Annotated in this window: 38 protein-coding genes; 20 read left to right on the top strand and 18 right to left on the bottom strand. The window is 46.3% G+C overall.

What is annotated here, in order from left to right:
* Window position 1 precedes the first annotated feature (1 nt).
* The 8 genes from CUS_RS11470 to CUS_RS18680 form a co-directional block, all read right to left on the bottom strand.
* Window positions 2-253, bottom strand: a complete 252-nt coding sequence (locus CUS_RS11470; protein ID WP_002850822.1) for an ATP-binding cassette domain-containing protein — start codon at window positions 251-253, stop codon at window positions 2-4.
* On the bottom strand, window positions 250-501 hold the full coding sequence (locus CUS_RS11465; RefSeq protein ID WP_002850852.1) for an ATP-binding cassette domain-containing protein: 252 nt from the start codon (window positions 499-501) through the stop codon (window positions 250-252). Before CUS_RS11465 ends, CUS_RS11470 begins: the two co-directional genes overlap by 4 nt.
* On the bottom strand, window positions 498-1,202 hold the full coding sequence (locus CUS_RS11460; RefSeq protein WP_002850885.1) for an energy-coupling factor transporter transmembrane component T: 705 nt from the start codon (window positions 1,200-1,202) through the stop codon (window positions 498-500). The genes CUS_RS11465 and CUS_RS11460 overlap by 4 nt, the downstream gene beginning before the upstream one ends.
* Before the next feature lies 1 nt (window position 1,203).
* Window positions 1,204-1,788, bottom strand: coding sequence for an MptD family putative ECF transporter S component (locus CUS_RS11455; protein WP_002850846.1), 585 nt, complete (start codon window positions 1,786-1,788; stop codon window positions 1,204-1,206).
* Window positions 1,789-1,801: 13 nt separating this feature from the next.
* Window positions 1,802-3,544 carry an ABC transporter ATP-binding protein gene (locus tag CUS_RS11450; RefSeq protein ID WP_002850815.1) on the bottom strand — a complete coding sequence of 581 codons (1,743 nt, stop codon included), beginning with the start codon at window positions 3,542-3,544 and terminating at the stop codon, window positions 1,802-1,804.
* Window positions 3,541-5,256 (bottom strand): ABC transporter ATP-binding protein, encoded by a 1,716-nt coding sequence (locus tag CUS_RS11445; protein WP_002850887.1) that lies wholly within the window; start codon window positions 5,254-5,256, stop codon window positions 3,541-3,543. Before CUS_RS11445 ends, CUS_RS11450 begins: the two co-directional genes overlap by 4 nt.
* Before the next feature lie 54 nt (window positions 5,257-5,310).
* A complete protein-coding gene (locus CUS_RS18685) occupies window positions 5,311-6,003 on the bottom strand; it encodes a 4'-phosphopantetheinyl transferase family protein (protein WP_002850881.1) in 693 nt (230 codons plus the stop codon).
* Between the two features lie 811 nt (window positions 6,004-6,814).
* Window positions 6,815-10,957, bottom strand: coding sequence for an RICIN domain-containing protein (locus CUS_RS18680; RefSeq protein ID WP_002850820.1), 4,143 nt, complete (start codon window positions 10,955-10,957; stop codon window positions 6,815-6,817).
* Window positions 10,958-11,378: 421 nt separating this feature from the next.
* Here CUS_RS18680 and CUS_RS11430 point away from each other — a divergent pair, with 421 nt between their 5' ends.
* Complete coding sequence (locus tag CUS_RS11430; protein WP_002850810.1) at window positions 11,379-12,155, top strand: AraC family transcriptional regulator; 777 nt, start codon at window positions 11,379-11,381, stop codon at window positions 12,153-12,155.
* Window positions 12,156-12,438: 283 nt separating this feature from the next.
* Here CUS_RS11430 and CUS_RS11425 read toward each other — a convergent pair whose 3' ends face one another.
* From CUS_RS11425 to CUS_RS11410, 4 genes are all read right to left on the bottom strand, one after another.
* Window positions 12,439-15,243 (bottom strand): glycoside hydrolase family 9 protein, encoded by a 2,805-nt coding sequence (locus CUS_RS11425; protein ID WP_002850806.1) that lies wholly within the window; start codon window positions 15,241-15,243, stop codon window positions 12,439-12,441.
* A gap of 319 nt (window positions 15,244-15,562) precedes the next feature.
* A complete protein-coding gene (locus CUS_RS11420; RefSeq protein WP_002850842.1) occupies window positions 15,563-16,366 on the bottom strand; it encodes a hypothetical protein in 804 nt (267 codons plus the stop codon).
* A 295-nt stretch (window positions 16,367-16,661) separates the two neighbouring features.
* Window positions 16,662-19,016, bottom strand: a complete 2,355-nt coding sequence (locus CUS_RS11415; RefSeq protein ID WP_002850836.1) for a sortase domain-bontaining protein — start codon at window positions 19,014-19,016, stop codon at window positions 16,662-16,664.
* Window positions 18,973-19,527: an RNA polymerase sigma factor gene (locus CUS_RS11410; RefSeq protein ID WP_002850866.1), complete on the bottom strand. Its 555-nt coding sequence runs from the start codon at window positions 19,525-19,527 to the stop codon at window positions 18,973-18,975. The genes CUS_RS11415 and CUS_RS11410 overlap by 44 nt, the downstream gene beginning before the upstream one ends.
* A gap of 504 nt (window positions 19,528-20,031) precedes the next feature.
* Between CUS_RS11410 and CUS_RS11405 the strand changes: the two genes are divergently transcribed.
* Together CUS_RS11405 and CUS_RS11400 are read left to right on the top strand one after the other, a co-directional pair.
* Complete coding sequence (locus CUS_RS11405) at window positions 20,032-20,586, top strand: chromate transporter (protein WP_431767928.1); 555 nt, start codon at window positions 20,032-20,034, stop codon at window positions 20,584-20,586.
* Window positions 20,586-21,152 (top strand): chromate transporter, encoded by a 567-nt coding sequence (locus CUS_RS11400; RefSeq protein ID WP_002850849.1) that lies wholly within the window; start codon window positions 20,586-20,588, stop codon window positions 21,150-21,152. The genes CUS_RS11405 and CUS_RS11400 overlap by 1 nt, the downstream gene beginning before the upstream one ends.
* Window positions 21,153-21,262: 110 nt before the next feature.
* Here CUS_RS11400 and CUS_RS11395 read toward each other — a convergent pair whose 3' ends face one another.
* The 3 genes from CUS_RS11395 to CUS_RS11385 form a co-directional block, all read right to left on the bottom strand.
* Complete coding sequence (locus tag CUS_RS11395) at window positions 21,263-21,745, bottom strand: hypothetical protein (RefSeq protein WP_002850841.1); 483 nt, start codon at window positions 21,743-21,745, stop codon at window positions 21,263-21,265.
* Window positions 21,746-22,013: 268 nt separating this feature from the next.
* The gene (locus CUS_RS11390) at window positions 22,014-22,811 is read right to left on the bottom strand and encodes a class I SAM-dependent methyltransferase (RefSeq protein WP_002850839.1); all 798 of its coding nucleotides are present in this window, start codon (window positions 22,809-22,811) and stop codon (window positions 22,014-22,016) included.
* Between the two features lie 181 nt (window positions 22,812-22,992).
* Entirely contained in the window at window positions 22,993-23,619 is a 627-nt protein-coding gene (locus tag CUS_RS11385; protein WP_002850863.1) for a TetR/AcrR family transcriptional regulator, read from the bottom strand.
* Window positions 23,620-24,015: 396 nt separating this feature from the next.
* Between CUS_RS11385 and CUS_RS11380 the strand changes: the two genes are divergently transcribed.
* Complete coding sequence (locus CUS_RS11380) at window positions 24,016-25,863, top strand: glycoside hydrolase family 9 protein (RefSeq protein WP_002850840.1); 1,848 nt, start codon at window positions 24,016-24,018, stop codon at window positions 25,861-25,863.
* Between the two features lie 285 nt (window positions 25,864-26,148).
* Here the strand turns inward: CUS_RS11380 and CUS_RS11375 are convergent, their stop codons facing one another.
* The 3 genes from CUS_RS11375 to CUS_RS18675 form a co-directional block, all read right to left on the bottom strand.
* Complete coding sequence (locus CUS_RS11375; protein ID WP_002850808.1) at window positions 26,149-30,807, bottom strand: FMN-binding protein; 4,659 nt, start codon at window positions 30,805-30,807, stop codon at window positions 26,149-26,151.
* Between the two features lie 218 nt (window positions 30,808-31,025).
* Complete coding sequence (locus CUS_RS11370; RefSeq protein WP_002850851.1) at window positions 31,026-32,120, bottom strand: GGDEF domain-containing protein; 1,095 nt, start codon at window positions 32,118-32,120, stop codon at window positions 31,026-31,028.
* Between the two features lie 16 nt (window positions 32,121-32,136).
* Window positions 32,137-33,669, bottom strand: a complete 1,533-nt coding sequence (locus tag CUS_RS18675; RefSeq protein WP_002850889.1) for an EAL domain-containing protein — start codon at window positions 33,667-33,669, stop codon at window positions 32,137-32,139.
* A gap of 629 nt (window positions 33,670-34,298) precedes the next feature.
* Here CUS_RS18675 and CUS_RS18670 point away from each other — a divergent pair.
* The 16 genes from CUS_RS18670 to CUS_RS11285 all read left to right on the top strand — a co-directional run bounded on the left by CUS_RS18670 (window position 34,299) and on the right by CUS_RS11285 (window position 54,164).
* Window positions 34,299-37,004 (top strand): hypothetical protein, encoded by a 2,706-nt coding sequence (locus CUS_RS18670; protein WP_002850854.1) that lies wholly within the window; start codon window positions 34,299-34,301, stop codon window positions 37,002-37,004.
* Between the two features lie 255 nt (window positions 37,005-37,259).
* Window positions 37,260-37,931, top strand: coding sequence for a response regulator transcription factor (locus CUS_RS11355; protein WP_002850861.1), 672 nt, complete (start codon window positions 37,260-37,262; stop codon window positions 37,929-37,931).
* Window positions 37,919-39,067, top strand: a complete 1,149-nt coding sequence (locus CUS_RS11350) for a HAMP domain-containing sensor histidine kinase (RefSeq protein ID WP_050792228.1) — start codon at window positions 37,919-37,921, stop codon at window positions 39,065-39,067. The genes CUS_RS11355 and CUS_RS11350 overlap by 13 nt, the downstream gene beginning before the upstream one ends.
* A 75-nt stretch (window positions 39,068-39,142) precedes the next feature.
* Window positions 39,143-40,039, top strand: coding sequence for an ABC transporter ATP-binding protein (locus CUS_RS11345; RefSeq protein ID WP_002850847.1), 897 nt, complete (start codon window positions 39,143-39,145; stop codon window positions 40,037-40,039).
* Window positions 40,039-41,280 carry a hypothetical protein gene (locus CUS_RS11340; protein ID WP_002850850.1) on the top strand — a complete coding sequence of 414 codons (1,242 nt, stop codon included), beginning with the start codon at window positions 40,039-40,041 and terminating at the stop codon, window positions 41,278-41,280. Before CUS_RS11345 ends, CUS_RS11340 begins: the two co-directional genes overlap by 1 nt.
* Window positions 41,231-41,857: a hypothetical protein gene (locus tag CUS_RS11335; protein WP_002850824.1), complete on the top strand. Its 627-nt coding sequence runs from the start codon at window positions 41,231-41,233 to the stop codon at window positions 41,855-41,857. The genes CUS_RS11340 and CUS_RS11335 overlap by 50 nt, the downstream gene beginning before the upstream one ends.
* A gap of 1,681 nt (window positions 41,858-43,538) precedes the next feature.
* Window positions 43,539-43,697, top strand: coding sequence for a hypothetical protein (locus CUS_RS19850; protein ID WP_157769522.1), 159 nt, complete (start codon window positions 43,539-43,541; stop codon window positions 43,695-43,697).
* 37 nt (window positions 43,698-43,734) lie between these two features.
* Window positions 43,735-43,917 carry a response regulator gene (locus CUS_RS20730; protein ID WP_002850843.1) on the top strand — a complete coding sequence of 61 codons (183 nt, stop codon included), beginning with the start codon at window positions 43,735-43,737 and terminating at the stop codon, window positions 43,915-43,917.
* Window positions 43,877-44,497 carry a response regulator transcription factor gene (locus CUS_RS11320; protein WP_347494034.1) on the top strand — a complete coding sequence of 207 codons (621 nt, stop codon included), beginning with the start codon at window positions 43,877-43,879 and terminating at the stop codon, window positions 44,495-44,497. The genes CUS_RS20730 and CUS_RS11320 overlap by 41 nt, the downstream gene beginning before the upstream one ends.
* Window positions 44,494-45,819 carry a HAMP domain-containing sensor histidine kinase gene (locus tag CUS_RS11315; RefSeq protein ID WP_002850832.1) on the top strand — a complete coding sequence of 442 codons (1,326 nt, stop codon included), beginning with the start codon at window positions 44,494-44,496 and terminating at the stop codon, window positions 45,817-45,819. Before CUS_RS11320 ends, CUS_RS11315 begins: the two co-directional genes overlap by 4 nt.
* Window positions 45,820-46,068: 249 nt before the next feature.
* Window positions 46,069-46,830, top strand: a complete 762-nt coding sequence (locus tag CUS_RS11310; protein WP_002850845.1) for an ABC transporter ATP-binding protein — start codon at window positions 46,069-46,071, stop codon at window positions 46,828-46,830.
* Between the two features lie 11 nt (window positions 46,831-46,841).
* Complete coding sequence (locus tag CUS_RS11305) at window positions 46,842-49,358, top strand: ABC transporter permease (RefSeq protein ID WP_002850856.1); 2,517 nt, start codon at window positions 46,842-46,844, stop codon at window positions 49,356-49,358.
* 12 nt (window positions 49,359-49,370) lie between these two features.
* On the top strand, window positions 49,371-51,371 hold the full coding sequence (locus tag CUS_RS18665; protein WP_002850848.1) for a serine hydrolase domain-containing protein: 2,001 nt from the start codon (window positions 49,371-49,373) through the stop codon (window positions 51,369-51,371).
* Window positions 51,372-51,699: 328 nt separating this feature from the next.
* Window positions 51,700-52,266 (top strand): hypothetical protein, encoded by a 567-nt coding sequence (locus tag CUS_RS11295; RefSeq protein WP_002850813.1) that lies wholly within the window; start codon window positions 51,700-51,702, stop codon window positions 52,264-52,266.
* A 125-nt stretch (window positions 52,267-52,391) separates the two neighbouring features.
* A complete protein-coding gene (locus CUS_RS11290) occupies window positions 52,392-52,631 on the top strand; it encodes a hypothetical protein (protein WP_002850827.1) in 240 nt (79 codons plus the stop codon).
* An 87-nt stretch (window positions 52,632-52,718) separates the two neighbouring features.
* Window positions 52,719-54,164, top strand: a complete 1,446-nt coding sequence (locus tag CUS_RS11285) for an MATE family efflux transporter (protein ID WP_002850859.1) — start codon at window positions 52,719-52,721, stop codon at window positions 54,162-54,164.
* Window positions 54,165-54,201: the final 37 nt, after the last annotated feature.

The following is a 54,201-nucleotide window of genomic DNA, read 5'->3' as shown; positions in this document are numbered from 1 at the left end:
ATCATGCCACCGCCGCCTTTCGGGGATATATTATGAAAGCATTTTGCGAAAGAAATTTCGGACTGCCCGAAAATTCATCATCGGCAGCATGTGGTATCATGCCGTTTATCGTCCTTAGGAGCGTTGATTTTCCACACCCGCTGACACCGCACAGCAGTACTGTTTCGCCCCGCCCGATATCGAGCGTGATATCTTTCAGCACCGCTTCTACCTGTTCGGGGTAGCTGAATGTCAGCCCTTGAATTCTTATCATGCCACCGCCGCCTTTCGGGGATATATTATGAAAGCATTCTGCGGAAATAATTTCGGACTGCCCGAAATTTCATTATCGGCAACATGTGGTATCATGCCGTTTATCGTCCTTAGGAGCGTTGATTTCCCACAACCGCTTACACCGCACAGCAACACCGTTTCGCCCCGCCCGATTTCAAGCGTGATATCTTTCAGCACCGCTTCTCCCCGTTCGGGGTAGCTGAATGTCAGCCCTTGAATTCTTATCATGCCACCGCCGCCTTTCGGGTAAAGATAATTAATGCAGTCAGCGCCGCAAGTAGTGTCAGCAGAAGATAGTCAGCTGTGCCGAACCTGCGTTCAAGGGCTGAAGTGTGCCTGCATGGGTCTTCTATACCTCTTGTGACTGCGGCGGCGGTTATCTCATCAGACATCTGCACCGCCGATACAAGCAGAGGTACGTAATATAGTTCCATACTGCGCACCGCCCTGTGCAGAAAACCGCCACGTTTGCTAAACTGCCGAAGCCGTCTTGCATCACGGATATGCTGAAGCTGTTCCTTTACTGCGGGGATATACCTCACCGTGACTGCAAGGGGTATCGTTACCTCTATGGGGATATGCAGTTTTTGCAGACCGTTTAACATCTCAGATGCGGTGGTGGTCTGCAAAAGCAGTCTGCCTGCCATTATACAGGGCATAAGTCTGCGGAAAGACACTGCGAAGATCGAAACAGTCATCAGTGCCGCCCCGCTGAGTTTCGGCAGGAGAAAAAACTGTACTGCCACTGCCGCCGCGTATATCACAAGATATTTCAGGCTTCTGCGCACACTGCCATATATGATGTGCAGTAATGAACACAGCGCGAACATGGTCACCTCCAGCCACAATTTCGGCACTGCGAAAACAACTATGGCGGTGTACAGAAGCAGTATCAGTTTGGTACGGACATCAAGTCCGCCTGCTTTCATGTCAGATGACACCTGCTTTTACAAGATGTTTCTTCATTATCAGTCTGCCGGCCATGATTCCGCACAGCGCCGCTGCTGCTGTAACAAGAATTATCACTGCAAGGAAAGTGCCTGTGGCATATTTTGAAAGACCGTTCACGAAATCGTCTGTCAGCCCGCGTGCAGATGCTTCTTTAAGATACGAGTCTGTTGTGAAGAACAGCTGTGCATATCCGCCGACAGAGCAAACCGATGTTATGATGTATGCAAGTGTTATCATGCCAAGACTCTTGTGACCCGACTTTGCTATTATTAACTGCCCGACTACTGCGCCCACTACGAAGAACGGCAGTGCCATACCCATGCCGAGAACTAAAAACAGCAGTCCCACTATGATGCCCCACACTATTATGGAAAAACTGTTTTTTACCTTTATCGCCAGCATAAGGAAAAATGTTCCGCCAAGCAAAGATGCTACCGCAGGATAGAACATGAATGTCAGCGGTGTGACATTCGCGACTGATGCCGCAAACAGCGCCACGATGTACAGCGCAGTATAAATTCCTGTTGTGATAAGGTCTTTGCCGTTTGTGTTTTTTGTTTTCATGATTATCCTCCCTTTATATCTTCCAGCTTGCCGCATTTTTTCTGTTATCCCAGAAACTGCGGTAGATGCTGTCTTTTTCGAGCAGTGTGTCATGGGTGCCTGTGCCGTGTATGCGTCCGTTTTCCATGACGACTATCTGGTCGGCATTCATAATGGTGCGCATCTTGTGTGCTATCATTATAACGGTCTTGCCCTCCACCAGTTCATCGATAGCCTTGACCATCATCCATTCGTTTTCGGGGTCAACGCTTGATGTTGCTTCGTCAAGAATGATTATTGGCGCATCTTTGAGTATAGCACGCGCCATAGCGATACGCTGTTTTTCGCCGCCCGAAAGCGAACTGCCGTTCTCGCCTGCAAGGGTGTCATAGCCGTTTTCAAGCTGTGAGATGAACTCGTGACAGCAGGCACGCTTTGCGGCATTTACGACTTCTTCGTGGGTAGCATCGGGTTTGCCGAAACGGATATTGTTCTCGATGGTATCGTTGAACAGGAATACGTTCTGGAAAACTATGCTGAAATACTGATACAGCGTTTCGGGCTGAATATCGCGCACATCTACGCCGCCGATGCGCACTGTGCCGCTGCTTACATCCCAGAAGCGAGCCATAAGGCGTGTCAGGGTGGTCTTGCCGCAGCCTGACGGTCCGACTATGGCGGTCATCTTATGTGCGGGGATATCCAGTGTGACATCTGAGATGACAGCATCATCACCATCATAGCTGAATGATACATGGTCAAGTGCTATATCGAACCTATCGGCATTTTTATTGCCGCCCTCCATTACAGGGATATTCTTTGTTTCACGTATGCGCTTCATGGATATATCCATCATTCTCACCATGCCCATGACAGTGCCGAGATTTTCGAGGGGCTTATACAGTGCGAAAGCGCCTACCAGCAGTACTGCCGCTTTTACGATATCCAGCGAACCTTTCATTGCCAGCCATGCCGATGCGAAAATGATGATGCTGGCGGTGATGCGCTCAACAGCGAGGAACCAGAAACTTCCGAAGATGAAGTTCTTTTCAAGGCTTAGTTCGTGCTTTGAATGCTCGGAGAAAACTTTGCCCATATCGTTTTTTGCCGAACCTGCATTGGGGAACAGTTTATAGACTGTGATGCCCTCAAGATATTCAAGGACTTTGTTGTTGGTCTTCATCTGGTTATCTTTCAGCTTTTCGACCACAACTCTCGAAGTTTTCTGCTGTGAACTGATTATCGCAACAGATATCAGCGCACCAACGATAAATGCCGCACCGATGCGCAGGTCAAAGAACAGCATGCAGATAGTCAGTGTGAGCACGCTTATCACATTATTTATGCTCTTTTCGAGAATGTTTGAGGCGTTCTGTTCCATGAAATGGATATCATCTGTAAGTGTGGTTATGGTATCACCGATACTTCTTGAAGAGAAGAAGCCCATCGAAACCTTTTTGAGGTGGTCGCCTATATCACAGCGTGTTTCAGCGGCGGCTTCATAGCCTGCAACGCTCTGTAAATTGTAGACGAAGTATTTGCATATCCATCTGCCGATGACACCAACGAGGAAGATCACGCTTATTATGAGAACATCTTTCTTTGTGAGTGCATCTGCCTGAAAATGCAGTTCCTTAAGGCGGGTGAACAGGTAGAACACCGCTGTGAAAGGCAGTGATTCAAACATACCGTCAAGAGCGCCTACAAAGATGCTCTTTTTTATTTTGCCGCTTTTATTGCCGCAAAGTTCCATAAATTGTCTGAGCAGTTCTATCATCTTGCTTCCCCCTCTCCGCTGTGGTGTGCCCACATCGAACGATATTCTTCACTGTTTTTCAGAAGTTCTTCATGAGTGCCGAATGCTTTGATATTGCCGTTATCGACCAGATATATCCTGTCGCAGTCGGTGACTGTCTGCAAGCGGTGGGCTATCATGATAAGTGTTTTATCCTTTGCAAGTTCGTTTATCGAACTCTGCACCAGTGCTTCATTTTCGGGGTCCATGTAGGCTGTAGCTTCATCAAGTATGATGATAGGCGCATTTTTCAGCATGGCGCGTGCGATAGCGATACGCTGTTTCTGTCCGCCTGAGAGTTTTGCGCCTGCACCGCCTACGGTGGTGTTATACTTATCGGGCAGTGTCATTATGAAATCGTGACAGCCAGTGCGCTTTGCTATCTCTTCGACCTGTGCATCTGTTGCGTCGGGGTTGCCAAGACGGATATTGTCTGCAATGGTCATATCCAGCAGGTAGTTATCCTGTGTGACATAGTTCAGCTGCTGCATAAGGCTGTCCATATCGATATTGCGTATATCTGTGCCGTCTAAGAGGATACTTCCATCTTTGACATCGTAGAACCTTGCAAGAAGTTTCGCGATGGTAGATTTACCTGAACCGGAAGCGCCGACAAAAGCTATCTTCTCGCCCTTTTTCACACTGAAGCTGATACCGTGAAGTATCTCCTTCTCCTTGTAGGCAAACTTTACATCTTTGGCGGTAATGACCTCAGCGCCCTGTGCTTTGACGGTGCCTTTCTCCATCTCTTCAAGTTCCAGCACCTCGTTTACCTTTTTCATTGTGGTGGTGATGGCTGTGATGTTGTCGGAGAATTCAACTATTTTTATGAGAGGTTCTGCCACGCCGAAAGCCAGAAGCATACACATGATAAGTTCTGAAAGTTCAAGTTTGCCGCTTGCGAGCATCGCTGTGCCTATAGGCAGTATGAACAGAAGACTGTTGGGTGTGACCACGTAAAATCCTGCCATGAACGGATAGCAGTGTTTGAACCATGTCATCATCGAATCCTTGAACTTCATGACAGATGATGTGAATTTTTCCATAGACGAAGCAGTTCTGCCGTATGCCTTTATGACTTCCATGCCGCCGACATATTCGACCATTATGCCTGTCATCTTCTCACTATCTGAGGTGAACTGTTTGAATATCTCCATAAGGTCGTGACCTGCGGTCATCATGCCGTATATGATGAAGCCGACGATAAGTGTGCCGACAGCGCAAAGTCCCAGCTTCCAGTTGATCACAAAAATGTAGATAAGCACAGCCAGAAAACCGATGAGGTTAGAGGTCAGTTCGGGCACCATATGTGCCAGCGGGTATTCGAGGTGTTCTATCTCGTCCATAAGCATCTGTTTATACTCGCCTATCCTCTTTTCGCGGACTGTGCCAAGCGGTACGCGAAGAAGTTTCTGTGCAAGGGCTGTTCTTATCTCACTCATGGTCGAATACGCCATGCGGTGAGATATGCTCGATGCAACGGACAAGAGCAAGGTCTTTAAAAAGTAGCCCACAAGTGCCGCCGCACCCCATTTCCATATCATGCTTTCGGTTATCTGCCCGCTTACAAGTGCTGTAAGCAGTTTTGCCGCCGCAAGATACGGGACAAGACCTGCAAAAACTGAGATCACAGCAAGGATAGCCGAGATCACAGCCGCACTCTTATCACGCACAAATTTGAATACATCTCCCATGTCTATCATTTCCTTTCCGATCGATATTGCGATCAATACAGAGATATCATATAGTTAGTTTAGCCTAACCCAGTCACAGAACAATACATCACTTTCCACCTTAGTAAACCTCTCAACAGGGGTACGTGAGAAGGCTGTGTAAACAAAGCCGCCGTCTTTATCGGCAATGCTGTAAAGATGCGCCGCAGGCATCATGGGGTCGGTCACGGAAACTCCGTCATCGCCTGCCGTTATGCAAAAAGTATCAAGTCCCCGCCGCAGACCTGTGGCACAGTATTTAAGATATGCTTCCTTAGCCGTCCAGATGCGTGCGAAACGTTCGGCGCGTAAGGTTTCGGTTTCAGCCGCGCATATCCATGCCGCTTCGGAAGTGAAGAAATACCTTTTGGCAAGCCCGACAGCTTCACGGCAGGCGTGTTCGGATTCGATATCAACGCCGCAGTCTTCGCTGTCAGTCATGCACATAACGCGGTCGGCGGTGTGAGAAATGCTCATGCGGCAGACCTTATCTCCGCTGACCGCATAAGGGGGCATACCTGCGGGCATGAAGACCTGCACATTTGTATCCGAGAAAAATTCCTGTGCGCCGAGCCTTGCAAGCAGTGCCGCCGCCACGCACCGAAGTTTATCGCTGTGCTGTCTGTAGCGGCACATTCGCGCTTTGCGCTGTGGGGTCAGCTTAGACAGCATGTTTTCGGTTATAGGTTGGGTCAGATCAGAGATATGTGCAATATAAATAATTGACATCGCTTTTTACCCCCTATCTGAAAGACCTTATAAATAATTAGTCTAAACTAACCGTTTTGCCAAATAAAAGACCCGATAACCGAGTCTGAAAACCGACTGACACTGCACTGACATATCAGCGCCGCCGCAATATTTATTTGTAATATGTGACAGTTCTGACGACTTCACTTTGTATCATTCAAACAATTAATATTTATATCACTTATGGTCGGATTTGTCAACCATCAAAAAGTTAACAAATATTCAGTGAATTACCGAATTAACATTTTTTATATAAGTTGATTAATATATTAAAGCTGTCTACTATGCAAAAAAAGTCTGCTTATCCTGCGGGATACGTGGATATTAAACAGCTGTGTAACGGTGTTATATTCGGCTTTTGGCGGGTATCTGCCTTATGGGACAGAAGTCATTTCAATGCTTTATTTACTTCATCTCAGCCAAAGTAAGATAAGTCTTATTTTAATTAAGCAAAATATCTAATTAACGATAACAGTATATCATAAACACAACTTTTATGTCAATATTAAACTGAGAAATTCGTCTATTTAAACATAATTATATTGAAATATTAACTTAACGGCTGCGGTTCGACATATGACTGCATATAAAAATTATTTCAGAGTGAATGGTCATAAAAAAGAGAAAACTCTGCCCCCACCGATGCGGAATGCTCGGAGAGGGCGGTTTTCATGGAAGAATTATAGCTTAATGTCATCAAACTCAGGTTCTCCCTATCGGACTGCTGACCCTGCGCAGATCAGCAGTCTTTCATTTGGGAGGTGGTTGGTTAACATTATAGGAGATGTCGTTATCTTACGGTCACAATGAAAGTTCTCTTGTTCATGTCGGTGAGATCCCAGTTACCGCCTGATCTTGCGGCGATGAGCATTCTGTAGCTTTCGCCTGCTTTCAGCTTGGGCGAAATGAATGTGGTCGCATCGGTGTACGCCTGAACTCTCCACTTGCCTGCGATGTAAACAGCTATGCCGTACTTATCCGCATTCTTTACAGGTGTCCAGCTTATGCGGAACTGATGGTATGTTTCGCTGTACTCGATCTTTGTGACTTCGGGATATGAACCTGTACCGATCACAGCGGGAGAAGCTGTTTCGGCATACCATTTCTGGTTATTGCCGCCGTTGTAGGTATACTGCTGGACATTCGCGCCGTTGTCGCGGGACTTGCCGTTGACATCGAGTGCGGACTTGCCGTCGGTAATTTTGGTGAGTATGCTGTATGTTCCGTCGGCATTCTTGTCTATCCTGAACTTCTGGTTATCGCCCTTGTTGAAGGTGTAGATCTCGATGTTGGCAGAATTGTCGGTATTTCTGCCTGAAACATCAAGTGCGTAGGATCTGCCGTCGCCCAGCTGTGATACCAGATAGAAGTAACCGTCACCTGCCGCAACTGCCCTGAACTGTGTCTGTGCGCCGTTTGCGGAAGACTGCTCGACATTTGAGCCGTTGGCGGCGTTCGCACCCTCTACTGAGAGATACAGACCGCTGTTGACATTCTTGAATGTGTACACCTTGCCGTCAACGATATCTGTTGCGGGAACAGATGGTGTTATCGGGTCGGGGGTGACAGCGGGCTTGACAGTTTCAAAGTACCATTTCTGGTTATCACTGCCCTTATAGGTATACTGCTGGACATTTGCGCCGTTGTCGCGGGACTTGCCGTTGACATCGAGTGCGGACTTGCCGTCGGTTATCTTTGTGAGTATGCTGTATGTTCCGTCGGCATTCTTGTTTATCATGAACTTCTGGTTATCGCCCTTGTTGAATTCATATATCTCGATATTGGTTTCATCATCGGTATGTCTGCCTGTAACATCGAGTGCGTAGGACTTGCCGTCGCCCAGCTGAGATACCAGATAGAAGTAACCGTCACCTGCCGCAACTGCCCTGAACTGTATCTGTGTGCCGTTTGCGGAAGACTGCTCAACATTTGAGCCGTTGGCGGCGTTCGCACCCTCTACCGAGAGATACAGACCGCTGTTGACATTCTTGATGGTATATATCTGACCATCGATGATATCAGAAGAGTAAGAAGGTGTGCCGCCCAGCTGTGATGCCACGAGTTCAGCCAGCTTATCTGCGCCTGTGCGGTTGGGGTGAACATTGTCGATGTACATGGAATCTGCCTTTGATGCGCCGACAGATACGCAGTAGTCCTGCCAAAGTGTGAACAGGTCTATCACCTTGCAGCCCTGTTCGGAAGCTATCTTGTCAAGTTCGGCAGAGAAATACCTGCTCTTGAGAAGAGGTGACAGAGAGTAGTCGCCCTTTCTGCCCTGCTGCTTGACGAGTATGACCTCCATGCCTTTGGCTTTGGCTCTCTTGACCATATCGGTGACTACCTTACGGTACTCAGTGCCGTTATAGTACTTGCTGTCGTTTATACCAATGGAGATGATGAATGTATCACCGCTCTTGCCGTATTTTTCGATACAGCTGAAGTTGCCGTGATCTACAAAGCCCTTGGCATATTCGCCGCTTGCTGCCATATTTCTTATATACACATCGCTGCCGAGATATTTGCCGAGCATCTGACCCCAGCCTGCCTGAGTGCTTGAATCGAGCGGATAGTAGTTGCACACGGTAGAATCACCGCAGAGCCATACAGTTTTCGGCATGGTGGTGCTGTCGGATATTTTGTTTATCTCGATGGCACTGATGGAGTAGGCGTTGCCCTCCTTGCCTGCGGCTGCGCGGATATTCAGCTGACCGTCGGTAACGGGGAGAATGATCTCGTCTGTGGCGTTATTGCCTGTCATGTTGACTATCTGGAGCATGTTCTCCATATAAACGCTGGTTCGTGTGGTATTGCCGAGAGTTACCTTTACTTTGTAGAGTCCGTTGGGGACATCTGCATTGAAAGTGGTGCTGCCTGTGAACTGTACAGCATCGCTGAGTTCGTTTCTGCCTGCGGCTGACACATCTTTGACATCATTTCCCGAGAAGCCGTAGCCCTTGCCTGCGGAATACTTATCTGCCGCTTCGACGGTGGTGAAGCCGTTGGTAGAATTTGCGCCGAGATCGAACTTCTTGCTGACATTTGTGATCGGCTGTACGGGGTCATCTATGATCGGATCGGAAGGTACAGCGGAATTATTCATCAGCACCTTCGGTCTTGCGGGCAGCGGTGCATCACTGCCGAGATAATAGCTGACATGGGGAGGCTGATTATATGCGCTCTGCTGGCAGCAGTTCTGGGCGCGATACTGCATATCGTGCATGAGAGTGGTAAGACGCACTTTAGTGGTGCTTGTGGTACACCATATGCGGAGTTTTGTGTTATCATCGGTCCTGAGTATCAGTTCTTCGCGCCAGTCACCGAAGAGGTCTGCTGTCATACAGGGTACGGACTTTGAACTGTTGTTGGTACCGCAGCCGTTAGCGGTGAATATGCGGTCTATCTTGTCGGCACCTGTCATTTTGGATATCTTGTTGCCATCAAGTATCTCACGTTCCAGGTCGCCGTCCCAGTAGATGAAGAAGTTCTGTGCGGGCTTTGTGCCGCCTATCTTCTTACCTGATGAGTTATACACGTTGCCGTCGGCAGCGCCCCAGAATTCTGCGCCCTTATTGCCTGCCCAGATATTGTCGGCGGCACAGCGTCCTGTATCTTTGGAATTGTTTATATGGAATATCTTTTTGCCTGTTTTGGCATCGTAGCAGCTTTCACCGTAGGGCTTGTCCTCATGGCACTCCCAGACTTCAAGACCCTCTCTGTCTGGGATAAGGTCACCAACGTGCATGGCATCGCCGTGAAGGTCGCCTGTTGACCAGAGCAGTTTACCGTTGTCATCGATGCAGTTTGCGCCTGTGAATATCTCCTGCTTGCCGTCATTATCGCAGTCAGCGACCATTACGTTATGGTTTCCGCAGCCCCAGCCCGCAGCTGACTTATTGAATGTGGAGTCATAGACCCATCTCTTGACCAGCTTTTTGTTTCTGACATCGACAGCCGACCATGTAAGTCTTGTGTAGTAACCTCTGCCGTAGATGGCGCTGGGGTGTACACCGTCAAGGTAGGCGATGCCGCTGTTCATTCGGTCAACACGGTTGCCGTAGTTGTCGCCCCAGTCGGAAACTTTGCCGCGCGGTACAGGGAAATCGATGGTATCAAGTGCCGCGCCTGTCTGACCGTCAAAGAGGGTCATATACTCAGGACCGTCAAGGATATAGCCGTTACCGTTGCGGTAGTCCTTGCTGCCGCTGCCGATGACTTTACCCTTGCCGTCTTTGGTGCCGTCGGCGGTCTTGGTGATGAGTTCGGCTTTGCCGTCACAGTCGAAATCAGCAACACACATCTGCGTATAGTGCTGACCTGCGCGGATATTCTTGCCCAGATCGATACGCCATAACTGTTTGCCTGTGAGGGTATAGCAGTCGATGAAAACATTATCGGTCTTGCCCTGCTGGGAATTATCCTTTGAATTGCTTGGATCCCATTTCAGGAATATCTCGTACTGACCATCGCCGTCAGCATCGCCTACGCAGCAGTCGTTGGGCGAATACTGACTGCCAGGACTGTTCAGCTTGATGTCGAAATAATTGTTTGCCGATGTGAATTTACAGGTCCGGGAGTTGACGGTCTTGCCGCCCGATACACAGTCAACGCGGTACTTTGAGTTTGTACTGCCGCCGTTGTCCTGATAGGAAGTGGCATCACCCGACCTGCTTGTGTAGATCAGCTTATCATCACGGTAGAGCCTGAACTCTGCATCATCGGCATCGTTGGCATTATAACGCCAGCTGACGAACATACCGCTGCCGCTTTTTACGGCATAGATGCCTCTGTCAAGGTATTCCATGATGGCTTTGCCATTGCCGCCGACACCATAAGCAGCACTTGCCTTTATACTGCTCATCAGTCCGACATTCGATGTTGCCGCCAACGCCATTGATGCAGCGAATGCGGCGACCTTTTTTGTGATACTGCTCATTTTTTTGATCCTCCGTTTTTATAATTTTACCTTTGAACAGCCGACTTATAGCGATCCGCCTTAAAATTCAGACAAGATATGGGGCGCTCAATTATCCTTTTGTTTACAGCATTTTCAGCCGGTGTGCTAAAGGGATAGTCATAATTTAAAATCCGGATCGCTGTAGTTTGTAATATCATTTTACCATTTACGCACTTTATTTTCAATGTAAATTTCTATCACAAAGTTGTGATTTTATTGCAAAAGTTATTGACAGACGGTGCAAATCATTATATAATATGATTATAAATCTGACTTCCCGATAAGACCGTACTGCATTGTTATTGTCAGCTGACAGAACGATGCGGGCATTGCACTAAATGTTAAACGTTATACGATGTGTTAAATCAGGAAAGACCGATCACGTTAGGAGGCGTTGACCATGAAAGCATATATGCTGGGCTGGCACAGCAAGCATTCCGCTGACCTTTATAAAGACAGACCGAACGGCATACACGGCATGCAGATACTTCTTATACGCTCAAAGGCACGTATAGGCATGGGCAGCAAGTTCTACAATGTGGACGATAACACGCTCTTTGTAATTGAAAGCTGCTATCCGCATACGCTGTGCGGTGACGGCGAGGAGTACGTTGATGACTGGATAAGATTTGATCTGGAAGATGAGGATAATGAATTTTTAAATTCGCTGGGGATCGAACACAATGTACCGATAAAGCTGGACACAGATACGGTATCTGAAATGATAAAAATGTGTGTGGAGATATTTTATTCGGAAAACAGTGAGAAAGATGCCACTGTACGTTATCTGATGAAAGCCATCTTCATGCAGATAAAAAGCTGCGCAAATCCTGAGGACAGGGGCGGGCGTTCGCAGTATGAAAATGAACTTGAAAGCATACGCAAACAGATATACGATGACCCGTCTGCTAACTGGAACATACCACAGATAGCGCAGGATATGAATTTGTCGGTATCACATTTTCAGCGGTTGTACAAACAGCGCTACGGTATACCATGCACGAAGGATATACTCACCAGCCGAATGGAATATGCCAAACAACTGCTGACCACCACTGAACTTTCTGCGGTGGAGGTGTCGGAAAAATGCGGATATCCCGACTATTCACACTTTTCAAAGGTATTCCAGAAATACGCCTGCGAATCGCCTTCAAAATACCGCAAAAACAACAGATGATGACATTTTATGACTATCCCTTTAGCACACCACCCAAAAATACCTTTATAACAAGGAAATACTGAGTTGATGTTATCTTTCCCCCGCCTGCGGCGGGGGAAAGATATACGCCAAGAACCTTAAGTTCTGTATAGCCGCTGTTTTTGTGGTGTGTCAGCGGGATAACCACATAACATTTTGATATAAGAAACTCTCCCCGATGCGGTAAACGTTCGGGGAGAGTTGTATTTTATGCAGACAAAAAACACGCCGTCACCCGATGAGTACCGACGTGTCAAATATGTTATTTCTTAGCCGTAATCTTTTTTAGTGAAGATGCTGTCAGGGGAAGATCGGAACCATTTACGGAACCGGATGCAATGACCTGTATCGCAGTGACATCATCAGCTGTGATGCCCTTGCCTGCATCAACGCAGTCTGCATTGAGTTTGCCCGCTTCGGTAAGTGGGTACTTCTTTGCGTTTGCAAGATAGCGGCTTACAGCTACAGCATCAGCGATAGTTACGACACCATCACAGTCAGCGTCACCGTAATTGACATTCTTGTTTGAAACGTTGATCGGTTCGTCAGCCGATGGTGTGGTACCGTCAGGCTCAACGCCCCAGATCAGCTTATCATCAGCGTAAAGTGTGATCTTATCTGTGATAGCGGCTGCGGAGTTGTCGTCCTCGAAGCTGACAAGGTCGGAATAGCTGTAGTCGTTGGAAGAATCCCACTTGGGATATACGTACTTCTGCTGATCCATCTTGGTCGTCAGCGCGAACTGATATACGCGGCTGCCGTAGAACTTGCAGTCTTTCCATGTGATCTCAACGTAGTATGTGCCCTTATCGTCATACTTTACAGGGTCGGAGAGTACTGCGTGTGACTTGTTGTCTGAATAGCCTGCGACCTGATCGTAGTCGATGCGTGCGGTGATGTAGTCGATATCGTAGCCTTCATCAAGGAGTTCCTTGATGTTGAAGTAGTATCTTGCCTTGACATCACACTCAAATCTCGGAGGATCGACTGTTCTGTTGTGGAGAACGATCTTGAGCTGTATGCCGTCGTCCTTTTCCTGAGCCTTGCCGCCCGATACGAAGTAGCCGACAGGCAGTGAGTTGCCGTTCTCGTCTACCTGCTCATAGCCCTTAGCGTTGCCCGACATATCGAAGTTCTCGATAATGTGGTTCTCCTTAGCATCGATGCCGCCCTTGCGTCCGTAGTAATGGTAAAGACCTGCGAGGTCGCCGCAGAAGCCTGCGTTGTAGTCGTCAGTTACCTCGTTGTAGATGTAGTCCTTAGTCTGGTCAACATGGTTGTCTTTCAGGTCAGGACCGCCTACAAGTGCGCCCCAGAGAGTATGTACCTGTGTGATGGGGTCGTCCATGCTCTGAGTAGCGGAGCAGTGTGATGCGCGGTGGTGAGGGTGGCTTGCGAAGTTATTGCCGTAGCCTACCTCATATGCGTAACCCATAGGGTTGTTGCCGAGAATGTATTCCATCTGTGCCCTTGCCCAGGGGAGGAATGTTTCGTCCTTAGTGGTCTTTGCGTATACGCATGCGCACAGACCTGCGGCTGTGTTATATCTTGCTGAACCGTAGCCCGATACAACTGCCCAGCCCTTAGGCGACTTTGCAATGAAGTCACTGCTGGTCTTGCTGTCGGGGAGAGAGGGTATCTCGTCAGCGGTCATGGGAGTATTCCAGAGATAGTCGTCCATACCGAAGTACTTATGGGTATGAACAGGCTCATAGCCCCATTCGGAACTGTCTACGCTCTCCTTGCAGCCCGACCAGAATTCGAGGTTATAGCGGAAGATATACCAGTCACGGGCTGTGTTGGTAACAGGTGCGAGCTTAGCGAACACGCCGCCCCATACTGTATCCCAGCAGTGTACCCAGATATTCTGCCAGCAGTTGCCTGTATCGGTGATGATGCGCTTCATATAGCCTGTGTAGGGGTGAGCGCCCTTTGCGTTGGTGGTAGTTTCGTCAACTGCGATGATATCGTTGATATAATCGTAGTCTTCGGTGCAGTAGTAGAGCCATACAGCCGCCCATGCAAGTTCATCGTAGTCATAGCTGGAGGTATAGAAACCGCCGTCATAGCCAAGACTGGAACAGCTGGGAACTTCGCCCGGATTCCATTCCTCAACGTGGGTCTTTACTGCGAAATCATACAGCGCCTTTGCGTACTTAAGGCACTTCTCTGCATATTCGGGTTCGGTATCCTTGAAGTTGAGGTAGTTGATAGCCAGCGATGCGGCTGCGCCTGCGCACTGGTCGGAAGCGGGCATTTCCTCTGTTGCGAAGTAAGCGGGGCGCTTAACTGCGCATGACGAAGAGGCTACCATAGTATCCTCTACCTGCAATTCGGGCGGGCACCAGTAGTTATGGTCGTTATTGCCCTCGCCTACCTGATAGCAGTAAGCGACTACGTTATCCTTGTCGTCCATGAAAGTGACTTTCATAAAGTAGTCGTTTATCCAATGAAGTTCGTCCTCAACGTGCTTGTCAAGACCCAGTTCCTTATAGGAATCGCGGAACTCATAGTAGCCCCAGCCTATGGTAGAAGCGGAATAGCTTCCCGGAAGTCCGAACTTTACGTGGTCGCCCGCATCGTGCCAGCCGCCTGTGAGGTCGAGAGTACCGTCACCGTCGGGGTCGAGGTACTTCTTGTTTTTGTCGATGAATTCCTGCGACATATTAACGCCAACGTAGAGGTCGGGGTCATCGTCACCGAGATTCGGCTTAGTCTTGCCGTCATCGCCTGCACCAAGGCCCTGATCTTCCTTAAGCTGGTCATCGGTCTTGCCCTTGCCCACCTCAGGCATCGGGGTCATCGGTGTGAGGGGTATGACACCGTCCTTTACATGGCAGTTGGCGCGCCATGAGTAATAGCCGTCATCTGCCACCTCGTCACCGCACTTATTTGCATCGTAGAAACAAAGTGCGAGCTGGAGAGCCTCTGCATAGTTGTGATAGTTGTTGGGATTATCTTTGTCGATCACTGCGGCGGTAACGGTAGGAACAGCGTTGCCCGTCAGCATCATTACCGCAGCTGAAACGCCTGCCAGTGAACGTTTAAGAAAACTTCCCTTTTGCATTTTCGATCTTCCTTTCTGTGATATTGTTTTAAGCAGTTATCTGCTGTCAGATCAGACCGAACAGATCATAGGAGCAAACAGTTTTTAACAAAAAATGATAAATAAATGAACGCCCGCAGATCAGTTCAACTACAGTATATAATAGCATAGCAGCGACCGCTTGTAAAGTCAAAACTTGCTATTGGCGGCATTTTTGTTAACTTCAAATAGTTATATTTAATAATTAATGGACATTTTAACAACAGCATATCTGCCCGCGCGGGGGGAAATGCAAAAAACAAGTGTGCTGACAGAACGGCTGTCGGCACACTTGTTGTTTTTAGTCATATTTGAATTCAAAACTGCTTGTTGCAGTCTTTGTTTCATCGGCATTACTGATAACTGTTATCGTATCTGATCCTGATCCACTATCTCTCTTCAAATACACGATCCCTGCTTCCATAGGTTCTGTGTACTTGTAATAATCTATCATTGTAGTGGCGATCTCATTCTGATACTCCGCATCGGAATAGATATGCGCAACATCGGGAATTTTCCAGATCACAGTACTATCTGTCGCTGTTGAAGGCTCTACCGTTACCATCAGGGAACCGCCCGAATATGGTATGCTTGTCTTGTCAAGAGTAAGACTTGTTACCGCAACAGCAGCATCTTCCACACTAGCCGTAAAGGTAACTGTATCGGTGTAACTGCCTGCGGGCTTGCCGCGATATTCTTCAACATTTATGCCGATGGACTGCGATGCGGGGAGGTTGGTGAAATCCCATGTATCGGCGGCGGCGGTGTCTGTTTCGGCATTCTTCATGGTGTAGCCTACGGAATTTTCGCCCGACTTTAGCGCCCAGCCGTTTTCAGATTCGGCAGAAACTACCAGCTTTTTGCCGTTTTCAAGAGTGCCGCTTGCCGAAATATCGCCTATCTCGTTCCAACCGCTGTTTTTGATGTCAAATGTGGCGGGTATGGTGAGGGTGTAGTCTGATGACTCTGATATGCTTGCATAATCATTATAGCGAATGCCCTTATCATTTGGCAATGGTTCTACTGCATTCGCACTCAGCGCCATCGGCACTGCCATGACAGCCGCGCAGAGCATCGTTGTTGTTCTTCTCAAAATCGCATTCATAATTTGAACCTCCTGTTCCTTATTTTTAACTAAAAAAGGGTGCATTACCATATTGCTCCCTTTTTTTGTAACTTTCATGTAAAGATTTATTGAACAATCTTAAATTCGACATAAGTATAGCATACTTTTGCGCAGATTGCAAGTAGTTTAGTTAATTTTTGTGCAACCTTTTAGCAGATAACAACGAAAATATATTTGTTCTGATATACAAAATCGTAACAAAAAGCCCGCAGATGCGTGATGGGGGCATCTGCGGGGGGGCTGTATCGCTGACTGAGCCGATACAACAGAGATATCACTTCATGGTTTCAAGAAGTTCATCGGTGTTGAGAGTGCCGATAAGATGGTAAGTGTTGTCTGCGTGGTCTGCCTCAAAGTCGGCGTAGCGGATATATTTTCCGTCTTTGGCATCATTGTTCTTTGCGTAGACCACCAGCCGCATCTTATCAGCTTCGTTCGTGTCAAAGCTGATGCTTTCCACGCCGCTCATATCATCTATGGTCTTGGTATATCCTGCACCTGTACCCTCAAAGATACTAAAGGTGTACGAACCTTTCATGCTGTCGGGGACGGGGACTTCCAGCTTTATATTTTTCGTTACGGGATATGCAAAGGGGTAGTTATCAGTCGGTTCGGTCCTTTCGCCGTCATATTCGCCAAGAGATACATGCACCTCAACAGTCGCACCCTTGCATACATAGTCTAAGGGGTGGAGCGGGTCGTAATAGGGTGCATAAGAATAGCATACATGACCCTTTTCTGTGTAGTCAAAGTCATAACTGATGACACAGTTCAGCCCTGCATCATTGAGGGCGGCAACAGCCTGTTCCTCTGTAAGTTCTGATATGTCGGGCATCTTCACCTCTTCCACAGGCTCGATAACGAACGGGCTGTCTTTTACAGGCTTGAAGTTGAGTTCGGGTGCTTCATCGTCACTGCGGAGTTTACGTGCGAATACCGCGAAGCGGTAGTCTTCGGCATTATCGGCGGGTACGGTCGTAATGAGGGTGAGGTATTCGTCATCTGCATCACAGTCGATGTCGCGCATTATCGAACAGGTTTCCTTAACGTTTTTTATCCAGCTGTCGAAGGTATGGCTGTCATTGTCAAAACTGCGGTATTCGTTCAGGAAACTGCTTACGTTCTCCAGCCTGACACAGCCTGCACCGATGATGGCATACTGCGCAAGACCATCGTCACGCACTGTACCGAACAATATATCGGGGCATTTATTGAGCATATCGCCTGTGCCGTCGTCAAGATCGGTGAGGTGCGTGAACATAGTGCCAAGCGTTCTGATATTATGACCGTAGAGTATGATGTTGTCGGAGCGTTCTTCGCCTGTCACATTATTATTACAGTCTGCAAAGATACAGCCCGACTCAGAAAATCTGTCAACGCAGTCGTGGGTCAGATAGTATTCGTTATCATCGTGCTGAGTCACTTCATTGCTGATATACTCCTGTCCTGCGGCATTAACAAGGTCAGGTATACGGATATAGCCAACGATCTCGGGGTTATTGTAGACATCTATCTCGGATAATTCCCTTGATGTATACAGATATGCCTCAGATATTTCTACAGAGTCAATAAGTGCATTGATATCGTCTATCCACTTGCGGGCATTTTCGTAATACGCTGTTGGAAGTTCATCACCGATACAGCCATACAGCTTTATGCTGATGAGATCGTGATCTTCGTACAGACCCACAGTGTAGTTTACGCCTGATAACGTGAAAGAAAGATCTGTATCGGGGATCTCTTGCAGTTTTTCAATATCGCTGAGCGGTGAACCGCCGATATCAGCAAGCTGAGTGCCGTTCTTTCGGATATCGCTGATGATATCAAGCGCTTTTGGTACAGCAGTTTCATCATATGTTATAAGTTCTTTATCGTTAAAGAACATGGGACTGTCCTTTTCTGTGGCGTACAGCAGGTCATAGTAGGGCGATCCATCGGAATACCGTTCAACAAGATGTTTAGTGCCGTTTACGGTAATGGTCAGATATTCTGTGCCGGAATCATCATCGCCATCTGAGGCTATGCCGAGATAAACGCCCGGTGCGGCATAGCCTTCGTCACCCAGTCCGACGGTTCGCTTTTCGCCGCCGACATAATATTCAAGTGTGCGGCGGGTGGGGATATCACAGTTATCTGCGACGGGGTATGTCATGGCTTTTTCCACCAGTGAATCTATAGCCGCTATCCTGTTTTTATCTGTGATGGTGTAGGGTCTGCCGACTGCATCGGTAACGGTAAGCAGACCTTCGCGGGTGCTTTCGTCATCAACGGCGATGACAGGATTTTCTTTCTGTTCGGCTGAGGAATTGTGAGAACTGCTCTCATTGATGAATTTTGTATCGTCCTTATTCAGGGTGACTGCCGCCAGCCCTATAACTACTGCCGCACAAGCCGCCGCAGATATAACGGCGAGCGGAAAACGTTTTTTTACGTATGCTGTTTCTTTTGTACTGATCGCGTTCATTGTTATATTCTCCTTTTGTATCTGTCTGTTGTCTGCTGCCATTCTGTTCCCGAAGGTCTTTCTGCCTGCTTCAAGCTGTGATGCACGCTCCATGACACTGCGTTTCAGTTCAGATGACGGTTCAAGCCTTTGGAGAATGTGTGATATATTCGTTTCCTCTTTCATGTGCTCCCACCGTCCTTTCTGTTTTATTTCTGCCGCTCTCAAGTTCAGCTTTCAGCTTTTCTCTTGCACGCCTGAGCCGCATCTTCACAGCGCCTTCGCTGAGTTTCATGACCTTTGCGATATCAATTACGGGTATCTCTTCAAAGTAATGCAGATACAGCAAAATGCGGTATTTCTCTTTCAGCCTGCACAAAGCCTGCCAGAGTCCGATGTCTTCTGCTCCGCTTTCGGTGTACTGCACCGTATCGGGGTCGAACTCCTCACCGTCACGCAATCTGTTCCAGGGTGAACGGTTAGCCGACTTGCAGAGGTTTATCGCGGTACGTATCAGCCATGACCGCCTTGCACCCTCTTCCTCGAAATACAGGTCTTTGGTATAGTAAAGCAGGAAGACCTCCTGAAAAATATCATCACGTTCTGATGGAGAAGTCAGCATCGATGCAATGATGCCGTTGACAGTCCTTCCGTATTTATCCATCACCGCTCCAAGATCTTTTTGTTCATCGGTCATCTGCCTCACCGCCTTTCACTGTTATTGAACGCGTTCATATACTAATGCTGATTTTAGCACATAAGTAACGTTTTTTGAAAGGAAAAGACTGATCTTTGTAGCAATGCACAAACCGCATTGTATTTTCGCGTTCGTGTCAGACGCATTTGCACAAAGATATCTTAAGATAATTTATACTGTACTGCTGACAGATCTTTCCTGACACAGTATGCGGAACAGGCGGGCGGGTGATGTCAAAACAAAATCCGGTCGCAAAAGCCGGGATCTATGGGTTTTGTGACCGGATTTTGTCTGAATTTTAAGGCGGATTGCTATAATTGTGCTGAATGTGGATTGACACAGGACGGATCATAGGATATAATTGTTTATTATGGTTATCCCTTTAAAACGCCACTAATAATAAAGGTATATCAAGGAAAGAAAACCACCGATAATTGCCAACGCCCGCTGAAAGGCTGTTCGGTATGGGGTGTCAGCGGGATGACCACATTGTTTATTGAGGTGATGCCTGTGAATAAAGTTATTGACCTGTTTGTGACATTTTTGAAGATAGGCGCATTTACATTCGGCGGCGGCTATGCCATGATACCGCTGATACAGCGGGAGGTCTGTGAAAATAAAAAGTGGCTGAACGATGATGATATACTTGAAATAGTTGCGATAGCAGAATCTACGCCCGGACCTGTGGCGATAAATGCCGCTACATTTGTGGGAAGCCGTACTGCGGGGACGGTCGGGGCTGTGTGTGCGACACTGGGGGTCGTTCTGCCATCGTTCCTGATAATTTCAGTGATATCATATGTACTGAGAGCATTTCAGGAGTCAAGAGCCGTACAGTATGCTTTTATGGGCATACGCGCAGGAGTTCTTGCGCTGATACTAAAAGCGGTATATACGATGTTCAGGTCAGCGAAGAAGCATGGGGTATCTTATTTCATAATGGCGGCGGCGCTGGTGCTGACGGCTTTACTGAAAACAGATGCGGTGTTTGTGATAATCGGGTGCGGGACATTCGGGCTGGTGTGGTCACTGATATTCGGTAAAAAGGGGGAAGGCTGATGATATGGCTTGAACTTTTCCTCACATTTCTGAAAATAGGCGCGTTTACATTCGGCGGCGGCTACGCGATGCTTCCGCTGATACAGAGCGAGGTCGAGCGTCACGGGTGGCTGACACAGGCGGAGGTGGTAGACTTCATAGCAGTCAGCGAAAGCACGCCCGGACCGCTTGCGATAAATATGGCAACATTCATCGGCATACGCACAGGGGGGATATTTGGGGCTGTATGCGCTACTTTCGGAGTTGTACTGCCGTCATTCGTTGTAATACTTATCGTGGCAAAGTTCTATGAGAAGTTCCGAAAAAGCCGTGTTGTTGACGGTGTGATGTTCGGACTGCGTCCTGCGGTGATAGGACTTATAGGGGCGGCTTTTTTGTCTGTGGGTATGACGGTTTTCTTCCCGAACGGTTTGAAGAGTGCTGTATTCTCAAATGCAGGCTTATGGACATCGCTGGGGATATTCACAGCGGGGGCAGTGCTTGCTTTCAGGAAGGTACACCCAATAGTTATCATCGCCGTATCTGCTGTAATGGGGATAGCCGCAGGATATGCGATGGAACTTTAGGTCGGTACACTGACACAACACTAGCAAATTGGCAGGGGCTTGATCTTATTCTTCACTTTTTTTAATCCAGTGTTATTTTCCCATCGATATTGTGATCTTTTTTCGCAGGATCACAGCGTTTCAGTCAGCGGATCGGGGGTATGGCTTTTTTTGCCATACATTATCTCTTCCAATATTTCTATCGTGTCGCAGTAAAAGCAGTAATCATCATGATAACCAAATGAATCTTTCACCACAAAAAAAATAATCAATAATATAAAAATAACTAATGCGATAACATTGGCTGCAATTCCATATTTGTTTTCAGTACTTGTGTTAACTATATTATTAACATACAAAGCGATAACAGACAAGATCAAAGGCATATAAATAGACTTGGCAACTCCGCTTCCACGTTTACGATTGATAAGATAATGTAGGAAATTTTCTTTCTTATCATTATCATCTAATTTTAAAAGATTTTCCGTGATATGTTCTTTCCAGTCAAGATAATATTTAAACTTTGATTTTTTTCCTCTGCATAATTTTTTATATTCTTTGAGTTCTTTTTGCAGATCAATTATTTCTGAATAAGGTTGATTTTTCTTTGCCATATATTTCTCTCCTTTTCTGTGATAATATAGATCATGACCGCGCTTGCATGCGGCTTTGATAACAAGCTATACATCGGGTGAAAGAATGATCTTACTGAATAAAGATCACCGGTGGGACAATAAGTTGATTTATTCGTTTATTATACATCGATACCATAAAAAAGACAATGGACAAAAACGCGATCAACGCCAAAAGCCCCGCACTCCGAAATGGAGTGCAGGGCTTTTGATATGCGGCGTGTTTTACTGCCTGACGGCATTTATCATGTCACCAGCTGAATGTTGCCCAGCGGTCGTTTACTTTGGGCAGGAGAAGTGCAAAGAGTTTGCCCCTTATGCTGTACTTTTTCATTTCTTCGTTGAAACTGTGCTCTTCGATCAGTCTGAAACCCTCTGTAAGATCGGCTATCTCCTGACCTGATTCGGTGCCCGATCTGAAATGCGCGTTGGTATTTTTGACGGTATCGTGGTGCTTTTCGTTCTTCTGGAGTGCCTTGCTGTTCTGCTCGGCTATAAGGGTGCCGCCGTCGGGGAAATTATTTTTCAGCACTTCAAGGAACGTGCGTATCTGGTCGAAGGCAAAGTACATGAACAAGCCCTCAGCGATAAACACGGGCTTTGACCTTCTGCCTGCGAGTGACTGACGGACTGCACTGCACCAGTCATCGTCCAGCGCACTGCCTGCCAGCATAGTTACACGTTCACGTTCGGGAAAAGCCTTTCTTCTGGCGGCTATGGCATCAGGCAGGTCAAGGTCGAACCATGCTATTTTGCCGTTGTCTACACGCGAGAACCTGTCATCAAACCCTGCGCCAACATTGACTATGACGGTATCGGGCGAACTTTTTATTATGCCTTTCAGCTGTCGGTCGAGCATGATAGTCCTTGCGATAACACCTTCGTGGGACATGAATTTATCGTACTTGGTGGTATCGATATCAAGCGTTTTGATTATCTCGACCGCTTTGCGGTCTTTTATCCTTGCATTTTTGCGCATAGTTTCATTTGCTTTGACAGCAAGCGGGATAAGTGCTGTTGTCTGTACATCTCCGAGTTTAAGTTCCATAGTGAGTCCTCCCATTTAAATTTTATTATGACTATCCCTTTAGCACACCAGCCGCCTTAAGTTCTGTAAAACCACCGTTTTTTGTGGTGTGTCAGCGGGATAACCACGAATTTTATAGCTGTTATATGTCAGCAAAGAGTTAGATTTAACTAACCGCTTTTCATAAAAAAAGCCGTCAATATCAGAACGGCATTTTTTCGGGTAAACCGAGAAGCGCTCTCCAGTCTATCCACCTTGCAATGCCTGCGCAGAGGTCATCTATCTCACTTCTTGTCATGCCGTGAATGAACGGTTCGTAGAAAAGTTCCCAATAGGCGGTGAGATAAATGTGCATCTGTTCTTTCGTGACTTTCTCGGCGGCAAAGCCGCGCCTGTAGGCTTCGGAATAATAGCGGTAGTCTACTTCGGTCATTCTGTTGGCAAAGTCATGGTGAAAGTTCTGATACTTCGTACCCTCAGAACAGGTCAGAAGAAGTGTGAACTGTTCACGCACATTTTCAAACATATCAAAGAAACTGCCCAACCGATGTTTGTCGGCATACCACGATGACAGCAATTCTTTGTCGGACAGATGTTCGATATCGACATCTGCATGCTCCATAAATTTTTCCATCATAGCCACCGCATCTTCCACAAGAGCGTCATACAGTTCGGCTTTGCCTTTATACCGAATGTAGAGAGCCCCTGTAGTTACGCCCGCATTTTTGCATATCTCCAAGACCGATGCCTTAGCAAAGCCTTTTTCGATGAACTGATGCCTTGCGCTTTCAAGCAGTAAAGGGTCGATAGAAGTATCACGGAGAGCCATATTTCACCTCATCAATAATGTCATTATCAATAATTACGATATTATCACATCGCTTCAAAACTGTCAAGAGGGGTATCATTATATTTGTAAGAACGAACAATTTTCACATAATGTGAAGTATCGGGCATGGTCTTTCTGACGGTGTGTGAGCATAACGCAGAAAATAAAGGCAACAGCGGCGTTATCATTGAGTTTTTTGGGGTATACAGACAAAGGATCCGCGCTTTTAGTTAAAGTTAGATAAATATACATAATAAGTTTGCAAAAATATGTAGACAAAAACGAAAAAGTGTGCTATAATATAATTACATTATTTAATATGTTGCATAAGGGGAAGGTCTGACCTTATGTACGAAAACGTTTAAGTTCAAATTGAGAGAATAGGAGTGTTATGAGATGAAAAACCACAAGAGAAGAGCATCGAAGGCCGCTGCATTTGCGGCTGCAATGGTGTTATCAGCAAGCACACTGCTTTCATCGGCAGTTCCTGCTGTGACTGCTAAGGCTGACAGCGGTGACGCTAATTATGCTGATGCGCTGGCATTATCGCTGTATTTCTTTGATTCAAACCAGTGCGGTACAGGTGTTGACGACAACCCGCTGACATGGAGAGGCAACTGCCATGTTTCAGATGCTACAGCGAACCTTTCAAGCGCTGTAAATCTGGGCGGCGCACGCAGTATCGTAGACCCTGACGGCGACGGCAAAGTTGATGTTTCGGGCGGTTATCACGACGCGGGTGACCATATCAAGTTCAACCTGACCATAGGCTTTGGCATGAACAGTCTGGCACTTTCCGATTATTTAAATCCGGGTGCTTACGATAAGGCAGGCTGCCGCGACCATCTTTTGTACATACTCAGGAATGGTGCAGATTATCTGATGAAGACAACATTCCTTGACAACAGCGGTGAAGTCGGTGCGGTATGCTACATGGTATCAGATGTAGGCGACCACAGCTATTGGGGTTCTCCCGAAAATCAGACAGGTGAGCGTCCCACATACTGGCTGACAACTTCTTCAAACAACTCTGCTGTCGTACTGGAGATGGCAAGTGCGCTGGCAGGCACAGCATATGCTTTCAAGGATTCTGACTCGGCTTATGCGGCAAAGTGTACAAAGTACGCTAAGGCGCTGTACAGATTCGGCACACAGCATACAGGCAACTATATGGAAGGCATGGGCTCAATGTACGGTACAAATTCAATGTATCAGGACGAACAGGCTATGACCGAAGGCTGGCTGTACATACTGGGCGAAGGCTCAGAGCCTTCATTCAAACCAACAGGCAACGGCTGCTACAATTATCAGCACTATGACTACTATCTGTACAGCTGGGACAAGGTATGGTCAGGCTATGCAGCAATGATGTACAAGAAGACAGGCGATTCCAAGTTTGCCGATGAACTCAAGTTTGAAGTGAACAACATGGGCGGCATGAGAGAAGGCACCTACAACACTTGCAGACAGGAATGGGGCTGCACACGCTACAACTGTGCTGTACAGATGGAAGCACTGGCTGCCGTTAACGGCGATAAGAATTCCGACCTTGCTAAGGGTGCAAAGTATCAGATGAACTACATTCTGGGCAATAACCCTGCTAACAAGAGTTTCCTGACAGGTTTCGGCTCTTCATGGTCATCTAAGGTACACCACAGGGCTGCAAATCCCGGCAACGGCGATGCTTCTTCAAACCCCGATGCTAAATATGTAAACTACGGCTATCTTATCGGCGGCACTGATTCTTCCGGAACATTCAACGAAGTCACCGAAAGCTACCGCTGGACAGAGGGTGCGCTGGACTACAACGGCTGTTTCGCTCTGGCTTGTGCAGCGCTGGTAAATCTGTACGGCAACACCAGCAGCGGTGCATCGAATATAATAAACAACGCATCTGAGATAAAGAAGAACTATTCGTTCGGCAACAATCAGGGCAACCAGAATCAGGGCAACAACGACCCCGCAGCCCCCACCGTTACCAACATCGAATACAACAGCACTTATCACCAGATAAGATTTACATGGTCGCCTGTAAACAATGCCCAGAACTACGGCATAGCAGTTTATCTGGCGGGCAAGTGGAGGATACAGACACAGTCTATCTCCGCTAACACAACTTCTTACACCACCCCAAAAAATCTGACACCCTACAAGACCTACAAGGTAGCTATAGCTGCTAAGGTAAACGGTGTATGGGGCGTAGCTGATGCTATAAAGAACGCTGTAACAGTTACAGTAAAGTGATACATTTTTCCTGAATATGGCAAAAGCAGTCTGTGCATGAGCGCAGGCTGCTTTTTATGTGCAAAAGATCCCGCGCAGCATTTCATAGTTTATAGCAATCCGCCTTAAAATTCAGACAAAATCCAGTCACAAAACCCATAAATCCCAGCTTTTGCGACCGGATTTTGTGAATTTAAAAAGTTGGATCGCTATAGGTAAAGGCTTTGAGCCGCAAAAACAAAGACCTCTTACGGATTTAAGCGCCATAAGAGGTCTTTTATCATTTGCTGTGAGTTGATCGGGATATCATTTTACGGTTACAGTGAAAGATCTCCCTGCGATATCGGAGATATCCCATTTGCCGCCGACTTTTGCACATATCACGACTTCATACTTGTTGCCTGCTCTGAGTTTAGGCGAAGTAAATTCGGTAGTATCACCATCGGTATATGCCTGTACCTTCCATTTGCCTGCCGACTTGACAGCGATGCCATACATCTCTGCATTATCGACTGCCGACCAGTTCAGTCTGAACTGATGAGTGTTTTCATCATACACAACGGAAGATACTTCGGGATATCCATGTGCTTCGACCGCTTTTGGAGTCACGTAAACAGCATTTGAGATATCTTTGCTCCAAACGCCGTTAGTCTTTGCGATAACTGCCACCTTGTAGTAGTTTCCGGAACTGAGATCATCAAGCACATAAGAAGTGCCGTAGCCCTCTGCAAGTATTCTCCATTTTCCGCTGACAAATCCGCAAACCGCATATTTTTCAGCATTTTCCGAAGCTGACCAGTCGAGTTTTACACAACCGTCGCCTCTGGTGTAAGTCACCCTGATGCCTGCCGCATTCTTAAATTCGGGCGCTTTGGCACCCATCGTCCAGCTGTTCAGGTCGGAACCGTCACCTGTATAGAACAGGAAATGCGAAAGACCTTCCTTGTTGTTTTCGGTCATATCTTCAAGATATGTGCTTACATCCTTAAGTATCAGGGTCATATTTTCCTTGTTGTTATTGAGGTGCTTTACAAACTTATCCGAAGCCATCTTTTCGGCTGTAACAGGATAAGTATTGATCTCTTCGCCAACGAACGTTCCCGAAGATCTCTTTTCTGCCGCCTCTCTGCCTGCTATCGTCTGAGCGGCATCACTGTTATAGAAGCAATCATGATCTACAGCGATACCTGCGATCCTTCCGTTGATACCGCCTACATCAACAGTTGTGACCAGCGAACCGACATTACCGTATGTGTAGCAGTTGATGTTAGTGCCGCCCGACATACCTGTCAGACCGCCGACTGTTGTTTTATTGTTGCTTTCGGCATCAGCACAGATATCACCGAGAGTATAGCAGTTTATCTGTATCGAGCGGTTCGTCATGCCTGCAAGTCCGCCTGCATATACCGAAGATGTTTCGGTCGAAGCATTTATCTCGGTATCGGTGAAGCAGTCGGTAACAGTGCCGCGAAGTGCGCTGCCGACAAGTCCGCCTACCCTTGCAAAGGACTCTTCGGTCTTGGCGTTTATAGTGCCCTGTACCGAGCAGTTATCTATAACAAAACCATTCTGAGCCCATGCTGCGATACCGCCTACATTAGCCTCATAGCGCGGCTTTACATTGATAGATATATTTTTCAGCCTGACATTTCTTATGATAACGAGTCTTTCATCATCTGTGGGAGTAAGATTTGTATTATGCTCTCCTGCCGCAAGACCGAACAGACCCGAAAGATATACATCAGCCGGCTGTTCTTTGCTGCCTATCGTCAGACCTGTTATCGTGTGACCTCTGCCGTCAAAGTTTCCTCTGAACGGATAGACTGCAAAATTCGACTTCTGACCGTTTATCTCTGCCTGCACAGCATGACCGATGGGAAGCCAGTCGCCGCCCGAAAGGGTCACATCGCTGTCAAGTGCGAACCAAACATTTTCCCAGTCAACATCCTCATTGACCGCCTCTGCGATATACCTCAGCTGTGCTTCGGTCTTTACGATATAAGGTTCTTCCTCAGTACCCTTTCCGCCTGCAAATACGGATACATCGGCGGCATCGTATGAAGTTTTATCGTTATATGTGGATTTTTCCTTTGCGATCTTGACAGCATTTTCATATGCTTCACCGGAAGATGAACCATCGGAGGACTTGATGTCGGTCACCTCACCATTCCTGACAGTGACAGCGACCACGACATTCTTCTCACTGTCACGACCGTACCATATACCGTCATTCAGCGTGAGTTCGGGTCTTACGACTATTTCGGCTTCGGGCTGTACATATACCGCAGATGCAGCAGTATCGGCAAAAGTTACCTCGCCGTCAGCATACTGCCATTTTTTCAGCTGATCTTCCGAGATGCCGAACTGAGTTATCTCAACGGGGAATGCTGTGAAATTGGCGTTCAGCTTATCAGCGATATCCTTATAGTTATCGGCGCTGTATGCCGAGTTACCCGAAACTACGCCGCCTGTATAGACCATGCCGTCATCGCTGACACCTGATGATACCCTTGTTCCGACATCGGCAACAGGGTCAACTATCGTGCCGCCTATCTTCATCTGCGCTTCGCTGTTATAATAGCAGTCATATGTATGACCTATACCTGTGATCCAGCCTGAAAGCGCACCTGTATATATGGAGTAATCATTTGCGGTATGACTTCCGCCGCCGTAACAGTTGGCGATATACCCTGCATTGACTGCTACGAGCGAACTTATCACCGCCATGCCCTCGTCTTCACGGTTTCCGCTTCCGTATACATCACCGAGAGTATAGCAGTTCGCAACAAGCGCTCTGTTCACAAGTGCTGAGATACCGCCCGCTTCACCGTATGCGGCACCCGACTTGACTGTACAGGAAACATCGACATCGGTCTTGCAGTTGATGACAGCGCCCTTGTATATATAAGAACAGATACCGCCGACAAAACTGTTGCCGTTTTCAGCAGTCAAAGTGACTGCGCCCTTGACTGTACAGCCGTCAACGACAGCACCCTTGTATCCATCGGCATCGGAGTCCATAACTGCGGCGATACCGCCTGCATATGCACTTGCACTGTAGGAAACGTTCACCAGTACATCAGTCAGTTCGACATCTTTAACAACGGCATCGGCACCAAGAACGCTGAAAAATCCGACATATATCTTGCCGTCTTCAAGTTCTTTTGCCTTATCTGCACTGCCGATGGTCATACCTGTTACTTTATGACCCTTGCCGTCAAAACAGCCGTTAAATACATACTCGCTGTCACCTATCGGAGTCCATTCAGCATCGGAAATGTCGATATCCGATGAAAGTTCGATGTACTTTCCGCTGTAATCAACGTTTTCGGACAAAGATACAGCAAATTTTCTCAGCTGTTCCGATGTTTTTATCTCATAAGGCGAGTCCTTTGTTCCCTCTCCCGATTCAAAGACAGAAGAGTCAACAGAAACATCGATGTATATCTCTCCCGAAAGTTCGGGAGTTTCAGAACCGTTATATTCCCACATTTTCAGGTCTACATCGATATTGTTTTCTTCGAGCAGCCTTGCGATATCTTTAAGGTCATTATTGAGCATTTCGGCAAATTCGCTGCTGCCCATCTGCTCTGCCGTAAGAATTTCGGGCGCAAAAGTACCCTCAGCATTCATAGAGCCTGAGCCGTGAGAGAATGTACCGATCTCGGTCATACCGCCATCGCTGCTGACATAGTTTACCTTCGCATCGGAAGAATAGAAATTATACTTACCCGATGCCGCAGGCATGAGTGCGCCGTCTATAAGACCCGCTCCGCTTTCGGCATCAGCCTGTGTGATAGTCCCGACATTTACACTGCCGCTGGCAAAGCAGTTATACTGCGCCGATGTCATCATGCCGACAACGCCGCCTGCATAAAGAGAAAAACCGCTTTTTGTCAGTACAGTAACATCACCCTTGCCTGCGCAGTTGACAACGTATGTATTGTTGCCTGTCATTGCGGCTATACCTGCACCATAAGCTATCTTGCTGTTTGACGAAGAGTTTATCTCGGCATCGGAAACACAGTTCGTTATATTGGCATTTCCCGATGCTCTGCCCACTACGCCGCCTGTCATTACCATTGCAGCGTCAGTTTTGGCTGACACCGAGCCGCTGACAGTACAGCTGTCCACCGACGCTGAGCCTTCCTGTCCCGAAACAGCTTTGCTTGTGATATCGCCTGTTATGCCGCCTGCTCTAACGACTTTCTGACCTGTAACATCGATATCCACATTTTCAAGCCTTATATTTGAAACTTTTGCCGAAGTCGAGATAGAAGAGAAAAGTCCAACATTCTGTTCTTCGGTATATGGAGAGTCAGCATCATTACGTATCGTAAGACCGCTTATGATGTGACCGCAGCCGTCAAAGCTACCTGCAAATATCTTATCAAGATTTTTGCCTGCCGAACCTTCCGCACCGATAGGATCCCAGTTACCTGCTGTTGAAAGGTCGATATCCGAATCAAGGACGATATACTTGCCGAGATAGTTTTCACCATTATCAACGCTTTCAGCAAAGCCTATCAGCTGTTCGGCAGTACTGATAACGAACGGGTCGGATATGCTGCCGCTGCCGCTTTTGAAGCAGCCGTAAATGCTTTTGAGCAGTGCATCATTGACCGCATTCTTTATACCGTTGCTGCTGCGTGTAGCACCGCTTACGGCATCAACGCCCTCTGTAGTATTTGCTTCGATTATCTTTGGGATGATAGCTGATGCACGTTCCCAAAATTCGGGCGTTTCGTTCTGACCTGTAACATCGATAGCCGATATCACGCCGTCAGATACGGTCACCGACACCGCGATATCGCTTTTATATCCCCTTGCCTGACCTTCATAGACCCCGTCTTTGTAGCCTTTTGTACTTTCTGCAAAAGCAACAGTGCCGACCGAATTCATCAGCACCGCAGTTGAAAGCACAGCACACAAGGCTTTCTTCTGATCGATCTTTGATCTCTTCATTACTTTTTCTCCCTGCTATAATATATTTGGTCATGCCGCACATGCGGTTAGGCACTACTAACCGAGTGATATTATAGCACATCTTTTTCTCGCTGTCAAGAGTGGTGACCGACTGCCGCCGAAAAAGCGATATACGAATTCATGCACTGAGTACCGATGCAGAAAAAATAGCAGCACATATCAGAAGATATCTTCCGACATGTGCTGTTAATCGTTTATCATCTCACGACCTGATTTTTGCCGTTCTTTTTGCCGATGTAGAGTTTTTCATCTGCCTTTGATATCCAGACATCGTTGGTAAGTTCCTTATCATAGCCGCAGACACCGATGGTGACTGTGATATTCAGTTCACAACCCTCAAATCGGAATTTTTCATCTGCTATCCTCTTGCGCAGTGTTTCGAGTATATCGGTGCTGTGTTCGGTATTCATGGAGAGGATAATGAATTCTTCGCCGCCCCAGCGACGATTCGATAAAGATAACTTCTGAAAGTTCGTGGAGAGGATAATGAATTCTTCGCCGCCCCAGCGACACACGATGCAGTCATTGCAGACCTGCTGTGAAAGTTCTGCGACATGATGCAGGATATAGTCGCCGCAGTTGTGTCCGTAGGTATCATTGACTTTCTTGAAATCGTCTATATCAAGGAGCGCTATCCAGCGTTTTTCGGGACTGACCGCTTCTGTCCTGTCAAGGACAGAAAGCAGGTAATGGCGGTTATACAGCCCTGTCAGGTTATCGACCATCGCCATGCGTTCCAGCTTTTCTTCGGAGTTTATCGCTACATTGTGGAAAAGGAACAGAAACAGTATCAATATGCAGAAAGTCGCCCCTGAGTTGAAGATGATGTGTATATCGACAGCTTTCTGCGGGACATCGTAGAGCGGTTCGTGAAAGCGCGCATACAGGTATACGCCGATATAGCAGGCTACATGTATGGCGGTCAGCAGGACGAAAGGCAGTTCCTTTTTAAGCACCCGTTTATGGAGATAGCCGAAATAGCTGATGCAGGCAAGCATTCCGAGAGCGTACAGCTGAAAAGCTGAATCAAGCCCCATACAGACTACCCCCACGACCATATACAAAAGTATGACCCCATAGATTATAAGCGTTGAAATAAAATAGTGCTTTTTCAGTATAAGGTATACATTGGTCGTGTTGATGACCAGCTTTGCATATATCACATACCTTACCACAGGCATATCAAAGACGATTCCCATAGTCAGGAAAAATATATCAGTAAACAACAGAAATATGCCGAAAAACAAAGTCAGATTTTTTAGTATCGTAGAGTTTTTGTCAGTTGTGTTCATATGTTCCACCTGCTTTTCAGACAGACTGTATCGTGTAGAGATACTTGCCGTTCTCAAGTTTCGATATACGGATATTTTTCAGTTTATAGCCGCTGCCGCTGCGGACTTTGAATGACTGCTGGATATAGTCGGAAGTTCCGTTGCTGAGTGTAGCGAGGTCAAAAAACTCCAGATACCTTTCATGGTCAGCAGGGTGGACTTCTGTGGCGGCAAATTCGAGTATTCCCTTTCTCAGCGAAGATGTGCCGTAGACTTTTGCAAAGCCTGCATTGGAGTATATCTGCACTGCGGTGTCTTTATCGGGCGTTATCTCGGTCACAAGGTCGTAGGTCGCATAAAGTGACTGACTGTATTTGAGAACGAGGTAGTCACTGTGTTCGGCACTGATAGTATGAACAGTTGAGGCGATGAGATGTTTTTCGCCGCTTGACGCTATAAGTTCGGTAGTGAAATTATACACCACATCTCCGATGATGCTGTCAGTCTTAAACACGCCCCCCTTACAGATGGTCTTTTCGATATATCCCATAAAGCGGTCATAGTAGGCGAAGTTCTCGTCATTGACATCTTTGTCCAGCTGTTCGATACTTTCATATCCCAGCTTTTTCAGTTCACTTAAATATGCGGCATTCACATACCTGAAAGTGGTCTTTCGGTTTTCGTACTCGATAAGCGCAATGGGTGCTGTGCCGAAAACTCCATCTTCTTCCGAATGATCGTGCGAAGTCATCAGCGGGTAGCCGCTGAGAAAATTCACTTTCACAGCCTTGTTCCAGAATACCCGATCACTGCACGTTTCAGCGGCGTGTTCTTTCAGGTAAGCAAGGAAATCTTCTTCACAGAGGGGTCTTGAAAAATAATAGCCCTGTATCATCTCACAGCCGATATTACGGAGGAATACAAGCTGTTCCTCAGTTTCAACACCTTCCGACAGCGTATGTATGCCCAGCGCTTTCGACATATTTACGACTGAAGAGACTATCTTCCTTGAACGGACATCGAACTGTTTGAGCAGTGACATATCCATCTTGAGAACATTGAACCTGAAGTCACGAAGCAAGCTAAGTGACGAATAGCCGCTCCCGAAATCGTCGAGCCATATCTCGAAGCCCGCATCAAAAAACTGCTTTGACAGTCTGCGGGTATTTTCTATATCTGCCAGCATAGTGCTTTCGGTTATCTCAAAGTGTATCGCAGAAACGGGAACATCGTAGCGTTTCATGATATCAGTTATCGCACTGAACATATCGGTCTGTTTAAAATCTATCCTTGAAAGGTTGACTGAGAAAGTCATATCGCGGCAGTCATATTTTTTATAAAATCTGCACACGTTCTCTATCATAGCAAGGTCGAGCCTGTGTATCAGCCCATGCTGTTCAAGCAGACCGATAAACTCACCCGGAGGGATAAGACCGAATTCGGGGTCGAGCCAGCGTGCCAATGCCTCAGCACCGCAGACCTTACCTGTGACAGTACGTGTCAAAGGCTGGTAAAATGCTTTGATATATCCATTTTTCAACGCTTCATCAAATTTACTGATGAGTTCCAAAATTTTCACCCCTAATCAAGCAGAGTGTATTTCATTGCAGGAGACGGAGATAAGCGCCCCCGTTTGGCTTTGATGAACATAGTTAAAGCCACACTCGCATTTAATAGTTCATTCTTAATTATACCATAAAGTGTTATATTTTTCAAGCATGATTAGAAAAAAAATTACTGATATCCCGATATTGTCCGAATTGGTTTATATGGGGAATTTTTCCACAAATACAGCCATTTTCGCCTTGTCATCGCAAGTGCAGGAAATCACTGCCAGCAGTTAAAGAAATATTCAGTCGGACATAATATTAAAATAAAGAATTTCTATTGACAAAGATCAAACATTCTGATATAATACGGTAGTTATAGCAATCCGCCTTAAAATTCAGACAAAATCCGGTCACAAAACCCATAAATCCGAGCTTTAGCGACCGGATTTTGTGAATTTAAATAGTTGGATTGCTATAGGTTTGAGTAACTTATATCAGCGGTGTGAAATATGCTTTGCATATCTCAGCAGAATTTGCGGTGGTAAGCATTCTTTTTGCAACATCACTCTCTGCGAGTATGCTGTTATTTTTTGACACGTAGTTAGCCTAAGCTAACATTATAATTATTTATCAGGAGGTTCGACCAAACATGAAAAACACTACGAAAAGCGCAAAGAAGGTACTGGGCTTTATGCTGAGTCTGCTGGTCGTGTACGGCTGTACACAGCCTGCTTTCACGACACCGATAAACTCGGGGAGCATTACAGCAAGTGCCGAAACTAATGAGAACGCTGTCATAAAACTGCAAAGCGTTACAACGAGCGGAAGCACCAACGCTTTTGTTGAGGTCAGCTTTGACAACGACTATACCGACCTCACCCGTGTGGCTGAGGCAGGAGTGTTTGTAAACGGCAAAAAACTCAGCTACAACAGTGCGTACAGCTATATAAGCTATGCAAATACAGGTGACTGCATCGTCAGCGGAAACACGATACAGTTCTACACCTCTTCACTCAGCGAGGGGGACAACACGGTGACATTCACTGTTCCCGATGGTGGTGATATTTCCGTAGGACTGCATATGTCAAAGTCGGGCAACTATTGGAGCGGATACAGCTACACTGTCAGGGCGACCTCAGATGAGGCGTGCGAAGTTACCGAACCTGCCGAGTCAACTGTCATAGACTTTGTATCGATATCCGCCGATGCTGATAATTCGGGCTATACTGTGGCTGAATTCGGTAACGAGTATGCTGAACTACAGAAGACAGCAAGTGCGGGTGTGTATGTAAACGGCACAAAACTGCATTTCAACAGCGCTTACAACTCACTGTACTATGTTGATAAAGGCGACTGCATAGTTACAAGTCATACGATACAGTTCCATTCTTCTCTGTTCGATGAGGGCGAAAACACGGTTACTTTCACATCACCTGACGGCGGTGAGGACAAGAGCATATGCGTAAAAGTTTCAAAAGTCGAAGTTCCGCCCAAATACTGGTATGAAAGCGTTTCTTACGATTACATCATAGAGCAGGCAGTTGATGAAGAACAGACCGAACCGCAGACTGAACAGCAGTTATTCGTTCGTCTGAACGGCAGTTTTGACCACAGGATAACAGGTCAGGAAGATGACCTTGACGCAGTAAGTTCTGCGACAACAGGCGGTGCGGCATATTACAGTTCGGGCAGTACGGCGCATGTTGAATACGCTCTGGCAGACAAGGATACAGCTATAGAAGATATCACGGAAGAAGAATGGCACAAGCCTGACTATTTCAAAAACGGCGGTCTGCTGAAAGTGAACGGCGCGGCATCAAAGATAGTCATATCACCTGAATGTGAGGGTATACACGGTGAGATAGACCCTCTCAGCGGTGATGTTTACCTGAGAGGTGTGCCGCAGCAGGCGGGCATTTATAATGTACATGTTTATCTGGATACCGATAAGGGCAGCGCTGAAAGCAATCCCCTTGAATTTAAGGTGTATTCGGGAAATGAAAAACTTGCTGACAGGCTCACATATGAGAACTGCACACAGACAGCTGACGGAAAATACATGTATGACTGCGAACCCTGGTATATGCAGGAATTCGGCGGTGACAACGAAACTGTTATCGTTCCGAAAGACATAAAGGCATGGTATGGTTCACACGCTGCACTGCCGCAGGTAAACTATGGTGAGATAGGAAGAACTATCTCACTGACTGACGGTGAAGAGCCTACACAGACACTTATTATACCAACAGGCTGTGACCTGACTATGGTAAATATGCGCATACACAGCGGTGTCAAGGTCATTGTTGAGAAGGGTGCTAAACTCACTCTCAGGCAGACTACTGCTGAGGGTATCATAGAAGTTCTTGACGGTGGAACTTTCTCGATGGACTACAACGACTACAGCGGCGAATGGCTTCACGGGTCAAGCATAAACGGTCAGCTTCGCATGAAGGACGGTTCTGTGCTGGAAAACGCCCGCATAACCTGTCACGCAAATTATACTGCGAACGACGATATAAACAGACAAAACTCCGAACCGCTCGTGACTGCCGAAGGAAATGTGACCATAAAAGGCGACGTATACATTCTCGGTGAGGAAGCACCTACAGGCGGTAATGCTCAGGCTGCGCTGAGCGTAAGCGGAACTTTGACTATAACGGAAGGTTCGGTACTTGCATGTTACGGCGGAGGGACATCTTTCCTGACTGCTGACGGCGGAGATGCAGTGATACTCGACAATGGCACTGTCAATGGCGCAGGCAGTCTTATCGCCATCGGCGGATACGGCATGAACATAACGGCAGATACAAGCAAGGGCAGCGGCGGAGCAGCGGTCAGCGGCAAGGGCATCATAGCTGCTGCGAAGGTATATCTTGAGGGCGGTGCAAGCTACCACGAACCGACTGAGCCTGTTCAGGGCGAAGTGACTCTCGCAGACACGACCGACCGCATACTTGTCACAGGCAAGGGCGAAACGACCGAAAAGAGCGAATACTACTGGTTCGGAACAGGTGAGCCGCAAACCGAAAAGGTGCTTGCTCTGATACCAAAGAACTCCCCTGCCGCAGCTGTGCGCGGAAAAGTTACGGTAACTTCCGTAGAGCACAGTGAAAAATTCCATCAGTTCAGGCTTAACTGGAATGAAGTAAAGGGCGCTCAGCGTTACGGTGTGGCTGTTTATCTGGCAGGCAAATGGAAGATAGTCACTCAGGATATCCCCGCAGGAACGACAAGCTACACTTCGCCAAAACTAAGAGCAGGTCAGACCTACAAAATGGTCATCTGCGCTAAGGTAGGCGGCAAGTGGGACATATCTTCACTGAGCAGCAGAGCATTCACTGTTACAGTCAAATGATCTGAGTCGGATATATCCTCAAAAAACAGACAGACCTCTTATGGCATATGATGTGCCGTAAGAGGTCTTGTTTTATTATGGTCATACCGCTGACCTGCCACCCAAAACAGTGCCATACGCCAAGGACCTTAAGTTCTGTACAGCCGCTGTTTTTGTGGTGTGTCAGCGGGATAACCACATTCTGTATTAAAGCGCGATTGACAAGGAATATATTTTGATGTATAATAAACCTGACTATTTTAAGGAGGCAGAAGATTGTATAAGATACTTATTGCAGATGATGAACCTGATGTTGTGAGCCTGGTCAAGGATTACTTTGAACTTAACGGTTATCTCGTTTTTACGGCGAAAAACGGCAGTGAGGCTATAAAACAGGCTTCCAGACAGCCTGATATAATACTGCTTGACATAAATATGCCCGAAGCGGACGGTATTGAGGTTTGCAGGCGCATCAGGGACTATGTTCCCTGCCCGATAGTTTTTCTGACCGCAAGGATAGAGGACAGCGACAAGGTATCGGGTTTTGCGGCAGGCGGCGATGACTATATCATCAAGCCTTTTTCACTTGAAGAACTGGGAGCAAGGATAGCCGCCCACATCAGGCGTGAAAACAGGTCAGCGGCGAAGCGTGATGTACTTCTCTGCGGAAGCCTTTCGGTGGACTACGGCAACATGACAGTTTCATCAGGCGGTGAGGAGATAAACCTTGCAAAAAAAGAGTTCCAGATACTTGAACTGCTCTCGCGGAATACGGGGCAGGTCTACAGCAAGGAACGCATATATGAAAAGGTATGGAGTTATGATGCTGAGGGCGACAGTTCAGTGGTCGCGGAACATATAAGAAGACTGCGTTCAAAGCTGTCAAAGTACGGCGAAGGTTCACATATTGAAACAGTATGGGGAATGGGCTACAAATGGGTAACATAACTAAACCGATGAAGTCGCTGAAAACGGCTTTGCTGATGTATCTGCCGATATGCCTTGCCGCCGTATTTACGGGACTTAAAGCGATAGGCTGGATAAGCGAAAGAGTTGAGCGTGCATATGACATGTATTACCCGATAAAGGAAGTAAATGTCATTGATGACAGAGTGGAATGGGTGAGAAGCGGCAGGCAGTTTTTCTGCTTTGCCGCCGAAAATTCAGGTATCGTGCTTAGTGTGCTGTGGGTCATATTCTGTGTTTCTGCGGCAGGATATATTTTTTATACCCTTGAACTGAAAAAGCCCATAGCCATTCTCATGGACGCTTCAAAGAAAATAGCAGAGAACGAACTTGATTTTCATGTGAGATATGACAAGGAAAACGAACTTGGGGTACTTTGCGGTGCTTTTGAGGATATGCGGCAGAAGCTGTTCGACAGCAACCTTGATATATGGTATACTCTTGAAGAACGAAAAAGGCTGTCTGCGGCATTTTCACACGACCTCAGGACTCCGCTGACTGTGCTTTCGGGATATGTCGAACTGCTTGGAAGCTACGGCGGCAAGCTGTCTGAGGAAAAGCGCGGCGAGATACTTGAAAAGATGCGGTCACAGATAACCCGACTCACCAACTACACCGAAAAAATGAACGCTGTCCAGAAGCTGGAGGATATTTTCCCATCGCGCCGCCAAACTCGTCTTTCGGCGCTTTGCGCGGAGATGGAGGACACGGGAAGGCTCGTCTGCGGCGATATGCTGTTTTCATTTACGAACGATAACATCAGCGATGATGAAGCAAACATAGACAGCGAACTTTTTATGCAGGTATACGAAAATCTTGTATCAAATGCCGTGAGGTATGCCGAAAGCCGCATAGATGTATCGGCAGGTACAGACGGAAATATGCTGTATGTGACAGTACAGGATGACGGAAAAGGCTTTTCACAGAAGGCACTGGAAAATGCGTCAAAGCCGTTTTTCAGGGGAGAACAAAATCCCGACCTGCATTTCGGGCTGGGGCTGTATATATGCAGGATACTCTGCAAAAAACAGGGCGGAAGTCTGCGCATAGAAAACGCTGAGGACGGCGGCGGAAAGGTGACCGCAGAAATTTTTTTGCAAAAGTTGATAAAAAGTTGATATTTACAGTTCATAATAAGATCACAGCAGGAGAAAGGGTGCTGTGATCTTTTTATTCTGAAAGGAGATAACATTATGGATGACAAAATAGAGATAAGAAAGGTCAGCAAAAGATACGGCTCAAAGACGGCGCTTGACAATGTAGACCTCACCATCGGAAAGGGTATGTTCGGACTGCTGGGCAGAAACGGAGCGGGCAAAACAACGCTCATGAAAACGCTTGCGGCACTGCACCCCAAAAGCGGCGGAACTATACGGGTATGCGGAGTTCCCATAGAGGACAGAAAGAAAATACGCTCTATGACAGGATACCTGCCGCAGGAATTTTCGATGTACCCTACCATGAGAGTTGATGAGTGTCTTGACTATCTGGGCATACTTTCGGGCATGAGTAAGGCGCTGAGAAAGGAACGCGCGGAAATGCTTCTGAAGAAGGTAAATCTTTACGGGCACCGCCAAAAAAAGGTCAAAGAACTTTCAGGCGGAATGAAGCGCAGGCTGGGTATAGCGCAGGCGCTTCTTCATGAGCCGAAAGTTCTGATAGTTGACGAACCTACGGCAGGTCTTGACCCTGAGGAAAGGATACGCTTCCGCAATCTTCTCGGTGAGGTGGCGGAGGACAGGATAGTTATACTGTCAACGCATATCGTTGGCGATATCGAAGCATCATGTGAGATGGCGGCGGTCATGAACGAGGGAAAGATACTCTGGACGGGGAATGTCAAAGACCTTTTGCATGAAGCGGAGGGCAAAGTGTGGACGGTAACGGTCGAATCACGCTTTCTGCCGCAGATCAAGAGCCTTTATTCGGTCACAGGCATGGTCATGCAAGGCTCACAGACTGCTGTACGCTTTGTACATGACGGCGCTCCCGACCTGACGGGTGCCGCACAGACGGATCCCGGTCTTGAAGACGCATACATCTTCTGCCTTTTCAAAAACGGCTGTATAGACATCGGAGGTGAGGACTGATGCTGTTTTTAAAGGAACTAAGAAGAGTTGTTTTTTCAAAGATATTCATACTGTTTTTCGTGGCTGAGGTGTTTATGGCGTTCTTCACACAGTTCTGGAGCGATATGGGTTCAGGCTTCAGGAATTACGCCCCGCCTGTACCCGGCGGCGATTACGGCATGACGGTGGTTGACGACCCGCCGACTCTTACACAGGAAGCCACAGCAAGTCTTATAAACGACTATGTCAACAACGAGTATACGACCTACCCATACGGATTCATACATACTGTGCATCTCAAAGGCTCGGATAAGGACAAGATATCGGTGATACTTTCCAAACTGACGGGTATCGTGGAAATTGAGCAATATGTCAGATCATCTTTTGAGATAAAATATACCTACGATGAGTACAAGCAATATATTATTCCCGAACTGGGCGTACTGAACAACGTAAGTATAGATGAATTCCATGCTCTTATGACTGAGGCAGACAAGATACTGGGCGGCGGTTCAAAGTATTCTCCCAAAGAGATAATGTACAATTTTTCGCTGGGTCCGAAGTCCTACGAAGAAGCACTTGCCGAATACAACAGCCTTATATATGATGACAGGATAACAAACGGATATGCAAGGCTTTTCTGTGATTATCACGGTTTTTTCATGGCACTTCTGCCTGTGTTCCTTGTGGCTGTATACCTTTCCGCTGACAAGCGAAGCAAAGCGGAACAGCTTATCTTCTCGCGGAGCATATCCTCTGTAAAGCTGGCGGCGGCGAGATTTGCGGCACTTGTTACTGCCGAGATGATACCTGTGCTGTTCACAGCGATACTGGCGACTTACCGCGTGGCACAGTTCTATGATCCTGCCATGATGGATATGTTCGCAATGTTCAAGTATTCTTTTATATGGATACTTCCCACTGCAATAGCCGTCACGGGAACAGATATGCTGCTGTCAGGTCTTTTGCCTGCTGTGGCTGTGGTGATAATACAGTTCGGTGCATGGTTCATGATGATGTTCATGGGTTCGCTCTACGAAGATTTCGGAGTTTTCGACCTTGTTATACGCCACAATACCGAATATGACAGGCAGGGCTTTATGGACAATATCACGGTATTCGTACAGAACAGACTTTTCTTTACGGCGCTTGGTCTTATATGCACTGCGCTGTATGTATTCATATGGAAACTCAGAAGGGAGGGCAGGTTCGGTGAAAGCAAGCTGTTATCTAAGCTGTCTTTACATAGATCTGAAACGTAATTCTCTGCCCCATATACTTGCCGCAGCTGCGCTAACGCTTACAGTACCGATAGTGTTCAGCCTGACCTCGCTGAGTGCCGAACTTTCAGCACAGCCGCTCGAAATGTATCTTTCACTTACAGGCACACTGTTGCTGACACCCGTATTCCTGCCCGAACAAAACGAAGATATACGGGACACGGTACGTGTCAGACAGATGTCGTATCTGACGGTATGTGCAATGCGCATCGCATATCTGGCAGTCATCATAGCCATACTGTACGGCATCATCACAGCCGCACTCATCAGAGGAGAAAGTGTCGTGACCACAGCACACTATTTCGGAGGGCTGACAGCAGCGTTGTTTCTCGGCTCACTGGGAGTTGCAGGCTCGGCTATAGGCGGAAATGCGGTAATAGGATATATGGCATCTTTTCTGTACTTTACGGCTAATTTCTTTCTCAAAACAAGGCTGGGGGTGTTCTACCTTTTTGGTCTTTCTGCGCAAACAGGTGTCAGCAAACTATGGCTGTCGGGCGGTTCGGCAGTACTTATAATAGTGACATTCCTTTACCTGCGATATATAAAGAAACTGTAACGATCACACTGACCAAAGCACCCGCGATCTTGATAAATAATATAGTATGAAAAAGTCCTTGCATTTACACACTTTGTAATGCAGGGACTTTTGTATATAACACTGATATTTTGTTTTCATAAATTATATTTTTAAGTAAAATACATCGAATAATATGTTATATTATTGACATGCAATATTTGGTTATGGTACAATAAAGTGAATAAAAATATATCTGACAGAGATATGATCAATTGGTGCAAATGGAAAGTGGAAGAACCGGTATGATACACATAATAGGACAAGTAGCTATAATATTATATGACATATTCTATATTAGTTTGTTTATTAAATCAAAATCTCGAAAAAAGAAAAATTATATTCACTTGATTTTAATTATAATATTATCTATAATCATATTTTGTTCTCATTACATTTCGTTATCATATGAATTTCCAAATTGAAATGCCCCCAAAATTGTCATTTAAGCATTTTAGAAAAAATTGAATCCGTGGACAAGTGACCCTTATATCAATAAGATTTCTAGTGTAGATGATATTGGAATTGTAGATAAAGATGTTTCAAATTCAGGAATTATTAAAACTTGTAATTAGCACAATGAGGGATCTGTATGAATAGATTTAATACCATAAGTATCATATTACTTGTGATCTACTTAATACTTAATGTAACTTCAATTATAATACAAAAAAGAAATAAAAAAAGGGCATATATTAATTTTATAATATCTTCTTTTTGCGCTGTTATTGCAATTGTTTGTATAATTATGAGTAAATAAAGATATTATGATCTCAATTATGTAACTGCTCATGGAGGTGGAAACAATGACACATTTTACTACAGAATTATTGCTTATCGTTTCTATGCTATTAACTCTGTATAGTGCTTGTTATAGGTTTCTGCATTTAAATGCAGAAGAAAGAAAAGCACGAAAAAAAGAGATCATTGTAACCATTTCTATTATACATGCAGCTTTGATAATCAATATTATAGGATTGATCTTATCTATTGAAGACTGAGCAATGATATATTTTGTTATTGTATTTTTAATAACGTGGTTATCCCGCTGACACACCACAAAAACGGCTGTTTTACAGAACTTAAGGTGGTTGGCGTATATCTTTCCCACGCCTGCGGCAGGGGAAAGATAACATCAACTCATTATTTCCTTGTTATAAAGGTATTTTTGGGTGGTGTGCTAAAGGGATAGTCATATATTATTATAATAATATCTCATAAAGAAAAACGAAGAAAGTTATTTTCTGTTTTATCGTATTCGCCTATTACGTATACCAAAAGCTATGATAAAACTTTGGTTCAGTTCAAGGATCAAAATAACCTGTTTTTATTTCATAGGCTCTCACCCGATCAAAAAAGTCTGCCTGCAAGGGTAGACTTTTACGACTTACTGACGCTCTCGGTGTATCCGAGAGCGTTATTTTTTTGACAGGATCTTTATCTGTAGCCGTCACGCTTATCGCACCTGCCACTACAAAGACATCAGGCTTAAAGAAGATCTCTGACAAATATTGCAAAATTATAGTAAACGACATATTTATTTCTACATTCAGCGCTCACTGACGCTGTTATTTTTGTGGCTGTGAGCGCTGAATGTCCTGAAATTAATGTCGTTTACTATAGTACAGCAAGATGTATTTTTACACCGCTGACGATATATCACTTGAAAAAAGAGGTGCGGTATGGTATAATACGTATATCATCAGGAAACGAGGGCGATAACCTGATATTCGTTTCAAATTACGCTGCATATCTGCCAACTGAGGAAGAATTGAAGCGAGAACTCATGAAAGACGAGTTCACAAAACTTGATGATGAATAGAAAAGATACAGGAATATGTTCCATGCGGGAGGCAGATATGAACGATACAGAGTACAAAGTTTTAATGATAGACGATGATGAACTGATAGCACGCTCAACAGCGGAATATTTCAATATTTTAGGCTGTAAGACCGCTTATGTAACAAGCTATGATGCGGCGGTGAAGTTTCTTGACACTCATGAAATATCGCTGGTTACTGCTCGACATAAATCTCGGTGACAGGTCGGGCTTTGACCTGTGCAGAAAAGTGCGTGAAAACTATGATATGCCCATACTTTTCATCAGCGCCCGCACAAGCGATGATGATGTTATCATAGCGCTGAACATCGGCGGTGATGACTACATCAAGAAGCCATATACGCTTGGCGTTCTCTTTGCTAAAGTAAAGGCGATACTCGGCAGATATGAAAAGGCAAAGGAAGCGGCACAGCTTGCGGCAGGTATAGAGGGAAAGTCAGTTCAGACAAATGAGGGCAGGATATATTTCCGCGAGGGAGTTTATCTTGATACCTCCATGCACAAGCTGATAATTGACGGCAGACAGGAAGAATTCAGAGCGATGGAATATAAGCTGCTGACCTATCTGCTTGAAAACGCAGGCAGGGTCGTGACAAAGGAAGAACTGCTCAAAAACGTGTGGGAAGACGAATACACGGGGGACGGAACTATTTCCGTTCATATCCGTCATATCAGGGAAAAGATAGAGCCTGACCTCAAAGATCCTGCTATCATAAAGACTGTGTGGGGTGTGGGCTATGTTGTGGAACAGGACGCTCTCTTTCACGGTGACGGCGCATGAAAAGCTATATCAGGATAACCGTTCTGACGGCGGTGATATTTCTTGTTGGCATCATTCTGCTCGCTGTTCTTACTTCAAAAACCGTCACGCAGGACACCTCACGACAAACGATAACTGCGCTCAATGATATTGCAAGGACTGCCGAAGCGCATCGTTCGAAACTTGATATACTCAGTGGGAACAACTATAATGGTGATTTTGTCATACTTGATATGACAGACAATGTTTTGTATTCCAATACTGATGAGAAAGATAAACTGACGGTGGAAAAAGCGATACAAAAGCGCTATCCCTATCAATATCTGAAAGATGACAGCGGTGTATGGGGCTGTGTCATTATGACAGATGACGGGCTTGACGGATACAGAATGCTCCGTTTGCGTTTTATTGCAGGCATGAGTGTCGGCGGTGTGATAATACTGCTGGGAATGGTCGGCTTCGGAGTATATCTGAACAGGAATGTCATCACACCTTTTAAAAGAATGCAGAGTTTTGCGGGAAAAGTGGCTGAGGGCAGGCTGGACGAGCCGCTTGCAATGGACAGGGATAACCTTTTCGGCGCATTCTCGGAGAGTTTTGACATCATGCGTGAGGAACTTTCCGCATCAAAACAGCGTGAACTGGAATTGCAGAAGAAAGAGCGTGAACTTGTGGCATCGCTGAGCCACGACCTGAAAACGCCTGTCACGGGTATAAAGCTGGCAGCGGAACTTTTGCAGATGCGGTTATCTGTCAAGGCTGAAAATTCTGACAGCGGTATTACTTTCAGCAGAGATGAAACAAACAGCATAAATGACAGCGTGGACGGCATTCTGCAAAAATCGGAGCAGATAAATTCACTGGTGAGCGACCTTTTCACAGCAACACTTGACGACTTGGGTGAATTCAAGGTGAACTGCCGCGATGAAAATTCGGCAGTGCTTGCAGATATCGTGAAAAGCTGTGATGATAAGCATTATGCGGTCATGGGCGAACTGCCGCAGGTCATTATCAGCATAGACAGAAAGCGTATGACACAGGTCGTAGGGAATATCATATCAAATTCCTACAAATACGCAGATACAGCGATAAATGTTGATTTCAAGCTGTCGGAGGGCTTTCTGGAAATGCGCTTGCAGGATCATGGTAATGGTGTTTCCTCAGAAGAGATAGAGCTTATCACAAACAAATTCTATCGGGGCAAAGAGTGGGCTGACAGCGAAAAAGACGGCAACGGACTGGGGCTGTACATCGCAAAATCGCTGATGAAAAAGATGAACGGCGATCTGACAGCAGAGAGTGACGGCGGGCTTGCTGTAACGCTGATAATACCGCTAAGTTAAAAGCTCTGCCTTTTGACGAGCCGTTCGCCCGAGCGACCATTTAAGAAAAATATAAGAATTTTACAAGAAAGATTTATGGAAGATTTTTTGGAAGTCATGTATAATATCCTTATAGCAATCCAACTGTTTAAATTCACAAAATCCAGTCGCAAAAGCTCGGATCTATGGGTTTTGTGACTGGATTTTGTCTGAATTTTAAGGAGGATTGCTATAGAACAGCAGAAAGGACTGCAAGAAAGGATGTTATATATGGCTTCTTCTATTTTAAGAACAGAAAAACTATGCAAATCATTTTCAAACGGCGGCACACAACAGCATGTCATCAAGAATCTTGACATTGATATTATCGAGGGTGACTTCACGGTCATCATGGGATCATCGGGTTCGGGAAAATCCACGCTTCTGTACGCGCTTTCGGGTATGGACAAGCCCACGCTGGGCAAGATATTTTTTGGAGATACGCAGATACAGGACTATACAAACGATCAGCTTGCACAGTTTCGGCGGGGCAACTGCGGATTTGTCTTTCAGAGCGTGTATCTGCTTGACGATCAGACGGTGCTTGACAATGTGCTGACGGGTGCGCTGATCGTGCAGAAGAATACGCCCGAACTTGTGAGCAAAGCAAAGGAACTGCTGAAAAAAGTCGGGCTGAATGAGGAGGACTTTAAGAAGTACTCCAATCAGCTTTCGGGCGGTGAGGCGCAGAGAGTGGGCATTGTGAGAGCGGTCATCAACGACCCGAAAATACTTTTTGCAGACGAGCCGACAGGTGCGCTGAACTCGGCATCGAGCCGTGATGTGCTGGATATATTCACGGAGATACATAAAAACGGACAGAGTATCGTCATGGTAACACATGACCTGAAAACGGCTCTGCGCGGAACGAGGGTGCTGTATCTGCGCGATGGCGGCGTTGTGGGCGACTACCGTATGAAGCCCTACGGTGAGGACGACAAACAGGAGCGCCGCGCAGGTCTGACGGCTTTCCTTGAAGAAATGGGCTGGTAAGGGGTGATGACATGAACATACTTCGCTTATCGCTTTTCAAGCTGAAAAAAAACAAAAAAGAAGCGTTCGCCATCGTCTTTCTCACGATGATAACCACGCTTATGCTCAGTGTATTTGCGGCGAACATCTCAAAGGCGAACAAGGCTTATGATGACAGTTTCGCACAGTCGGGGTCAAAAGACACCTGCGTTATGATAAAAAAAGACAAATACCGTGATGAATACAAAGACCTGCTTAATAGTGAGTATGGCATTAGAGAGATAACCGAAACGGAATGTGTATACGGCTTTACACTTGATTATAAAACAAACAATGGTGATGAACGCACCTACGTTTCCGTTTTCGTTCCTGAAAAGAACGAAAGAAAGATAGAGGATTTTGTAAAGACCGATAAACTCACAGATGAAGAGGTAGAAAAGCTCGAACACCCCATATGGCTGCCAATGTTTTTCAGCATCGGTGAAGGGTATCAGGCCGGCGATACACTGACAGTCTGCAAAAATGGCAGAGACTATCCGTTCACCATAGCGGGTTTTTACAAGACAGGATTATATAACAATTCGTCCTACGGCTATAAAATGGTCATATCCGATAATGACTATGAGCTTTTCAAGCTGATACTTGACGACGGTGTTTACGGGGCTTATGCCACCCTGTGGTTCAACTCCGCAAATACAGGATATAATGAAGATATTTTTATCGAAAGCTGCGAGAAACTCAGCGGCGAGGAGCTGAATTCTTATTTTACATACAATAGCACAAGAAATGAAAAGTTAAATTCCCTGCAATTCATAAATATGTTCATGTATTTCCTTGCGTTTTTTTCGGGAATAACCATGCTTTCGGCAGTGCTGATGATAATTCACCGCATCACCAACGACATCGAAGACCAGATGCAGCAGATAGGTGTTCTCGAAGCGCTGGGCTACCGTTCCCGTGAAATTTCCCTTTCCTATGTGTACGAATATGTGATAACAGCAGGCATCGGTGCGGTACTGGGTGTTGTGGGAGCATTTCTGGTAAGTCCGCTGATGAATCTCGGCATACAAAACACGATAGGCAGACCCGTGACCGTAAAAACAGAGGGCGGAATGATACTTCTTTCCTGCTTTATCGTGGTGGTGCTTGTAACTGTATTTGCGCTTTTAAAGGCAGCAAAAGTCAAGAAATATCCGCCTGTTGTGGCGTTCAGAAAGGGCATACGCACACATCATTTCGGCAGGAACATTCTTCCGCTGGAAAAGGCTAAGGGAAATATCAATATTGCACTTGCGATGAAGAGTTTTCTCTGTGACATCAAGTCTGCTGTCGGAACGGCAGTCTGCATCATTGCGGCAGGTACGGCGATACTGTTCTGTGTGACGAGTGCGGAATTTTTCGGACATGGCATTGACGGGCTTCTGTCAATGACAGGTGATGACATTGTAACTGAGGTGGAACTGCTGAACGGCGTTGACACTTATGCAGTCAGGGACGAGATAGCCAAGATGCCCGAAGTAAGAAAAGCACTTGTGAAATATCAGCAAAAGTGGCTTTCTGTCAGAGATTCGGAATATCCGGGCGCTACAGTTGTATTCGATAATTATAATGACGCTGAAAACATAAAACTCATAGACGGCAGATTTCCGGAGCATGACAACGAGGTCATGACCACCATTTCAAGAAAGCAGTATGACGGCGTGGACATCGGTGACAGCATCGTTATCAAGGGCAATGGAACAGAAACAAAGTTTATTGTAACGGGTATGACAAGCAGCATGATGAACAACGGAACAATGCTGTATATGACCTCTGAGGGATACTGCCGTGCCTGCCCCGATGCACGCCCGAACATCGTTTCGGTATATCTGAAAGACGGCGTGACAATGGAACAGTTTGAGGAAAAGCTGAACGAAAAGTTCGGCACTTCTGCAAAAGACAGCGTGAATGCAGGCGGTGCAGACGGCACACTTGAAGAACGCATACGAGCGGCGGCAGATGAAAAGCTGGCTCTGCTGACCTCGCAGTACGGCGTGACTAATATCGACTATGCGTTAGTCGTTGACGGACAGGTCATCACGGGAAACAGCAGACACTTTATCATAAAGGACGTTTCCTCTCTCATGACACTTGCTGAGCAGTCGATGAGCGGAGTTGCAACGGTATCGAAATACGGCTCTTTCGGGGCGATGCTCGTGCTTTCTGCGGTAGTTGCTGTGATACTTGGACTGATCGCATCATCGAACGTAAAGCGTCAGCGCAGGCGCTTAGGCATCATGAAAGGTATGGGCTACACCTCCAAAGACTTGATGAAACAGATCGCACTGAAAACCATGCCTGTAACAATAGTTTACGTTATAATTGCTTCATTTGCAGCAATGTATGTATACAGCGCATTCTGGCTGATGGTATTCGGCACTGTCGGTGAGCTGAACATACCGCTGACTATCGTTGCAGATGTTGTACTGGTGGCTTTCTGCTATGCTGTTACTTACATCAGCGCAGGCAGGATAAAGGCAATATCGGTAACAGAACTTATGACCGAATAAGAGGGAGATAATATGAAACAGATAAAGATCATTTCTGCCGCAGTTATGGCACTTCTAATGCTGACAGGGTGCGGAAGTGTCAAGGCAGATAAAACCGAAAATACAGACACGGCGGCGAAAGCTGTGTCTGCCGAAAATAACACAGCTGACGGCGAATATATCTACTGCGTGGGTTCGGTGAGCAAGATATATTCCACAGCCGCCGTCATGCAGCTTGTTGATAAGGGACTGGTGGAACTTGATACGCCCATAACCGAATATATTCCCGACTTCAAAATGGCTGATGAGCGATACAAGGACATAACTGTTCGCATGCTTATGGATCACACTTCAGGGATAATGGGTTCAACAACAGTTAACAGCGGTCTGTATGATGACAATGATACATATAACCACGACCATCTGCTTGAAAACCTTGCTTCTCAGCGGCTCAAAGCCGACCCCGGAAAATATGCGGCGTACTGCAATGACGGTTTCAGCCTGCTGGAACTTATCGTTGAGAATGTAACAGGCAAGAGCTACACGGACTATGTGAGGGAGAACATCTCGGATAAGATAGGTGTCACCGACACGGGAACGCCTATTGATATGTTCCGCAATGATATGCTTGTGCCCTCATTTTCGGCAGGCGGTCTGCCGCTTGAAACAAGCTACTGCGTGATGATCGGCGGCGGCGGTATCTACGCAACGGCTTCCGATACTGCAAAATTCGGTGCGGCGTTCTTCACAGGCGATGACACGCTCATTCCGGATGATGCTAAGAGCGCTATGTCTACCCGCCACAACGACAACGAATACAGCGATGATAACGGTCTTGGCTGGGATTATGCGGAAATGCTCCGCTACAAGCAAAGCGGTGTCAAGGTAGTCGGCAAGGGCGGCGATACGGACATGGATCACGCTTTTCTGATGGTTGCCCCCGATGAAAAGATAAGCGTTGCGGTGCTTTCCAACGGCGGCGGCAGCACGCAGAATGAGCTTGTGGCGCAGGCACTCATGGACGTGTGCTTGCAGGAAAAGGGCATAAGCATTGCAGAGAAAGCATTGCCCGAATGTACGATAGCTGACGAGATCCCCGATGAATACAAGGCTTATGAGGGCTGGTATGTCATGAATATAATGGGCGGGAGCGATACGCTTTGCAGAGTGACGTTCCCCGATAATAAGTATCTTCACATGGAAAAGATCACCTCACGCAAGACCGAATATACCGACTACGTTTATACCGCAGACGGCGACTTCGCTGAACTTGCCTACGAAGTCGATGAAAGCGGATTTGACAAGCGCCTGCTGGCGGGCGGGAGCAGCCGTCTGTCCTTTGAAAAGAACGCAGACGGAACATTTATGAAAATATCGGGCGGACTGTACTATCCCGTACTTGGTTCAATTGATGTGAAAATGTATGCAGGACAGATGATAGATGAGAACAATGTCGGAGAGGGTGTTATTAACAGCTTTAAGGCACTTGACGGAAAGAAATTTCTTCTTGCGGGGGATAAGTATTCATCGAGCAATTATGAGCGTGCCGCTATCGCACGGTTTAGTATTGTGGACGAAATGAAAGGGTATGTTTTTCTGAATGGCAATGGCGCTGATTTCCTGCTGAAAATATCCGACAACAAACATCTTGTCTCACCGAAAAATATACCGTCATCTTCAAGCAGAGATCTTATGGATATTACGCTTGACACAGATAAAAACGGCAGGCAGACAATGAAAACTTCATTTGGTACGGAATATATTTTGGCGAATGACATTCCCGAATTTGATATATCGGTCAAAACGGTGGAAATGACAGGCAATGCGGAGTGGTACAGTATTTCAGACAGCATCGCAAATACCCCCATTACCGTGACAAGACCCGAAAACAGTGCTGTTATCGTGTTCAATAAATTCGATGAGCCTATATACACTTCCCATGTTAAAGACGCAGGAAATGTTATCCCCATGCCAAAAGGCGGCAGAGTGCTGTTTCTTGGGGAGGCGGGCACTAAGTTTGGAATTACTGCGTGATGATACAGTACCCTAAAATGGTAGTCTGTGATAATACCATAAGACTGTAGACTATTGGAACGTAACAGCAAGCCTTAGTTTATGAAAGCACAAAGCGGGCATCATGATGTAAATGCAGTACAGAACGACAAAACCGAACTTTGAAAATCTTTGTTGAATATCGCCTTTGACATCAAAAAATATTTTTGCTATAATATTCAGGTAATAATATTATAGCACTGACACACGTTGTATTCTCAGGAATGCGTAAATCTGATCACGGAATGCTATCCGAAGATGAAGTATCCTTTGAGTACAGCGTGTTTTTTGTGCGGAAACGGAGAAAACTATGCCAAGAAACCAATTTGAAAGAATGATGTTCGCTTTGATGACCGTTATTGTGACTGTACACGCTTATGTGTTTTACAGTCTGTATGTTGTCAACGGTTCAACGCTTATGAGCGTAACGGGGGAAAACAGTGTGCTCGGTGCGGTAAACGCTATGGGCGGTGTCTATATGTTCGGAAGAAATCTGCCGATATGGGCAGTCGTTATCACTGAGTTCATCCTTGCATATACTCTTGAAGTAACAGTCGGAAGCCCCATGTCCTTTAAGCTGGCATGTAAAGTCTTTGATCCGAGAGAAACACACCCCGTACTCTTTGAAACTGCGATCATCTGTGCGACTGTCGGCATCATGTGTCCTGCGATGAGCCTTCTTGCGGCTTTTCTCTACTATCCCTACTACGCAGGCTTCAATGTGTTGACGCTCCTTGCAAACTGGGTCAAACTCGTCTGCTTTAATTTCCCGTTCGCATTTTTCTCTCAGCTTTTCTTTATACAGCCGCTTATCAGAACTTGTTTCAAGGCGGTGTTCAGAAGAAAAGCCGAAACAGCACAGGCTGTAAAGGCGTAAACTTTGTGCAAAATGTCCTTTGCAAAAAAGCTGAAAATCTGATATGATAAATATATAACGAGTAGCGATCCTGCGTAAGTCCGGTTATTGCTGCTCGTTTTATTTTTTTATGGAGGTAGATCATAGTGAAAAGAATCAAAGAAGCGTGTATCTGCCAGACACTTCATTTTATGCTCAAGGAAGATGTCGGTCATGACTACGCCGTAAAGCTCGTTAAGGACGAAATTGAAAAGTACAAGGCGGGACTTGATAAAAACAAGACTAAGTACAAGATCGTAGAGGAAACAGAACAGCCTAACGGCTCTGTTATCATGAAGATCATCAAGCAGTACAACACTGCTCCTGTCGGCTCTTATCTCGACTGATACAATTTCATATCATCAAAACAGCGTGTGGCTTTAAGCGTAATTCCGGCTTATGGCTTCACGCTGTATTTTTTAGGAGGAAATCAAATGGAACAAACAGCAAATCAATTCTTAGGGCGTGAGCCTGTGGGCAGACTGATGAAAAAATATGCCGTTCCCTGCATCATTTCTCTGCTGGTGGGAGCGCTCTACAACATCGTTGACCAGATATTCATCGCCAACGCAAGCTATCTCGGTTCTTACGGAAATGCCGCAAATACAGTCGTGTTTCCGCTGACAGTCATCGCGCTTGCCATAGCTGTTATGATAGGTGACGGCTGCTGTGCCTTTGTCAGCCTGAGTCTCGGAAAGGGCGAACCCGATATGGCTAAGAAAAGTGTCGGCAGTTCAGTCCTAATGACGATAATAAGCAGTTTGATACTCTGTGCTGTGTATCTGATATTCAGCGACGGTATCATAGCTATGTTCGGCGGAACAGTAAATGAGGAAACCTTCCTTCACTCAAAAGAATACTTCTTCTATATCTCGCTTGGAATTCCTTTCTATATGTTCGGGCAGGCTATGAACCCCGTTATCCGCGCAGACGGCAGCCCGAAGTTTGCTATGATCTCCACCCTTGCAGGTGCAGTGCTGAATATGATACTCGACCCGATATTCATTTTTGCTTTAAGGTGGGGCATGATGGGTGCAGCGGTCGCAACAGTCATCGGGCAGATCGTCACAGCGGTGCTTGCTGTTTGGTATCTCTGTAACATGAAGATGGTAAAGCCCGCAAGAGCCGACTTCAAGCCGCAAAGCATCATTATCCGCAAAACACTTACGCTGGGACTTACCAGTTTTCTCTCGCAGATCTCACTTGTGGCGGCAATGGCAGCGATCAATAATATGATACGCAAATACGGTGCAATGGACAGCATTTTCGGGCAGGAGCAGTATGCGCAGATACCTATGGCGGTAGTCGGCATCGTTATGAAGTTCTTCCAGATCGTTATTTCTATCGTAGTAGGTATGGCGGCAGGCTGTATCCCGATCGTCGGCTTTAATATGGGCGCGGGACTCAAATACCGCGTGCGTGAGCTGTTCACAAAACTGCTGATAGCAGAAGCGGCTGTCGGTGCGGTTGGTCTTATCTTTGTGGAGTTCTTCCCGAAACAGCTTATCGGCATATTCGGTGCGGCGAACGAGAGCAGTTATTATACTGATTTTGCGGTACACGCATTCCGCATATATCTCTGTATGATGATATTTGCCTGCGTGAACAAGGCTTGCTTCATCTTCCTGCAAGCTATGGGCAAGGCTGTGGAATCGACTGCACTTTCGATGATAAGAGAGATCGTTTTCGGTGTGGGCTTTGCACTTCTCCTGCCAATGTTCTTCGGACTTGACGGTGTGCTGTATTCAATGCCAGTGTCGGATATCCTTACTTTTGCGGTAACTTTGTTCCTTATCGTCAGGACTTATAAGCAGCTCAGGACCGATCGGAAAGATCAGCCTGTGAGCAGTTCCCAAACAGTAAGCAAGGCTTCTGTATAAAAAGTGTATAAATTCAAAAAGCGATCAGCCATTTTTT

The sequence above is a fragment of the Hominimerdicola alba 8 genome (genome assembly GCF_000178155.2).
Lineage (GTDB): Bacteria > Bacillota > Clostridia > Oscillospirales > Ruminococcaceae > Hominimerdicola > Hominimerdicola alba_C.
Note: the sequence above shows the minus strand (reverse complement) of the source record. Positions and strands in the feature narration are given on the sequence as shown.

What these genes read in the sequence shown, in the direction of transcription:
- CUS_RS11470 (WP_002850822.1), bottom strand. Translation starts at nt 253, where the DNA reads ATGATAAGAATTCAAGGGCTGACATTCAGCTACCCCGAACAGGTAGAA.
- CUS_RS11465 (WP_002850852.1), bottom strand. Translation starts at nt 501, where the DNA reads ATGATAAGAATTCAAGGGCTGACATTCAGCTACCCCGAACGGGGAGAA.
- CUS_RS11460 (WP_002850885.1), bottom strand. Translation starts at nt 1,202, where the DNA reads ATGAAAGCAGGCGGACTTGATGTCCGTACCAAACTGATACTGCTTCTG.
- CUS_RS11455 (WP_002850846.1), bottom strand. Translation starts at nt 1,788, where the DNA reads ATGAAAACAAAAAACACAAACGGCAAAGACCTTATCACAACAGGAATT.
- CUS_RS11450 (WP_002850815.1), bottom strand. Translation starts at nt 3,544, where the DNA reads ATGATAGAACTGCTCAGACAATTTATGGAACTTTGCGGCAATAAAAGC.
- CUS_RS11445 (WP_002850887.1), bottom strand. Translation starts at nt 5,256, where the DNA reads ATGGGAGATGTATTCAAATTTGTGCGTGATAAGAGTGCGGCTGTGATC.
- CUS_RS18685 (WP_002850881.1), bottom strand. Translation starts at nt 6,003, where the DNA reads ATGTCAATTATTTATATTGCACATATCTCTGATCTGACCCAACCTATA.
- CUS_RS18680 (WP_002850820.1), bottom strand. Translation starts at nt 10,957, where the DNA reads ATGAGCAGTATCACAAAAAAGGTCGCCGCATTCGCTGCATCAATGGCG.
- CUS_RS11430 (WP_002850810.1), top strand. Translation starts at nt 11,379, where the DNA reads ATGAAAGCATATATGCTGGGCTGGCACAGCAAGCATTCCGCTGACCTT.
- CUS_RS11425 (WP_002850806.1), bottom strand. Translation starts at nt 15,243, where the DNA reads ATGCAAAAGGGAAGTTTTCTTAAACGTTCACTGGCAGGCGTTTCAGCT.
- CUS_RS11420 (WP_002850842.1), bottom strand. Translation starts at nt 16,366, where the DNA reads ATGAATGCGATTTTGAGAAGAACAACAACGATGCTCTGCGCGGCTGTC.
- CUS_RS11415 (WP_002850836.1), bottom strand. Translation starts at nt 19,016, where the DNA reads ATGAAAGAGGAAACGAATATATCACACATTCTCCAAAGGCTTGAACCG.
- CUS_RS11410 (WP_002850866.1), bottom strand. Translation starts at nt 19,527, where the DNA reads ATGACCGATGAACAAAAAGATCTTGGAGCGGTGATGGATAAATACGGA.
- CUS_RS11405 (WP_431767928.1), top strand. Translation starts at nt 20,032, where the DNA reads ATGCCTGTGAATAAAGTTATTGACCTGTTTGTGACATTTTTGAAGATA.
- CUS_RS11400 (WP_002850849.1), top strand. Translation starts at nt 20,586, where the DNA reads ATGATATGGCTTGAACTTTTCCTCACATTTCTGAAAATAGGCGCGTTT.
- CUS_RS11395 (WP_002850841.1), bottom strand. Translation starts at nt 21,745, where the DNA reads ATGGCAAAGAAAAATCAACCTTATTCAGAAATAATTGATCTGCAAAAA.
- CUS_RS11390 (WP_002850839.1), bottom strand. Translation starts at nt 22,811, where the DNA reads ATGGAACTTAAACTCGGAGATGTACAGACAACAGCACTTATCCCGCTT.
- CUS_RS11385 (WP_002850863.1), bottom strand. Translation starts at nt 23,619, where the DNA reads ATGGCTCTCCGTGATACTTCTATCGACCCTTTACTGCTTGAAAGCGCA.
- CUS_RS11380 (WP_002850840.1), top strand. Translation starts at nt 24,016, where the DNA reads ATGAAAAACCACAAGAGAAGAGCATCGAAGGCCGCTGCATTTGCGGCT.
- CUS_RS11375 (WP_002850808.1), bottom strand. Translation starts at nt 30,807, where the DNA reads ATGAAGAGATCAAAGATCGATCAGAAGAAAGCCTTGTGTGCTGTGCTT.
- CUS_RS11370 (WP_002850851.1), bottom strand. Translation starts at nt 32,120, where the DNA reads ATGAACACAACTGACAAAAACTCTACGATACTAAAAAATCTGACTTTG.
- CUS_RS18670 (WP_002850854.1), top strand. Translation starts at nt 34,299, where the DNA reads ATGAAAAACACTACGAAAAGCGCAAAGAAGGTACTGGGCTTTATGCTG.
- CUS_RS11350 (WP_050792228.1), top strand. Translation starts at nt 37,919, where the DNA reads ATGGGTAACATAACTAAACCGATGAAGTCGCTGAAAACGGCTTTGCTG.
- CUS_RS11345 (WP_002850847.1), top strand. Translation starts at nt 39,143, where the DNA reads ATGGATGACAAAATAGAGATAAGAAAGGTCAGCAAAAGATACGGCTCA.
- CUS_RS11340 (WP_002850850.1), top strand. Translation starts at nt 40,039, where the DNA reads ATGCTGTTTTTAAAGGAACTAAGAAGAGTTGTTTTTTCAAAGATATTC.
- CUS_RS20730 (WP_002850843.1), top strand. Translation starts at nt 43,735, where the DNA reads ATGAACGATACAGAGTACAAAGTTTTAATGATAGACGATGATGAACTG.
- CUS_RS11320 (WP_347494034.1), top strand. Translation starts at nt 43,877, where the DNA reads ATGAAATATCGCTGGTTACTGCTCGACATAAATCTCGGTGACAGGTCG.
- CUS_RS11315 (WP_002850832.1), top strand. Translation starts at nt 44,494, where the DNA reads ATGAAAAGCTATATCAGGATAACCGTTCTGACGGCGGTGATATTTCTT.
- CUS_RS11310 (WP_002850845.1), top strand. Translation starts at nt 46,069, where the DNA reads ATGGCTTCTTCTATTTTAAGAACAGAAAAACTATGCAAATCATTTTCA.
- CUS_RS11305 (WP_002850856.1), top strand. Translation starts at nt 46,842, where the DNA reads ATGAACATACTTCGCTTATCGCTTTTCAAGCTGAAAAAAAACAAAAAA.
- CUS_RS18665 (WP_002850848.1), top strand. Translation starts at nt 49,371, where the DNA reads ATGAAACAGATAAAGATCATTTCTGCCGCAGTTATGGCACTTCTAATG.
- CUS_RS11295 (WP_002850813.1), top strand. Translation starts at nt 51,700, where the DNA reads ATGCCAAGAAACCAATTTGAAAGAATGATGTTCGCTTTGATGACCGTT.
- CUS_RS11285 (WP_002850859.1), top strand. Translation starts at nt 52,719, where the DNA reads ATGGAACAAACAGCAAATCAATTCTTAGGGCGTGAGCCTGTGGGCAGA.